Source organism: Mesorhizobium sp. M0052 (genome assembly GCF_040323255.1).
Lineage (GTDB): Bacteria > Pseudomonadota > Alphaproteobacteria > Rhizobiales > Rhizobiaceae > Mesorhizobium.
The window spans coordinates 1-57,671 of record NZ_JAMYUS010000002.1; the positions used below are offsets into that span (position 1 = coordinate 1).

The window sequence follows — 57,671 nt, forward strand, 5'->3', positions numbered from 1 at the left end:
TCTCATCCCCAGAAAGACACTCCACAACAAACCGTAGCCGCTCGTCCATGATGCCAGTCTCTCGCCAAACCATCGCCGGTCCTCCGGCGGACAAGAAAACTGTCACCCATGCTATCGGTCCATTCTGTTACCTATCTATCCGGTTCGGACACCGTGACTTTCTACCCTCCCCCTTGTGGGGAGGGTCGACGAAAGAGCAATTTTGCTCTTTCGTGGGGGTGGGGGTCTTGGCTCCTACCTCTGTTATTCGCGGGAGCGCTGCACCGACGTTAGTTGGCGCTGCACCCCACCCCGGACCTGCGGTCCGACCCTCCCCACAAGGGGGAGGGTAAGCGGAGCTACTCCGCCGGCTCGACATTGGCGTACGCCGCTTCCTCAAGCTCCCGCTTCAGCCTCGCTTCCTCATGCGCCTTCGGCGTGACGAAGCGGCCGAGCAGGAGGTAGGCGACCGGGGTCAGGAACAGCGTCGAGACGGTGGCGAGACCCAGCCCGCCGACGATGACCCAGCCGAGCGCGATGCGCGCTTCGGCACCGGCGCCGGCGGCCAGCACCAGCGGGACCCCGCCGAGGATGGTGCAGATCATCGTCATCATCACCGGCCGCAGGCGGATGATCGAGGCCTGCTCGATCGCCTGGCGCACGCCGAGGCCGCGGTCGCGCAGTTGGTTGGCGAATTCGACGATGAGGATGCCGTTCTTGGCCATGACGCCGACCAGAAGCACGAGGCCAATCTGGCTGTAGGCATTGAGGCTGGTGCCTGACAAAAGCAGCGCAAAGATTGCGCAGGCAAGGCCGAGGGGGACCGTCGCCATGATGATGACGGCGCTGACGAAGCTTTCGAACTGGGCGGCGAGCACCAGGAGGATGATGACCAGCGCGAAGCCGAAAATGGTGATCATGGCGCTGTTGGTCTCGCCGAGCGTCGCGGCTTCGGCCAGCGGCAGGACGCGGCTGCCCGGCGGCAGCAGCGGGGCGGCGATCTGCTCGGCAACGCCGAGCGCGTCACCCAGTGCGAAATTGCCGTTCAGGTTCGAGGTGATCGCCACCGAAGGCTGCTGCTGTTCGCGGGTCAGCGACGGCGGCACGGCGCGCTCGGTCAGCGTGGCGATGGTCGACATCGGCACGAAGCGGCCGTCGGCGGTCTTCAGGAAGATGTTTTCCAGATCGGTCGGATCATTGATCGGGTTGGTGGTCGAGACCAGCTTCACGCCATAGCTGCGGTCGGCGATGTAGACATCGACGACATCGTTGCCGTCGAGCATCGCCTGCAAGGTGTTGGCGAGACCCGATATGTCGATGCCGAGATCGGAGGCGCGCTCGCGGTCGATGGCCACCGCCAGCTGCGGCTGCGTCGGGTCGATGGAAAGCCGCGGCGTCTGGAAGCGCGGATCGGCCTGCATCCGGGCGATGATCTTCACCGCCGCGTCGCCGAGCGCCTTGCGGTCGTTGCCGACCAGCGCGAATTGCAGGCCGTTGCCGGCGCCGCGAATGCCGAGGCTATTGGCCTGCACCGGGAAGATGCGCACGGATGGCACCTGCCGGGTCAGCTGGCTTATCTGCGCCATGATCTCCTGCTGGCTGCGCGTGCGCTCGTCCCACGGCGCCAGCGTCATCACCATGAAGCCGGAATTGTAGGCGCCGTTCTGGCCGGCGTTTTCGAAGGTCGAGACGATCTCGCCGGAATCGCGCAGCGGCTGGATCAGCCGCTCGATCTTCTGCATCTGCTGCGTGGTGTAATCGAGGCTGACGCCTTGCGGCGCGTTGATGCGCAACAGCACGACGGCGCGGTCCTCGCTCGGCGTCAGTTCCTGGCGGATGGTGCCGAACAGGCTGAAGGCGACGCCCGCAAACAGCACCGCAACCAGCAGCACGATCCACGGCGCACCGAGGCAGGCATGCAGGGCGCGCTTGTAGGCCGCGTTCAGCGCGCCACCGACGCGCGCGCCAATGCCGTGACCGCCTTCATGGTGGAGCGATGCGCCGGTCAACATGCGCGAGGCCAGCATCGGGCACAGCGTCAGCGCCACCACGCAGGAGAGCAGCACCGACATGGCGAGGACGAAGCCGAATTCGCGAAACAGGCCGCCGGTCTGTCCCGGCAGGAAGGAGATCGGCACGAAAACGGCAACGAGCGTCAGCGTCGTGGCGATGACTGCGAAGAACACTTCTTGGGCGCCGAGCACGGCGGCGGCACGAGGCCCCATGCCTTCGTTGCGCCGTCGCACGATGTTTTCCAGGACGACGATGGCGTCGTCGACGACAAGGCCGGTTGCCAGCACCAGCGCCAGAAGCGTCAGGATGTTGATGGAGAAGCCGGCGAGATAGATGGCGGCGATGGTGCCAATCATGGCGACCGGCATTGACAGACCAGGGATCAGCGTCGCGCGCCAGTCGAGCAGGAAGATGTAGATGACGATCAGCACCATGGAGATCGACAGGCCGAGCGCGATCTCGACCTCGTGCACGGCGCCGTTGACGAAGACTGCGTCGTCGCTGGTGATCTTGATCGACATGCCCTTGGGCAGGTTTTCCTGCAGCTTGGCGACGGCTGCCTTCACTCCGGTGGAAATATCCAGCGTGTTCGATTCCGCCTGGCGGATGATGCCAAGGCCAATGCCGGTCTTGCCGTCGGAGCGCAACGAGGTCTGGCCGATGTCGGGACCGAGCGTGACGGTGGCGACGTCGCGGATGCGCGTCGTGCCGCCGATGATGATGTTTTCGAATTCTTCCGGCGTCGTCACATCGGCCGTGGTGCGGACGATGAGATCCTGGTTGGTGGTGGTGATCGAACCGGCCGGTGAATCGAAAGCGACCGAGGCAAGCGCTGCCCTCAGATCGGCCACAGTGAAGCCGAGGCTGGCGAGCTTGTTCTGGTCGACATCGATGCGGAAGATCTTGTCGCGGTCGCCATAGACCTGAACGTCGGCGACGCCAGGCACGGCAGCCAGTTCGTCCTCGATCTGGTCCTGGACGATCACCGTCATGTCCTGCACCGACATGGTGTCGGAGGTTACGGCCAGTCGCATCACGGCATCGGAATTGGCATCGGCCTTGATGATGCGCGGCGGGTCGGCGGTCTCCGGTATCATGTTGGCGACACGGCCGACCGCGTCGCGCACGTCGGAGGCGGCGACGTTCAAATCGACGCCATCGTTGAACTCGATGGTGACGCGGCTCTGGCCGAAGGAAGAGGTCGACGAGATCGACTTGACGCCGGAGACGCGGGCGACCGCGCCCTCGATGGTGTCGGTCAGTTCACGGTCGACGGTTTCGGCGGCGGCACCCTCGAAGGCCGTCGACACGGTGACCACGGCGCGGTCAACATCGGGCAGTTCGCGGATTTCGACGCCGTAGAAAGCGGCAAGGCCGGCCACTGCGATCAGCGTGTTCAGCACGAAGGCCATGACCGGCCTGCGGATGAAGAGAGCGGTGAAGCCGGTTTCGCTGGCGGTGCTGACAGGCGCGGTCATGAGCCTTCGGCCGCGTCCGCGGCCCGCTGATCCTGGCCGGCGATGCGGACCGCACCGCCTTCGCTGACGCTCTGGGTGCCCTCGGTCACAACCATGTCGCCATCCTCGATCTCGGCGTCGATCAGCACCGTCTCGGTGTTGCGCTGGATGATGCGCACGGGAACGCGCCTGGCCTTGCCGTCCTCGATCTGCCAGACATAGGCGCCGTCGGAACCCCACAGGATCGCCAGCGGGCTGACGGCCGGGTAGGTGTCGCCGGGGAAGCGCATGGTGATGCCGAACGACATGCCGGCGCGCAGCGAATCCGCTGGATTGGCGATTGCAGCCTTGACCAGCAGAGTGCGGCTCTTTTCGTCGATGTGGTTGTCGATGGCCGACACAGTGCCGGTATAGGCCTTGCTCGGATTGGCGATCGGCGTCGCCGACAGTTGCGCGCCGACCTTGACGGCGGCGGCGAAGCGCTCGGGCACCAGGAAATCGACCAGGATGGAGGAGCGGTCGTCAAGCGTGGCGATCGCCGACTGGCTGGTGACGTAATTGCCGGCCGATATCGGCAGGATGCCGACCGTGCCGGCGATAGGGGCGACGATCGAACGACGCTGCAAGGCGAGTTCGGCATCCTGCAGCGCCAGTTTGGCGCCGGCCAGCACCACTTGGGCATCGGCGACGGCGACCGGGGTCGCGGCGTTGGAGGCCCTCAATGATTTCACCCGCTCGAGCTTGTCCTGGGCATCCTGCAAGGCGAGCTTGGCACGATCCTGCGAGATCACCTCGGTCTCGGAATCGAGAACAGCGATGATCTGCCCCTTTTCGACGCGGGTGCCGGATTGGACGAGAAATTCGACGAGGCGCCCAGAGCTGTATGGGTTGACCGTCACCGAGGCGTTGGCGCGGCCGGTGCCGATCGCCTGCAGGCGATCGTTGATGGTGGCGGTGGTCGCCGGCAAGGCGACGACATTTGCCGGGCGGCCGGCAGCGTTGCGGCCGCCTGCCTGTTTTGTCGTGTCGACCGCACCGGTTGTGGCGGGCGCCGAAGCATAGGTCCAGTCGATGCCCCAGCGTGCCAGAACCTCCGGCGCGCCCGGGAAGAATCGCGCCCAGGCGAGGACAGCCGCGACCAGGATCACAAGCGCAAAAACGATCTGTTTCCAGGCGACCATCGACACTCCGGTTGGCAAAACGTCTACCGGTTTCGCCAAGCAAAAAAACGCGCAGCGACGCACCCGGTATGTGCGAAGCCGCCGCTATATCATGGCTTTATGGCAATTCTGCCGCTTCCATGCACATTAAATCTGCGTAATTTTGCGCACCTGGGGCGGGGATTGAACGTGTCAGCGCAGGCTTTCCAGGTCGCGGATGCGCCTGGCGCTGTCTGCCTCGAGCTGCCTCGTGACGGCGCCGATCAGCGTCTCGGCGACAACGAACAGAGCGGCGGAGGAGTCCCACGCCGAAGGCACGGCGGTGCGTCCGGCAATGACGTGGCGGGCGAAGCGGGCGATCGGCGATAGCCACTGGTCGGTGAACAGCACGATCTGCACGCCGCGCTGATGCGCGGTCTCGGCAAAGCGCACCAGACTGTCCTGGTAGCGCCTGATGTCGAAGATCACCAGCACGTCGCGCTTGCCCATGTCGATCAGCCGGTCGCGCCAGATGCTCTCCTGGCCGGCGAGGTGATAAACATCGGGCTGGATGATGGCGAGGTGGGCGGCCATGTAGCGCGCCAACGGATCGGTGAAGCGGCCGCCGATCAGGAATGTCTTGCCGCGCCGTTCGGCGAGCCTTGCGGCGATGTCGGCAAGCTGCCTGTCGGAGAGATGCCTGAAGGTCTCGCGCATATTGTCCAGCGTCGCCTCCAGCATTGGCGACACGGCACTGCTGCCTGGCGAGGCCGGATTGAGCGTGCGCGATGCCGGCGACTGCAATTGCGCCGCCAGTTCGTCCTGCAGCGCCGACTGGAATTCGGGATAGTTCTGGAACCCCAGCCTCGAGACAAAGCGCAGGATTGTCGGCGACGATACGCCGGCGGCGGTCGAGAACTCGGCGACCGTCTTCAACCCGATCAGCGGATAGTTTGCAATCAGCGTTTGCGCGGCGCGGCGCTCGCCGGCCGGCATCGTGCCGATGCGGTCCGAAATCAGTTCGGCAATGCTGGAAATCATCGTTTTCCCCACCCCTGAGCCCGTCCAGACCGCTTCCCCGAAATCGCGTTTGACAAAGCCGGACAAACTGTATGAAATCATCCACAGGGACGCAATGAGGCAAAATACGTAACATAAGATACAGCGCTCCCCAGGGGACGGCAGATTATGGAGAGAGCACGGCCCGCCAGCCTTGCATCGTCTGATACCATAGGGGTGACGAACCCCGGCGGGTCCAGCCCTTTAGTGCTGACCTGCGACCACGCTTCCAACATCCTGCCATCCGAATTCGGCACGCTTGGCCTGCCGGCCGAAGATCTCTCCCGCCACATCGCCTGGGACCCCGGCGCGCTGCCGGTGGCCCGCCGCATCGCGACCGCCCTCGATGCGACGCTCATCGAAACCCGCATCTCGCGCCTGATAATCGACTGCAACCGTCCGCTCGACGCACCGGACCTGGTGCCGCCGGTCAGCGAGACGACGGCCATTCCGGGCAATGCCGGCCTGTCGGACAGTGAGCGCGCCGAGCGCATCGCTTTGTCGTGGCGGCCGTTCCACGACACGATCGCATCGATCATCGACGACCGGCAGGCGCGTGGGCAGGAGACCCGGCTGGTGTCGGTGCACTCCTTCACCCCGGTCTACAAGGGCAAGAACCGGCCCTGGCATATCGGCATCATCCACGATGACGACCGCCGGCTGGCGTCGCCGCTCATAGCGGCGCTGCAGCGGCTCTCCGGCGTCACTGTCGGCATCAACGAGCCCTATTCGCCGGCCGACCGCGTCTATTTCACTTTGGAGCGCCATGCACGCTCGCGCGGCCTTGCCTGCGCAATGATCGAAATCCGCAACGACGAGATCTCCGGCGAGACCGGGCAGCGGAAATGGGCGGATCTGCTCACAGGCATTTTTTCTGACCTGGAACCCGAGGAGGCCAAGGGTTCCCGGCGACACGCAGTGGGAAAGTCAGTTCAATCGGCCAGCTAGAAAAACAGGGGACGAAAATGGCAGGACCGGACAAATCAGACGCTGAAAGATCGGAGGATGTAAAAACCCTCCATAGCATGGGCTATGCCCAGGAGTTGGCTCGCCGCATGAGCGGCTTCTCGAACTTCGCTATTTCCTTTTCGATCATTTGCATTCTGGCGGGCGGCATCACGTCCTTCCCGCTGGCCATGGCGACCGGCAGCGGCTTCGAGGCGACTGTCGGCTGGGTCATCGGCGGCGTCTTTGCACTTGTCGTTGCCGCGTCCCTTGGCCAGATCGGCTCGGCCTATCCGACGGCCGGCGGTCTCTACCACTGGTCGTCAATTCTCGGCGGGCGCGGCTGGGGCTGGGCCACGGCCTGGATCAACTTGCTCGGCCTGGTCTTCGTCGTCGCCTCGGTCAATGTCGGCGTCTACGCGCTGTTCAAGGACCTTGTCTGGTCCGGCGTGTTCGGTAACGACGTCTCCGCGTGGGGCTATCAGGAGCAGGTGATCGGCGTTGTGATCATCACGGTCGCGCAGGCGCTGATCAACCATTTCGGTATCAGGCTCACCACCATGCTGACGGATTTCTCGGGCTACCTCATTCTGGTCGTCGCCGTCGTGTTGACCGCGATGTTCCTGATCTGGGGCGCAAGCTGGGATTTCTCGCGGCTCACCACCTTCGTCAACAACACCGGTGATCCAGGCGCAGGCTACGTTCCGACCGCACGGACGGCACTCGTCGCCTTCCTGATCGGCCTGCTCTACCCACTCTACACCATCACCGGCTTCGACGCTTCGGCCCACACGTCCGAAGAGACCCACAATGCCCGCGTGGCGGTGCCGCGCGGCATGATCCATTCGGTTCTGTGGTCGCTGGTGTTCGGCTTCGTCATGGCCGTTTCGTTCGTACTGGCCAGCCCCGATCTGGCAGCGACGGCCAAGGATGGCGCCAATGCCTGGTTCAATCTCTTCAACAATCTGCCGGCGCCATTCCTGCTGAAGAGCATCATTGCCATCGCGATCGTGCTGGCGAACTTCATCTGCGCGCTCGCCGGACTGACGTCGACCTCGCGCATGATCTTTGCCTTCGCGCGTGACGGCGGCCTGCCCGGTTCGTCGGTGTGGAAAACCGTCAGCCCGACATGGCGCACGCCCGTGGCGGCGATCTGGCTCGGAGCGGTGCTCGCAGTCGCAGCGACATTGTACTCGCCGGCTTTTGCCGCACTGGCGGCCGGCTGTGCATTGTTCCTCTACGTGTCCTACGCCATGCCCGTGGCCGCCGGCCTGCTTGCCGAGGGCAAGAGCTGGACCGAATTCGGCCCGTTCCGCCTCGGCATCTGGTCCAAGCCGTTCGCCGTCATCACGGTGCTTGGCGTTCTGGTGCTGATGTATGCCGGCATCCAGCCGCCCTTCGACATCCTGATCAACTATGCCATCGGCCTGATCGTTCTGCTGGTGGTTCTGTGGTTCGGCATCGAATCGCGCCGCTTCAAAGGCCCGCCGATCGGCGCCGACATTGCTCGCCGCGCTTCCGAGATCGCGGCCGCGGAAGCAGCCGTCGGCCAGACGGCAGGCTAACAGCAAAGACTAGATGCTCCGGCCGGCGCAAGCCGACCGGGGCAGGGCCGGCCAGCTAAGAATGCAAAGGGGACTACAATGGCAGCACCGGGTTATTCAGACACAGACAAGGCGGAAGACGTAAAGCACCTCCATTCCATGGGCTACGCCCAGGAACTTGAGCGGCGGCTAAGCCGCTTCTCCAACTTCGCCGTTTCCTTCTCCATCATCTGCATCCTGTCGGGCGGCATCAATTCGCTGGCGCAGGCAACGTCGGGCGCCGGCGGTATCGGTATCGGCATCGGCTGGCTGGTCGGCTGCTTCGTTTCGCTCACCTTCGCGGTCGCCATGTCGCAGATCAGCTCGGCCTATCCGACGGCCGGCGGCCTCTATCACTGGGGTTCGATCCTTGGCAATCGCGGCACCGGCTGGGTGACGGCCTGGCTCAACCTGCTCGGCCTGATCACCGTGCTCGGCGCCATCAATGTCGGCACCTGGACGTTCTTCATCGGCGCCTTCGGGCCGACGCTCGGCATCGAGGGTACGCTGACCAATCAGATGATTTTCCTGGTCATCATCACCGGCGCCCAGGCCCTGATCAACCATCTCGGCATCAAGCTGACTGCGAAGTTGACCGACTTTTCGGGCTACCTGATCTTCTTCGGCTCGATCCTGATTGCTGTCGTCTGCCTGTTCTCCGCCGAGACCTGGGATTTCAGCCGGCTCTTCACCTTCCACAACTACTCGGGTGAGGCCGGCGCCAGCGTCTGGCCGTCCGTCTCGAACGCCTGGGTGTTCGCTCTCGGCCTTCTGCTGCCGATCTACACCATCACCGGCTACGATGCTTCGGCACACACTTCCGAGGAAACCATCAAGGCGGCCTCATCGGTGCCGCGTGCGATGGTGATGTCGGTTATCTGGTCGGCGGTCTTCGGCTATTTGTTCCTGGCCGCCTTCGTACTGATGATCCCCAACATGGACGACGCCGCCAAGCAGGGTTGGAACGTGTTCTTCTGGGCCTTCGACCAGCGCGTCAGTCCCGGCCTCAAGGAGTTCGTCTACCTCGTCGTGTTCATCGCCCAGCTGTTGTGCGGCCTCGCAACCGTCACCTCGGCTTCGCGCATGATCTTTGCCTTCTCGCGTGACGGCGGCCTGCCGGGCTCGTCTGCACTGGCCAAGGTCAGCCCGACCTATCGCACGCCGGTGGCGGCGATCTGGACGGCGTCGGTCCTGTCGGTGCTGTTCGTCTGGGGTTCGACGCTGGTTTCGGTCGCCGGCACCTCGGCCTACACCATCGTCGTGTCCTGCACCGTCATCTTCCTGTTCCTGTCCTTCACCGTGCCGATCGTGCTCGGCATGGTGGCCTGGGGAACGCCGAAGTGGGACAAGATGGGACCGTGGAACCTGGGCCGTGGCATCTTCATGCTGTTCGGCGTTCTCTCGATCGTGTCGATGATCCTGATCTTCATCATCGGCATCCAGCCGCCGAACGACTGGGCGCTGTACATCACCGTCGGCTTCTTCATCCTGACGGCGATTGTCTGGTTCGCCTTCGAGCGCAATCGCTTCCAGGGCCCGCCGCTGGGGGACATCATCGCGGCACGTCAGGCAGCGATCAAGGCCGCCGAACAGGCGGTCGGCGAAACCGGCCACTGACGTCACCATCATGGCCATGGCCGGCGTGCAGCCGGCTATGGTTTCGTCCTCAACGACCAAGCACTGGAGTGCCAAAGGAAATGGCCGGAAATTTCTCGTTCGATCAGTTGAAGAAAGCGGTCTCCAGTGGCGAGATCGACACGGTGCTGGCCTGCATCGTCGACATGCAGGGGCGGCTCGCGGGAAAGCGTTTCCTGGCGCAGTACTTTGTGGATTCTGCTCATGACGAGACGCATGGCTGCAACTATCTGCTCGCCGCCGACATCGATATGGAGCCGGTGCCGGGCTACAAGGCGGCAAGCTGGTCGAAGGGCTATGGCGACTTCGTCATGAAGCCGGACCTTGCGACGCTGCGGCGGATTCCGTGGCTGGAAAAGACCGCGCTGGTGATCTGCGACGTGCTCGACCACCACACCCATGACGACCTTCCGCATTCGCCGCGCGCGATGCTGAAAAAGCAGGTCAAGCGGCTCACCGAACGCGGCTATATCGGCTACTTCGCCTCCGAGCTCGAATTCTACCTGTTCAACGAGACCTACGATTCCGCCCGCAAGAAGCACTGGCAGGGGCTCGACACCGCGTCGCCTTATATCGGCGACTACCAGATCGGCATCACCACCAAGGAAGAAGGCGTCATGCGCCGGCTTCGCAACGAGATGGAAGCGGCGGGCATCCCGATCGAAAACTCCAAGGGCGAATGGGGCCCGGGCCAGGAAGAGATCAATGTGCGCTATGCCGAGGCGCTCGACATGGCGGACCGCCACGTCATCCTGAAGAACGGCGCCAAGGAGATTGCCGAGTCCGAAGGCAAGTCGATTTCCTTCATGTCGAAATACAATTACGGGCTCGCGGGCAACTCCAGCCACATCCACAATTCGCTGTGGAGCGCCGATGGCAAGACGCCATTGTTCTTCGACAAGAAGGCGGACTGGACTTTGTCCACGCTTGGCCAGCAATGGGCGGCTGGGCAGCTCAAATACGCCAGGGAGTTTACCTGGTTCCTGGCGCCCTACATCAACTCCTACAAGCGCTTCCAGGCCGGCACCTTCGCACCGACCAAGATCATGTGGAGCGAGGACAACCGCACCGCCGGCTTCCGCCTGTGCGGTGAGGGCACCAAGGGCATCCGCATGGAATGCCGCATCGGCGGCGCCGACCTAAACCCCTATCTCGCTTTCGCGGCGCTGATCGCCGCCGGCCTTGCCGGCATCGACGAGAAGCTCGAACTGCAGAAGCCGTTCGTCGGCGATGCCTACCAGGCCTCGCGCCTGCCGGAGATCCCGAAAACGCTGCGTGACGCCACCGAGACGCTGGCCAAGTCGAAGATGCTGAAGCAGGCGCTCGGCGACGATGTGCTCGAACATTATGTCCACACCGCAAAGTGGGAGCAGTTCGAATACGACCGCCGCATTACGGATTGGGAACTGCACAGAGGGTTCGAGCGGTACTAAAACTTTATACAGCTTTAATGTTGACAATGTGGTGAAGTTAGTACCATATGGTACCTGTAAACTGCAGTGCGCTACATTGAGGAGTTTGCAATGTCCAAATATGCGCCGCTCAAGGACTTTCTCATTGCCCAAAATGTCGATCGCGTTCCGATGTCGTTCGCCGAAATCGAGAGAGTGCTCAATCTGCCGCTGCCCGCATCGAAGCAATACCCTGCATGGTGGAGCAACAATCCGAGCAACAATCCCATGACAAGGGAGTGGCTTGAGGCTGGGTTCGAGACCGAATCCGTCAATATAGGGAGTGGGAAACTGGTATTTCGCCGCGTTCGCAAAGAGCCCATTTCGGCGCCGCCCAGTGGTAGCGTGCCTGCCGCGCCAAAGGAGGCGCGCGCGGATCGCCACCCCGGTTTTGGTTTCATGAAGGGCCTGATAACAATCGAAGCCGGATTTGATATCACCAAACCTTTCGATGACGAGCCATGGGACGGGGGCTATCTGGGCGGTGAGGCTGACGCGCGTCACGGCAAACTTGCGGTGCGTAAATGAGCGAAGGGCCAAACCTGCTTCTGGATACATGTGCGATGATCTTTGTCGCCAACGATAGTCTGATCGATCCGCACGCAAGCCGGGAGATTTCGGAAGCGGCCTATGACGGCCGTCTGTATCTTTCGCCGATGTCGGCATGGGAGATCGGAATTGGCGTAGCCAAGGGCCGGCTCAATCTGCCATTGGCGCCACTCGACTTCGTGGAGCGATTCATCGAGCGAATGTCGGCAAAGCTCAGCGCTATCTCACCAGCCATTCTGATTGCGTCATCCAACCTGCCCGGTCCGCCTCATGGTGATCCCACGGATCGGATACTGATGGCAAGTGCGAGAGCGTTGGACATGGTTCTGGTGACGCGTGACGAGCCCATCCTTCGCTATGGCCGCAATGGCCATCTGCGCACCCTAGCCTGCTAACTTGGAGTATCCTTTGGAAACCGTAAAACTCAAATCGCCCATCGATGGTTCGATTTACGCCGAGCGGCCGATCGCGACCGACCAGGCGATCAATGCCGCGGTCGAGCGCGCCAAGGCGGCGCAGGAGAAGTGGGCGCTGACACCGATCGTCGAGCGCGGCAAATTTATGCTGGCGATGCTCGAAGCGCTGGTCGCGATGACCGACGAGATCGTGCCGGAGATCGCCTGGCAGATGGGGCGACCGGTGCGCTATGGCGGCGAGTTCGGCGGCGTCAGGGAACGCACCAATTACATGGTCGAGATCGCTGAAGCCGCGCTGAAATCCGTGCCGGCATCCAACCCGAAGGACGGCTTCCGACGCTATGTGAAGAAGGATCCGCTCGGCGTCGTCATGGTGATCGCGCCGTGGAACTATCCCTATCTGACCGCCGTCAACACCATCGTGCCGGCACTGATGGCCGGCAATACCGTTATCCTCAAACATGCGGCGCAGACGCTGCTGGTCGGCGAACGGTTCCAGCAGGCGTTCGACAAGGTTGGGCTGCCCAAGGGCGTGTTCCAGAATGTCGTGCTGAACCATGCCCAGACCGAGAAGCTGCTCGGCTCGGGCAAGATCGACCATGTCAATTTCACCGGTTCGGTCGGCGGCGGCCGCGCCATCGAGAAGGCGGCGGCCGGCACCTTCATGACGCTCGGGCTCGAACTCGGCGGCAAGGATCCGGCCTATGTGCTGCCCGACGCCAAGCTCGACCATGCGGTGGCCAATCTGGTCGACGGCGCCTTCTACAATTCCGGCCAGTGCTGCTGCGGCATCGAGCGCGTCTATGTGCATGAGAAGGTCTACGACCAGTTCGTCGAAGGTTTCATCGCCGAGACGAAGAATTATGTTGTCGGCAATCCGCTGGAACAGGCGACGACAATGGGGCCGATGGCGCAGGCGCGCTTTGCCGACCTGATCCGCGAGCAGAAGGCCGAGGCGCTGCGCAAGGGTGCAATCGCACACATCAATATGAAGGTGGCTAACGACAAGGCCGGCTCGCCCTATCTGGCGCCGGAAGTGCTGACCGGCGTCGACCACCAGATGAGCGTCATGCGCGAGGAAAGTTTTGGCCCGATCGTCGGCATCATGAAGGTGCGTAACGACGAGGAGGCGATCGCGCTGATGAACGACAGCCCCTACGGGCTGACCGCTTCGATCTGGACCGGCGATATCGAGCATGCGGTGGCGATCGGCGACCGCGTCGAGACCGGCACCGTGTTCATGAACCGCTGCGACTACCTCGATCCGGCGCTGGTCTGGACCGGCGTCAAGGACACCGGCAAAGGCGTCGCCCTTTCGGCGCTCGGCTACGACAATCTGACCCGGCCGAAATCCTTCCATCTGCGCGAAGCCATCTGATTTTTTGAAAGACAAGACATGTCCAAGCTGATCTCCAAATGGAACTACCCGACCACCGTCCGCTTCGGCGCCGGGCGCATCAAGGAACTGCCTGAGGTGCTCGCTGCCACCGGCATTAAGCGGCCGCTATTCGTCACCGATCCGGGGTTGGCGAAACTGCCGGTCGTCGCTTCGACGCTGAAAATCCTCGACGACGCCAAGGTATCCTATGGCGTGTTCTCCGAGGTGAAGCCGAACCCGGTCGATTCTAACCTCACCGCCGGGATCGCCGTGTTCAAGAAGGGCAAGCATGACGGCGTCATCGCCTTCGGCGGCGGTTCAGCGCTCGATCTCGGCAAGCTGATCGCGTTCCAGGCTGGCCAGACGCGGCCGATCTGGGACTTTGAGGATGTCGGCGACTGGTGGACGCGCGCCAATTCGGATGCCATCGCGCCGATCATAGCCGTGCCGACCACTGCCGGCACAGGCTCGGAAGTCGGGCGTGCCGGCGTCATCACCAATGAGGCGACGCACACTAAGAAGGTGATCTTCCATCCGAAGCTTTTGCCGGCAATCGTCATTGCCGATCCGGAACTGTCGGTCGGCATGCCCGGCTTCATCACCGCCGGCACCGGCATGGATGCGCTGGCGCACTGCCTCGAAGCCTATTGCGCGCCGGGCTATCACCCGATGGCCGACGGCATTGCGGTGGAAGGTGTGCGCCTGGTGTTCGAGAACCTGCCCAAGGCCTACGCCAACGGCAAGGACCTTGTCGCGCGCGCGCACATGATGAGTGCGGCCGCCATGGGTGCTGCCGCCTTCCAGAAGGGTCTTGGCGCCATCCACTCGCTGTCGCATCCGATCGGCGCGCTCTACGACACCCATCACGGCATGACGAATGCGGTGTTCATGCCCTATGTCTTGGCCTTCAATCGCGACTCCATCGAGGAGCGGATTGCCCGGCTCGCTGCCTATTGCGGCATCAAGGGTGGCTTCGACGGCTTTGCCAAAGCGATCATCAAGCTGCGCAAGGAATTGAAGGTGCCGCATGCGCTGCCCGATCTGATCAAGGGGCTCGACATGGACAAGAAGCGCAAAGGGCTGATCGCCGACATGGCGGTGGTCGATCCGACCGCCGGCGGCAACCCGGTCAGGCTGACCAAAAAGGCGGCGCTGACGCTGCTCGAGAACACTATCGCCGGCACTGTCTGAGGCGGTTTCTGCGCCGGACGTGATCTAAAAACGAAGGGAAAGGAAGGGCAAGGGGGCAAAAAGCAAGGCAATAAACCATTAGCCGGGAAATTAAGTCGAGGCTAATTGCTACAGCCGGTTAAAAAGAGTTAACTTTTCGTACCGCCGGGGGCCAGTTTCAAAAAGCTTTCATCTGGCTGTCATATGAAACCGATACCGCATCGCAGGCGTCCAGGACGCCAGTTCAACGGAGAGAACACATGTTCAAGTTCACAGGGAAAGTGCTTTCCCTTTCGGCCGTCGCCCTCATGGCGACCTCTGCTATCTCGTCGGCCCAGTCCATGGATGAACTGGTTGCCGCTGCGAAGAAGGAAGGCCAGCTCACGACCATCGCGCTGCCGCATGACTGGTGCGGCTACGGCGCCGTCATCGACGGCTTCAAGGCAAAGTATCCTGAGATCACCATCAACGAACTCAACCCCGATGCCGGCTCCGGCGACGAGGTCGAGGCGATCAAGGCCAACAAGGACAACAAGGGCCCGCAGGCGCCCGACGTCATCGACGTTGGCCTGTCCTTCGGCCCGACCGCCAAGGCTGACGGCCTGATCCAGCCCTACAAAGTGTCGACCTGGGACTCGATCCCCGACAGCGCCAAGGATGCCGATGGTTACTGGACCGGCGACTACTATGGCGTGCTATCCTTCCTGGTGAACAAGGACCTCGTCAAGGAAGCGCCTGCTGACTGGGCTGACCTGCTGAAGCCGGAATTCGCCAACACCGTGGCGCTTGCCGGCGACCCGCGCGCCTCGAACCAGGCCATCCAGGCCGTCTACGCGGCCGGTATTTCCGGTGGTGCGGCTGCCGGCGAAGCTGCTGGCACTGCTGGTCTCGACTTCTTCAAGAAGCTTAACGCCGCCGGCAATTTCGTGCCGGTCATCGGCAAACCGGCGACCCTGGCACAAGGCCAGACGCCGATCCTGGTGACCTGGGATTACAATGCACTTGCCGGTCGCGACACGCTGAAGGGCAATCCGCCCGTCGACGTCGTCGTGCCCAAGACCGGTGTCGTTGCCGGCGTCTATGTGCAGGCGATCAGTGCTTTCGCACCGCATCCGAACGCTGCCAAGCTCTGGCTGGAGTATCTCTACTCCGACGAAGGCCAGATCGGCTGGCTGAAGGGCTATTGCCACCCGATCCGCTTCAACGATCTTGCCAAGAACGGCAAGCTCCCGGCGGACGTGATGGCCAAGCTGCCGCCGGCCGAGGCTTACGCTGCCGCGGTGTTCCCGACGCTGGACGAGCAGGGCAAGGCAAAGGAAGCCGTCACCAAGAACTGGGATGCCGTCGTCGGCGCCAACGTCAAGTAAGGCTTGAAACCAACCGGGCGGCCTCGCGGCCGCCCGGTGTTCCTCGGAGACGGTAGCCGGCGCATGACAGATATCTCGCTTTCCGATCACGCAGTTGCCGGGAAGACCGCGCCCCCCAGCGAGGCGCGTGCAATGCGACTGCCGACGCAATGGCTCGGCGTTGCGCCATTCTTCATCTTCGCCATCATGTTCCTGATCCTACCCACGCTCTATCTGATGCTGGGTGCATTCCAGAACGATGCCGGCGAATTCACGTTCGAAAACATAGCAGCACTGGCGCAGCCATCGATTGTCGCCGCCTACTGGATCTCGCTCAAGGTCAGCCTTTCCTCGTCGCTGATCGGCGCCTTCGCAGGTCTCGGCATCGCCATCGCCATCGTGCGCGGCGGCCTGCCGGAGTGGATACGTTCGGCGACGTTGACATTCTCCGGCGTGGCTTCCAATTTCGCCGGCGTACCGCTGGCCTTCGCCTTCATCGCCACGCTCGGCCGGCTGGGCCTTGCCACGGTGATGCTGAACACTTTTTTCGGTCTTAATATCTACGCGCACGGCTTCAACATCCTGTCGTTCTGGGGCCTGACGCTGACCTATGTCTATTTCCAGATTCCCCTAATGGTGGTCATCATCACGCCGGCGATCGACGGCTTGAAGAAGGAGTGGGGCGAGGCTGCGGCGACGCTTGGCGCCACCCAGACGCAATACTGGCGCATGGTGGTCATCCCGGTGATCTGGCCGAGTTTCCTCGGCACGGTCATCCTGCTCTTCGCCAATGCCTTCGGCGCCATCGCCACCGCCTATGCGCTGACCGGCTCTTCACTCAACATCGTGCCGATCCTGCTCTATGCGCAGATACGCGGTGACGTGCTGCACAATGCCCATCTCGGCTATGCGATCGCCTTCGGCATGATCGTCATCACCGGGCTGGCCAATGTCTTCTACATCTGGTTCCGGACGCGCTCGGAGAGGTGGCTGAAATGAAGTCCGGAAAATTCTGGGCCTGGGTCGTCTTCGGGCTGGGCGCGGCCTATTTCTTCATTCCGCTGATCGCGACGGTGGAATTTTCCTTGCGCATGCGGCGCGGCGCTTATTCCTTCGACGCCTATCAGATCGTGCTTGGCGACCCTCGTTTTCAGGCGACCTTTGGCTACTCAGTGCTTGCCGCCATCTTCACCATCATTCTGGGCGTGTTGATCGTGGTGCCCGCCGCCTACTGGATTCGACTGCGCCTGCCGCAACTGCGCCCGATCGTAGAGTTCATCACGCTGCTGCCGCTGGTCATTCCCGCCATCGTCATCGTCTTCGGCTATATCAGGATGTACGGTTCGAATTCGCCGCTGCCGTTCCTGGCGACCGACATGGGCACAAATGCCTTGCTGGTCATCGGCTATGCAATGCTGGCGCTGCCCTACATGTATCGCGCGGTCGATACCGGACTGCGCACCATCGACGTCAGGACGCTGACCGAAGCGGCGCAGATCCTTGGCGCCGGTTGGGGCACGATCATTGGTCGTGTGATCCTGCCCAATGTGCTGATCGCCGTGCTGTCGGGCGCCTTCCTTACCTTCGCCATCGTCATTGGCGAATTCACCATGGCCAGCTTGCTCAACCGGCCCGCCTTCGGCCCCTATCTGCAAAACGTTGGCGCCAACCGCGCCTATGAGCCGGCGGCGCTTGCCATCATCGCCTTCGCCATCACCTGGGGCTGTATGTCGCTGATCCAGATCCTGTCCCGTTTCGCGCCGAGATCGGCGAACCGCCCGAACTGATCGACAAAGTACTGATCGAAAGAAAAAGCCATGGCCGAACCATTCCTCTCCATCCAGCATGTGCGAAAATCCTTCGGCGCCACCACCGTGGTCGAAGATTTCAATCTTGATGTCGAGCCGGGCGAGTTCGTTTCCTTCCTTGGGCCATCGGGTTGCGGCAAGACCACCGTGCTGCGCATGGTCGCCGGTTTCGAAGAGCCGTCGGCGGGCAAGATCGTCGTCGCAGGCAAGGACATCACGAGGCTAAAGCCCAACCAGCGCAATGTCGGCATGGTGTTCCAAGCCTATGCGCTGTTCCCCAACCTGACGGTGGCGCAAAACATCGGCTTTGGCCTGAAGGTCGCCGGCATGCCCAAGGCGGACATCGACAGACGCGTGGCCGAGATGCTCGACATCATCAAGCTGCCGCAGATGGCCGACCGCTATCCCTACCAGCTCTCCGGCGGCCAGCAGCAGCGCATCGCGCTGGCCCGCGCCATCGCGCCGAAGCCGAAGCTGCTTTTGCTCGACGAGCCGCTGTCGGCGCTCGATGCCAAGGTACGTGTGTCGTTGCGCGAGGAAATCCGCTCGATCCAGAAGAAGCTCGGCATCACCACCATCTTCGTCACCCATGACCAGGAAGAGGCGCTGTCGATCTCCGACCGCATCGCGGTGATGTATGGCGGCAAGGCCGAGCAGGTCGGCACGCCGTTCGAGATCTACAACCGGCCGGCGACCAAGTTCGTCGCCAACTTCGTCGGCACGCTGAACGTGCTCGAAGGCAAGGTCACTGACGCCGCGGCCGGCACGGTGCAAGTCAACACGCAGGAAGTCTCGCTCAAGGGCAAGCTCAACGGCTCGAAGTCGGGCGACACGCTGTCGCTGGCGCTGCGTCCCGAGGCGATCTCGCTCGGACGCCAGCCCGGTCGCGATTCAAGCCTGTCGGGCGAAATCTCCGAAGTGCACTTCCTCGGCTCAGTCATTCGCGTTCGCGTCGGCATCGGCGGCAACACGGTGTCGCTCGACACCTTCAACAGCCCGGCAACGCCACCGCCCGCGGTCGGCGAGAAGGCCGACATATCGTTCTCATCAAGCGATATGCTGGTGCTGCACTAGCAAGCAGCATTTTGGCGCGACCGAGGCGGTCGATTCGAGCTGGCGCGATGAACGGCCGTATCATTGCCGGACCCCGAGTGCTGGATAATCAACAGCATCTTGCCATCCAGCCACTGCCCATGATGCCGCTTCGCCGCTACGATAGGCCATGGCGCTATTCGAACTTACCCTCATCCTGCTTCTGGCTGCCGTCGCGCTGACGGCGCTGTCGCGGCGGCTGGAAATTCCCTATCCGTCCCTGCTGGCTCTGGCCGGGGTCGCGATCGCCTTCGTACCCGGTGCGCCGACAATCGAGATCGATCCGGAACTGGCGCTTGCCCTGTTCATCGCGCCGGTGCTTCTCGACGCCGCCTATGACACGTCGCTGCGCGACCTCAAGCGCTACCGGCTGTCGCTCGCGCTGCTGGCGCTAGGCGCCGTCGTCTTCACCACCGTGGTGGTTGCCTTCGTCGGCTGGAAGATGGCCGGCCTGCCGATCGCGGCGGCAATCGCGCTTGGCGCCATCGTCGCGCCGCCGGATGCGGTGGCCGCATCCGCCGTGCTCAGCCAGTTCAAGGTACCGCACCGCATCACCGCCATCCTGCAGGGCGAGAGCCTGCTCAACGATGCCACGGCGCTGCTGATCTACCGGCTGGCGGTTTCGGCGGCGCTTGGCACGATCATGCTCAGCAACGCCGTTCCGGTGATCCTGCTGGCAACGATCGGCAGTGTGATCGCGGGCTATCTGTTTGGCCGCGTCTCGCTGCTGGCGCTCGGCCGCATCGAGGATGCGGCGAGCAGCACGGTGGTGCAGTTTGCCGGAACCTTCGCCGTGTGGATCATCGCCGACAGGCTGGGCCTTTCCGCCATCATCACCATCGTCGTCTATGCCATGACCATTGCGCGCAGGGCGCCGCGCCAGTCGTCGGCGAGACGCCGCGTCAGCACCTATTCGGTCTGGGAGTCGGCCGTGTTCGTGCTCAACGTGCTGGCTTTCGTGCTGATGGGCCTGCAGGCACGCACGATCGTTGGCAGGCTGGCCGGCGACGGGCAAGGCGAAGCATTCCTTTTCGCCGCAACGGTGCTGGTCGTCGTTATCGTCGCGCGCCTTGTCTGGGTGGCGAGTTACGTCGCGATCATCCGGTGGCTTGCCCGCTTCGGCAGCCAAGAGGCAAGGCGGGAATTGCCGACATTCGGCGGCGCCGTCATTGTCGGCTGGTGCGGCATGCGTGGGTTGGTGACGCTGGTGGTCGCCATTGCGCTGCCGGCCGATTTTCCCGGCCGCGACCCGATCGTGCTTGCCGCCTTCGCGGTGGTGCTGGGCACGCTGGTGCTGCAAGGCATGACGCTGAAGCCGCTGCTGCGCTGGATCAACTTCGACCCCGATAGAACCGTCGACAATGAGGTGGCGCAAGCGCGCGTCGCCATCATGCAGGCAGCACTGGACGTGCTGAGCCGCAAGACATCTGCGGCCGCCGCCGTCGTGCGCGAACAGTATGAAGCGCAGCGCCTGATTGCGGAAAACCCGGAGGACGCTCAGGCCGCGACCGAATACGACCGGCTGCGCCTCTATGCCATCAACCGCCAGCGCGACACGCTCGAGGAGTTGCGCAGCAACGGCACGATCGGCGACGAAGCCTACCACCGGCTGGAGGAAGAGATCGACTGGGCCGAACTGGCGGCATCGCCGGCGGGCCGGTTCCAGCCGCTGACCACATCATAGACGCTGGCCCAGTTCCGCCGTCGTGCCGGTACATTGCAACCCATCTGCCGAACCGCTACTGCCAAAGCGAAATTGAGCCGGATAAGCAATGAAGCTGGTCAGCTACAACATCCAGTACGGGTTCGGCGGCGATGGCCGTTACGATCTTTCGCGCTGCACCAAGCTGGTCGACGGCGCCGATATCATCGCGCTGCAGGAGGTCGAGCGGCATTGGCAGCGCACCAATGAGGACGACCAGCCGGAGGTCCTGTCCAAGCTGCTGCCTAGCTATTACTGGGTCTATGGCCCGGCCTTCGACATGGACGCCAGTGAGCAGCGCGACGGCCGGGTCGTCAACCGCCGCCGCCAGTTCGGCACCATGCTGCTGTCGAAGCTGCCGATCGCCTGGTCGCGGCTGCACGCGCTGCCCATGCGCCGCACGCTGCGGCCGCTCAACACGCGCAACGCCGCGCTCGAATGCATGATCCGCACGCCGGCCGGACCGGTAAGGGTCCTGTCGCTGCATCTCGCCCATATCGCGGCGGAGGAGCGTCTGGAGCAGATCGACTATCTCTTGGCCGAGCATCGCCGCGCGCCGTCCGAGGGCGGCCCGTGGAGCGGCGCGGACGATGAGCCTTCGCGCAACTGGACCAGTGGCGAGGCCGAGCCGGAAAACCCGACAGCTGCGATCTGGATGGGCGATTTCAACATGGAGCCGGGCAGCGCCGAATACAGCCGCATCGTCGGCAGCACGCCCTATCATCGCGGGGCAGCTTATCTCGACGGCTTTGTTGATGCCGCTGCCGTCGCTAGCGAGCCGGCTGCCGATTTCCACACCCATGTGAAAACGATCGACGGGAAAGTGGCAAAACGCCGGCTCGACCATTGCTTCGTCGGCGGTATGTTCGCGGACCGTGTGCGCTCGGTCAGTGCCGATATAGGCGAGATCGCTTCAGACCATTTTCCGGTCCGGATCGATATCGATCTCGAAACGCCTTTGAGCTCGGGAGATCGGTGAGCCCTCAATGACGCTTTTCGTCTTTTTCGCGGTGCTTGCCGCCGCCGCCATGCACGCGATCTGGAACGCGCTGGTCAAGGTGCATCTCGATCGCTTCCTGTCGATCACGCTGATGACGCTGGGCATGGGTTTTGCCGCACTGTTCGTGCTGCCCTTCGTCGAGTTTCCAAAGGCCGCGGTATGGCCCTTTATAATCGCCTCGGTGCTCTTTCACATGGGCTACCGGACCTTCCTGATCGGCGCCTACAAGGCCGGCGATTTCGCCCAGACCTATCCGCTGGCGCGCGGCACGGCGCCGCTTTTGACCGCCCTCGGGGGCGTTGTCGTGGTGCAGGAGATGCCGGCGCCGTTCGCCATCCTCGGCATCCTGCTGCTGTCGGCCGGCACGCTGGTGATGTCGTTTCGCGGCGGCGCGCATCTGGAGCGGATCAATGTGCGCGCGGTCGGCTTTGCGCTCGGCACTTCGATCTTCATATCCAGCTATACGCTCTCCGACGGCAGCGGCGCGCGGCTGGCCGCAACGGCAACGAGCTATGCCGCATGGCTGTTCATCTGCGATGCCACGTGGGCGCTGGTGCTGTGCCTCATCTTTCGCGGGCCCAAGGCGCTGCCCGTGCTGGCGCGTGACTGGAAGGCAGGCCTGTTCACCGGCGTGCTCAGCGGCGCGGCCTACTGGATCGTCATGTGGGCGATGACCAAGGCGCCGATCGCCTCGGTGGCGTCGTTGCGCGAGACGTCGATCCTGTTTGCCATGATGATCTCGGTTTTCGCGCTCGGCGAGAAGATGACAGGCTGGCGCGGCGCCGCCGCGCTCAGCATCGTCGCCGGTGTCGTGGCCCTCAGACTGGGCTGAGAGCCTGATACTTCAGCCGAGCACCGTCATCACCTGTCCGCGCCGTTCCGGACTGAAGCGGATGACGACGATGATGCAGACGGCGACCACGCCTGCAAACAGCGCCAGCGCGTAGCCATAGCTGCCTCCAGACGCCTCGGCGATGCCGGCCTGGTAGGGACCGCCATAGGACGCCGCGAGATTGCCGGCCTGGTAGATGAAGCCGGGCAAGGTTGCCCGCACCGCGCCGGGCGACAGCTCGTTAAGATGCACCGGGATGACGCCCCAGGCGCCCTGCACCGCGACCTGCATGACGAAGGCGCCGATGGCCAGCATGAACGGTGTCGAGCTGAAGGCCCAGAGCGGAATCGAGGGCAAGGCAATCAGGCAGGCGAGCGTTATCGCGTTGACGCGGCCGATCTTCTCCGACAGTGCGCCGAACGCCAACCCGCCGACGATGGCGCCGATATTGGCGACGATGGTGATCCAGCTCACCGTGTGCGGGTCGAAGCCATGCTGCTTCTTGAGGAAGGTCGGGTAGAGGTCCTGCGTGCCGTGGCTGAAGAAATTGAAGAACATCATCAGCACGACCGCATAGACGGCGACGCCCCAGTGCTTCCGCAGCGTTTCAAGAAGGCCAGGTCTGACGGATTTCTGCGCCTCGACGAAGGCCGGCGATTCCGGCACATGCGAGCGGATGAAGAGCACGATCAGTGCCGGCAGGAAGGAGAGCAGGAACATGGCGCGCCAGCCGATCGTGTAACCACCGATCGTCTGCTGGTAGAGCACGCCGTAAACCACGGCCGCCAGAAGGTAGCCGGTAGGATAGCCGCATTGCAGGATGCCCGAGACCATGCCGCGGGCACTGGACGGAATGGACTCCATGGCGAGCGAACTGCCCAGCCCCCATTCGCCGCCCATGGCGATGCCGAACAGAGCGCGCAGCGCCAGGAAAACGCCGAGATTGGGCGAGAAGGCAGCCAGCGCGCCGATCACCGAATAGCTGACGATGTTGAGCATCAGAATGGGCTTGCGGCCATATTTGTCGGCCAGCCTGCCGAAGAAGAAGGCGCCGATGAAGCGTGTCGCCAGCGTCAGGAACAACGCTTTGGAGACTGCCGGGACGTCAGTGATGAATTCGGTTGCGATATCGGTGAGCAGGAACGTCAGAAGGAAGAAATCGAAAGCGTCGAGCGTCCAGCCGAGGAAGGAGGCAAGGACGGTTTTCTTCTGCTGCGCGGTGAGAGCCACGACGTTCCTCCTAAACGCCCCCGGGGAACGATATGTTCCTTGGGGCGCAAAAGAGAACAGGCGTCAGCCGGCTTTCGAAAGAAGCGCGGTCACTTTTTCGTAACGTCGAGATCGAACACCATCAGCCCGTCGGTGCCGCCTTCGAGCGCTGCGACCAATCGGGCGCCGGCGCGCTGATGCGCTTCATGCACGAGATAGGCGTCGCGGGCGGCGGCATCGCGGAAGTCGATGGTGAAGGCATGGCTGAAGCCGCGCGCGAACGGCTCCGGGCTGACATTGGTGCTGAAATGGACCGTGTCCATGCCGTCGACAACGGAGCGCAGTGCTTCGAGATCGGCGTGGATTGCCGTGCGCTCGGTGGCGGGCACATCGCTGCGGAAGCGTACGAAGACGCAGTGTCTGATCATTGGTTCGTTCTCCTAAGTGGCTATGCGGCCCGATTGCCGGAGAACACCGCCGGCGGAAGCGGCTCGCGGCCGAGGATGATGTCGGCGCCTTTTTCGCCGACCATGATGGTCGGCGCATTGGTGTTGGAGGAAGGCACGCGCGGCATCACCGAGGCATCGCAGACGCGCAGGCCCTCGATGCCGCGCAGGCGCAGGTCCGGTGTGACCACCGCCATATCGTCATGGCCCATGCGGCAGGTGCCCACGGGGTGATGGTCGGTCTTGGCGGTGCGGCAGGCATAGTCGATCAGCTCGTCGTCGCTGGCGAGCGATGGTCCGGGCAGCACCTCGCGCAACACGTAAGGTGCAAGCGCCTTCTGCCGCATGATCTCGCGCGCAAGCCTGAGGCCCTTGATCGACATGGCGCGGTCATAAGGGTCCGACCAATAGTTGGGATCGATCAGCGGGTGGTCGGCCGGGTCGGCGCTGCTCAGCCGCACCGTGCCGCGCGAGCGCGGGCGCAGGAAGGCCGAGTTCAAGGTCACGCCGGGGTTCTTCAACCTCTCGACGCCGGCCTCGATGCCGGAGCCGAGTCCCAGATGGAACTGGATGTCGGGCGAGGCGGCGGTCGGATCGGCGTACCAGAAGCCGCCGGTCTCGAACAGGCTGGAGGCGACCGGCCCTTTCTTCAGCAGCAGATACTGCAAGCCGGCCCACGCGGTGCGGTGCAGCTTGGCGTAGTTGTCATAGGTGTGGTCGCCGGTGCATTCGGCGATGACGAACAAATCGAGATGGTCCTGCATGTTGGAGCCGACACCGGGCAGATCATGCACCGGCGTCACGCCGACCGATTTCAGGTGATCAGCCGGGCCGATGCCCGACTGCATCAACAGCTTCGGCGAACCGATGGCGCCGGACGAGACGATCACTTCGCGCTCGGCGCGCATGATGGTCTTCTCGCCGCCGGGTTTGTCGACGATCTCGACGCCGGTGGCGCGGCCTTTCTCGACGACGATGCGGGTGACCAGCACATCGGTTCGGACCGTCAGGTTCTTGCGGGCGCGGATGGGCTTCAAATAGGCGACCGAAGCGGATGAGCGCCGGGCGTCCTTCTGGGTCAGCTGGTAGTAGCCGACGCCTTCCTGGCTAGCGCCGTTGAAATCCGGGTTGAAGGGGATGCCCATCTCTTGGCCGGCGCGGAAATAGGCTTCGCAAATCGGCAGCGGCGAAATAGGGTTAGACACGCCGAGCGGCCCCTGGTCGCCGTGAAAATCGTTGGCGAAGCGCTGGTTGTTCTCGGCGCGCTTGAAATAAGGCAGCACGTCGCGATAGCCCCAGCCCGCGAGGCCCTCTTCCTTCTCCCATGCGTCGTAGTCGCGAGCGTTGCCGCGCGTGTATATCTGGGCATTGATGGACGAGCCGCCGCCGACCACCTTCGCCTGCGTATACCAGAAGACGCGGTCCTGCATGTGCCTCTGCGGCACGGTCGACCAGCCCCAGGAAGCGATGCCCTTGGTCATCTTGGCAAAGCCCGCCGGCATGTGGATGTAGGGGTGCCAGTCCTTGCCGCCGGCCTCGAGCAGCAGCACGGAATTCGCTGGATCCTCGCTCAGCCGGTTGGCCAGAACGCAGCCGGCCGGGCCGGCACCTACGATGATGTAGTCGGTCATAACCCTATCCACCTACAGTCGAGGCACGGAGAGCGCGCCGTCGACATTGATAATCGAGCCTGTGGAAAAGCCGAGCTTGCCGGCGGCAAGCGTCGCCACCACGGCGCCGATGTCCGATGCTTCGCCCCAGCGTTTTGCCGGCACCAGGCCGCTGTCGATAAGCGCGTCGTATTTGGCTGATACGCTCGCGGTCATGTCGGTGCGAATGATGCCCGGCCGCAGTTCGAACACGCCGATGTTTTCCGGCGCAAGCCGTAGCGCCAGGTTCTTCACCCACATCGAAAGGCCGGCTTTCGAGATGCAGTAGTCGGCGCGTTCCGGCGAGGCCATATCGGCGCTGACCGAGGTGATGGTGATGATCGAGCGCGGATGATTGCTGGGAGCCGCCAGCATCGCCTTGGCGACGGCCTGGCTAAGGAAGACTGTGCCGCGCAGATTGACGTCCAGCGCACGGTCGAAATTCTCGGGCTTCAGCTCCAGCAGATCGCCGCGCACCACGGCGCCGATGCCGGCATTGTTGACGAGGCAGTCGATGCGGCTGAAGGCACGTATGGCGGCGTCGACGAGGGCCGTGTGATCCTCGAGGTTGGCGATATCACAACGGACATAGGCGAACTCCGCACCCCGTGCGGTGATGTTGGCGGCCAGTTCGTCCGGCGCTTGTTCGGCAAGGTCGGCGATCAAAATGTCGAAGCCGTCCCCGGCCAGCGCCTCGGCGCAGGCGAGCCCAATGCCGCGCGCACCGCCGGTGACGATTGCTGCGGGGCGGGTCATGCCGCGAGGTCCGTTCGGCGAATATGCTCGGCCACGCGCAGCGCCTGTGCCGCAATCGACAGCGCCGGATTCACGGCGGCCGAGTTCGGCAAAAAACTGGCGTCGACAACGAACAGGTTCGGGTGGTCGAAGGCGCGGCAGAAAGGGTCGAGCGGCGACGTCGCCGGATGGTCGCCCATTTTCACCGTGCCGCACTGGTGCGAGGGCGTGCGCTTGTCGAAGGGACGCGACAGCACGATGGGATAACCGCAGGCGCGGAAGTTCTCACGCATCACCCTGGTCAGCCCGTCCAGCGACTGCATGTTGGAGCGCCGCCATTGCATGACGATGTCCTTGCCGTCGACCATGATGCGGCTTCCCGGATCGGGTAGATCCTCGCACATCAGATACCAGTCGACGGCGTGACCGGCCATGTAATCGAGCGCGAATTTCGGCACGCGTTTGACGTTGGCCTTCAACATGTTGCCGTCGATCTTGCCGAGCAGCTGGACGTTGCCGAGCGGCTTGCCGCCTTTGCCGTCGGAGAGATAGTAGTCATTCAGCATCAGCGTCTTCTGGTAGACGCTGTCGTTCCTGCGGCGCGGATCGATCGCCAGCATGGCGCTCGAATTATGGTTCATGAAATTGCGGCCGACCTGGTCGGAGCTGTTGGCGAGGCCTTTGCCGTCTGATGACGGCGAGCGCAGCAGGATGACGGCGGAATTGACCGCGCCGGCGGACAGGATGACCAGCTTCGGCGCGACTTTCTTCAGCTCGCCATTCTGACGGTAGTGAACGGCAGCGATGCTTTTGCCGTCGGACGACGCTTCGAGATATTCGACATGGCAGCCGGTTTCGAGTCGGATATTGCTGTCCTTGAGTGCAGCCGTCAGCGGTCCGGTCTGCGCATCGACCTTGCCCTGGGCGGTATTGGGGAATGCGTCCCAGCCGGTCTTGCCCTCTTTCAGCCAGGTGTCGATGTCGACGCCGAGCGGCAGCGAGGCCGGATGCAGGCCGAGGGCTTTCAACTCAGCGCGGGCGCGGGCAATCGGCGCTTCGTCGGGCACCGGCTTGAAAGCATAGGGGATCGAGTGGAACGGTTCGGTCGGGTCCTCGCCGAGCGAGCCGCGGACGCGAAACAGCTGCTCGGCTTTCGAATACCAAGGCTCGAATTCATCGTAGGAAAACGGCCATGCCGGCGAGACGCCACCGAAGTGCTCCATGGCGGCGAAATCCTCTTTGCGGTAGCGGATCAGCACCGCGCCGTAGAATTTCGAATTGCCGCCGACATAGTAGTAATTGCCGGGGTTGAAGGCCGCACCGCCGGCCTCGCGCCACATCTCCTTCGGACGGTAGTGGCCGTCGACGAAGATGGAGCGCGTGTCGCGGGCATGCGGCGTTGCCGTCAAGGGCTCACCGCGCTCCAGCATCAGGATCGAGGCACCGCTGCCCGCCAGACCGGAGGCGATCGTAGCGCCGCCGATACCGGAGCCGATGATGACGATATCGGGGCTGACCATCTCGATCAGCGGATGCGGTGTTCGGTCGCCGGATCGAAGAACACGGCCTTGGTCAGGTTGAAGGCGAGCGGCGTGCTGGTGCCCGGCTGGATGTTGGCGTCGGCCCGCAACCGCGCCACCACGCCCTTGCCGCCGAGGTTGGTCACCGCGAACGTGTCGGACCCTGCCGGCTCGACCACTTCGATGTGCAGGTCGGCAGTGGCAATGTTGGAGGCGTTGCGTTCCGCACCTTCCGGATCGGTCAGCGCTTCCGGGCGCACGCCGAAGATGATCGGCTTGCCCTGGAATGCCGAAAGACCCGCCGGCGCGTTGGCCATCGGCAGCGTGATCGGCTCGCGCGCCTCGCGCTCCAACACGACGGACAGCGCATTGCCCGACGTGGCAATGGTCGCCGGGATCAGGTTCATCGCTGGCGAACCCATGAAGTCGGCGACGAACAAATTGGTCGGGTTGTTGTAGATCTCGGCCGGGGTGCCGAACTGCTGCACCTCGCCGTCGCGCATGACGGCGATCTTGGTCGCCAGCGTCATCGCCTCGATCTGGTCGTGGGTGACGTAGACGATGGTTGTGCCGGTGGTGGCATGCAGGCGCTTGATCTCGATGCGCATGTCAACGCGCAATTTGGCGTCGAGGTTGGACAAAGGCTCGTCGAACAGGAACAGCTTGGGGTCGCGCACCAGCGCCCGGCCCATGGCGACGCGCTGGCGCTGGCCGCCGGAAAGCTGGCTCGGCTTGCGCTGCAGGAGGTGGCCGATCTGCAGGACCTTGGCCACCTTGTCGATCGCCTTTTGGCGTTCGTCGGCCGGCACGCCGCGCATCTCCATGCCGAAGGAGATGTTTCCGGCCACCGTCATGTTCGGATAGAGCGCATAGCTCTGGAACACCATGGCGATGTCGCGCTTGGATGGGTGCAGATCGTTGATGGCGCGGCCGTCGACGCGGATTTCGCCCTCGGTGATCTGCTCCAGGCCGGCAATCGTGTTGAGCAAGGTGGACTTGCCGCAGCCGGACGGGCCGACCAGCACCAGGAAGCCGCCCTTTTCGAGCTCGACATCGATGCCCTTCAGGATCTCGACATTCCCGAAGCGCTTCTTCAGCCCATCAATTTCCAGAAAAGCCATGGTCGTTCCTTCCGAATTGATCAGCCCTTGACCGCGCCAGCCATCAGCCCGCGCACGAAATAGCGGCCGGCGACGACATAGACGATCAGGGTGGGCAGAGCCGCGATCATCGCGGCCGCCATGTTGACGTTGTATTCGACGACGCCGGTCGAGGTGTTGACGACGTTGTTGAGCGCCACCGTCATCGGCATGGAGTCGCCTGTGCCGGCGTAAGCCGAAGCGAACAGGAAGTCGTTCCAGATGTTGGTGAACTGGTAGATGACGGTGACGACGAAGATCGGCATCGAGTTCGGCAGCATGATGCGGCGGAAGATCTGGAAGAAGGAGGCGCCGTCGACCTGTGCGGCCTTGATCAGCTCGTTCGGGAATGCCTCGTAATAGTTGCGGAAAAACAGTGTAGTGAAGCCGATGCCGTAGACGACATGGACGAAGACCAGGTTGACCGTCGGATTGCCGAGACCGAAACTCGTACCCGTCGCATTCTGCAGCTTCACGCCGAAACGTCCCAGGCTGCCGAGGATGGTCGCCATCGGCAGCAGCACCGACTGGAACGGAATGAAGCAGGCAAACAGCATCAGCCCGAACACCAGCGTGGCGCCGCGAAAACGCCATTTGGTCAAGACGTAGCCGTTGAGCGCGCCGAGCATGGTCGAGATCAGTACGGCTGGAACCACCATCTTGATCGAGTTCCAGAAATAGCCCTTGATGCCGGCGCAGGTGAGGCCGACGCAGGTCTCGCCCCAGGCCTTCAGCCACGGGTCGAAGGTCGGCGCCGTGGGCAACGCCAGCATGTTGCCGTTCTGGATCTCGTCCATGGTCTTGAACGAGGTCACCAGCATGACGAACAGCGGCATCAGATAGAACAGCGCAAACAGCGCCAGAAGCCCGTAGATGACGATGCGGTTGAGGGTCTTGGTGCTCATGCCGCCGGAGGCATTTTGGGAAGCCGCGGGGCGGGCAGGGGTGGCGACAGCGCTCATCGCGGCTTCTCCCTGAGTTCCGAATAGAGATAAGGCACGATGATGGCAACGATGGTCATCAGCATGATCACGGCACTGGCCGAGCCGACAGCCATTTCGTTGCGCTTGAACGTGTACTCATACATGAAGTTGGACGGCAGCCAGGCCGAGCCACCGGGGCCGCCGCTGGTCAGCGCCACCACCAGATCGTAGGACTTGATGGCAAGGTGCGCGAGCACGATGAAGGCCGACAGGAAAATTGGCCGCAGCAGCGGAATGACGATGCGGCGGTAGAGCTGGAAAGTAGTGGCGCCATCGATCTGCGCCGCTTTCATGATCTCACCGTCGATGCCGCGCAGGCCGGCCAGGAACATCGCCATGATGAAGCCGGAGGCTTGCCAGACGCCGGCGATGACCACCGTGTAGATGACGAAATCCTTGTTCTTGATCCAGTCAAAATGGAAGCTCGTCCAGCCCCATTGATGCAGGGTCTGCTCAAGGCCGAGGCCGGGGTCGAGGAACCATTTCCAGGCGACGCCGGTGACGATGAAGGACAGCGCCATCGGGTAGAGATAGATCGGCCGCAACACGCCTTCGCCGCGAATCTTCTGGTCGAGCAGGATGGCCAGGAACAGGCCGAGCGCCAGGCAGATGGCGATGTAGAGAAAGCCAAAAATGCCCATATTGACGATCGACGTGTACCAGCTCGATGGCGGGTCGGAGTCGAACGTCCAGCCCCACAGCCGTAGATACGCGCGTGGTCCGGTAATGACATAGGACGGGAAGGTCTTGGAATTAGTGAAGGACAGATAGACAGTCCACAGGATAAAGCCATAGACGAAGACGATGGTGATGGCGAAGCTCGGCGCCAGCACGATCTTCGGCAGCGCGTCCTGCAATCGCGCGCGCACGGAGGGGCGAGACCGCTCCGGCGTCAGCTTGATCTGGGTTGTCGCTACACTGCTCATGAGGCTCCTCCCGTTTCGGGTTGTCCGTGCTCTGCCGTCAGGCGGCAAGGCGACCCCGTGCATACGGGTCTCTGGTCGGCATGGTGTTCAAGAGCGTTTTCACCGTTTCACGGAAACGGCGAACCTCTCTAACTCTTTCTTTTACGCAATTCCGGCCGGAAAACCGCTCACACTTTTCCTGGAATTGCGCCAGCTGGCCAATCCTTAGGTGAAACCTTCCCCGCCGAAGCGGGGAAGGTGTGTTTCTGGCTAGCGCTTACTTGGCGTCGTCGATCGCCTTTACCAGTTCGGTCACGGCTTCGTCCGAGGTCTTGATCTGACCATGGACGAACTTCGAAACGACGTCCTTGTAGGCATTGGCGACTGCCGGAGGCGCGCCATAGCCCTGGGCAAGCGAGCCGAACAGCGTGCCGCCTTCGTTGGCAGCCTTCAGGTCGGCGATGCCCTTCTTGCCGCACGCGTCGAAGTCGGTGTCCGGAACGTCGGTACGGGCGGGAACCGAACCCTTGACGACGTTGAAGGCCGACTGGAAGCTCTTCGACAGGGTGGCGGTGGCCAACGCGACCTGGGCGGCCTTGCGGTCGTCCGGAACGTTGAACATGCCGAACATGTCGGAGTTGTAGACGACCGAGCCTTCCGTGCCCGGGAAGCGATAGCACAGGAAGTCGGTGCCCGGCGTTTTCTTGGCGGCGTTGAACTCGCCCTTGGCCCAGTCACCCATCACCTGCACCAGGGCATCGCCCTTGATGACCATGGCGGTGGCAAGGTTCCAGTCGCGGCCCGAGAAGTTCGGGTCGACATAGGTGACGAGCTTGGCGAGGTTATCGAACGACTTCTTCATCGTGTCCGACTTGAGGGACTCGTCGTCGAGGTCGTTGAAGGCCTTCTTGTAGAACTCAGGTCCGCCGGTCGACAGCACAACCGAGTCGAACATGGTGGCTTCCTGCCAGTTCTGGCCGCCAAGGGCGAGCGGAATGACGCCAGCCGCCTTGGCTTTGTCGAGCAGGGCGACGAAGTCGTCGAAGGTCTTTGGCTCGGTGCCGCCGATCTTGTCCATCACCGCCTTGTTGATCCACAGCCAGTTGACGGAGTGGACGTTGACTGGAGCAGCGACCCACTTGCCGTCATAGACGGAGAACTTCTGCAGGGCTGCCGGAACCGACTTATCCCAGCCCTCCTTCTTCGCCGTCTCGGTCAGGTCGCCCATGACGCCGGCCGCCGCATAGTCGAGCACGGTGTAGCCGAGCATCTGCGACGCGGTCGGGTAATTGCCGGCCGCGACCATCGCCTTCAGCGCAGTCATGGCGGCGTCGCCGCCACCACCGGCCACCGGCACGTCCTTCCAGGCATAGCCTTCCTTGGCAAGGTCGCCCTTGAGGACGTTGAGAGCAGCCGCTTCGCCGCCCGACGTCCACCAATGCAGCATCTGCACTTCCTTGACGTCCTCGGCATGGGCCGAGAAAGCAAAGGCCGTCGCAAGAGCCGTTCCGATAAGCAGTTTGCGCAACATGTTCTACCTCCCTTGTTGCATTACACGACCGGTGGAAGCCCACCGGGTTCTTCCAAACTCAGCCGACCCACCAACCGGTGCGCTGGCCGCGATGAAACTGGATTGTCTTTTCCTCGGTATAATCCTCGACAGCGCGTTTGCCGAGTTCGCGTCCGATGCCGGACTGCTTGTAGCCCCCGAATGGCAACTCGGGAAAGCCTTCCATGAATGTGTTCACCCAAACGGTCCCCGAACGCACACCACGCGCCACCGACATACAAGTGTCGATGCTGGCGCTCCACACCCCTGCAGACAGACCATAGGGCGTGTTGTTGGCGATGTGCAACGCCTTTTCAATCGATCCAAAAGTCAGCACTGAGAGCACCGGGCCGAACACTTCCTCGCGCGCAATAGCCATGTCTTCGGTAACGCCGCGGATGATGGTCGGATCGAGATACTGGCCGGCATTGGACGCCAGCTGGCCGCCACCGCAATAGACATTGCTGCCGTCTTTTGCTGCCGCCGCGACGTAACCCGCCACCTTGGTCAGATGGTCGGCTGATATCATCGCGCCAACCTTGGTTCGGTTATCGAGTGGGTCGCCGACCGTGACCTTGGCGGTCAGGGCCTTGACGGTGGCGAGGAAATCGTCGGCGATGGCTTCATGCACGATCAGCCGACTGCCGGCATTGCAGCATTCGCCGGCGTTGAAGAAGCCGCCGAACACTGCTGCGTCAGCGGCCGCCTCGAGATCGGCATCGGGGAAGACGATCTGGCCGTTCTTGCCGCCGAGCTCCACCGAGACTTTCTTCAGCGACTGCGCGGCGGAAGCCATGGTCATCTTGCCGACGCGGGTCGAGCCGGTGAACGACACCATTTCCACCAGCGGATGGCTGACCATCGGCCCCCCGACATCGGCGCCGAGGCCGGCCAGGATGTTGACGACGCCCGCGGGCAGGCCGGCCTGCATCAGGATGTCGCCGAGCACGAAGGTCGAGGCCGAGGTCATTTCGCTCGGCTTGACCACCGCGGTGCAGCCGGCGGCGAGCGCGAAGGGCAATTTCTGGCTGACGATCAGGAACGGGAAGTTCCACGGGGTGATGATCGAGACGACGCCGATCGGCTCGCGCAGGACCACGCCCAGCATGGCGTCGCCGAGATTGGCGTAGCTCTCGCCGTGCAGCGTGCGGGCGAGCGAGGCGGCATAACGCCAGATGTCGACGGCGCCGCCGATCTCGCTACGCGCCTGGGCGATCGGCTTGCCGGATTCCAGCGCATCGAGTCGGGCGATGTCTTCGAGCTGGGCCTCGATCAGGTCGGCCGTCTTGAGCAGGATGGCTGCGCGCTCGGCCGCCTTCGTGCGCGGCCACGGGCCGGTCTCGAATGCCTTGTGCGCGGCCTGCATGGCCGCCTCCACCTCGGCCTCGCCGGCCTGCGCATAGCGCGAAACGGTGAAGCCGTGGCCGGGGCTGTTGCGCGCAATCGTGCGGCCGTCACGGGCATCGACATGCTTGCCGTCGATCAGGAGCTTGTAAGCCTTCGGCGCCTTGGACGCCTCGGCCGGCATGGAAATGTTGAGCGGTGCGTTCATCATGCTTTCTCTAGGATCTTGAAAAGGCCGGCTTCTGCTTGGCCTTGAAGGCGCTCACGCCGGCTTTGAGGTCGCCGGTCAGCGCAACGAAGCCGCTGGCGAGCGCCTCGGTGGCGGCCGCACTTTCCTCGCCTTCGGCGACCGCAATCATCAGCTTGGCGGCTTCAGTTGCGAGCGGCCCCCGTTCGGCGATCTTTTCTCCCCACGCCTTCGCCTCGGCCAGCGCCTGGCCGGTCTCGACCACACGATCGACAATGCCGAGGGCGAGCGCGTCGGGGGCGGCAAAGACCTCGCCGCCGAGCGCCATGCGGCGCACGATCTGCGCACCGAAGCGGCGCACGGCGCGCTGCGTGCCGGACCAGCCGGGGACGACGCCGATCGATGTCTCGGGAAAGCCGAGCTTCACCTGTGTTTCGGCGACACGGAAGTCGCAGGCGACCGCCAGTTCCAGCCCGCCACCCAGCGCATGGCCGGAAAGCACCGCGATGGTCGGCTGCCGCAGCCGCGCCAGTCGGTCGAAGACGCGGTGGCCGTAGCGCACCCATTGCACCTGAAAGTCGGCAGCGCTCATCTCGCCCCAGGCCTCGACATCGCCGCCGGCGCAAAAGCCTTTGCCTTCGCCGCGGATCAGCACGACGCGCACGCCTTCAGCCATTTCGGCTTCGTCGAGCGCTGTTTCGAGCGCGCGCAGCATCGGAATGTCCAGCGCGTTGAACTTCTCCGGCCGGCGCAGCGTGACGATGCCGATGGCGCCGTCCTGCTCGAAGGTGACGAGGCGCTCAGCCATGCGCGCCTCCGAGAGAAGCGCCACCATTCAGCGACAGGCCGATCGGCCGGTCCTGATAAAGAGCCGCCGGCGTGACCTTGAGGTCGTTGGCGATGCCGAGCGGAATCTCTGACTGCGCCAGCACATCGCGTTCGAGGTCGATGCCAGGCGCCAGTTCCGTCACCATCAGACCGTCCGGCGTCAGCTTCATCACGCAGCGCTCGGTGACGTAGGTGATGTCCTGCCCTTGTGCGACGGCGCGCTTGCCTGAGAACGAGATGTGCTCGACCTCGTTGACGACCTTCTTGACCTTGCCTTCCGCATCGATGCGGATGCCGCCATCGGCGAGCGACAGTTTTGCGCCGGCATTGAAGAAGCCGGAGAAGACGATCTTTTTCGCCCGGGCCGTGATGTCGACAAAGCCGCCGGCCCCGGCGGTGACATGTGGCCGGGCCGAGAGTTTCGACACGTTGACGGAGCCATGGCGGTCGATCTGCAAGAAGGAGAGCAGCGAGGCATCGAAGCCGCCGGCCTGGAAATAGATGAACTGATGCGGCGAGGGCATGATCGCCTCGGCATTGGAAGCGCAGCCGAACTTGAAGTCGAGCAGCGGCACGCCGCCGACGGCACCTTGTTCGATCACCCAGGTGACCTTGCCGTGCTGGCCTTCCTCGAGAAGGATGCGCGGCACGTTGGCCGAGATGCCGAAGCCGATATTGACGGCCATGCCGTCGCGCAATTCCATGGCGACGCGGCGCGCGATGACCTTCTGCACATTCATCTCGGCATTGCGGAAGCTGGACAACGGCCGGAAGATCTCGCCCGAAATCGCCGGGTCGTAAAGCGTCAACGTCGTCTGCAACTGGTCCGGCGCCACCACGATGTGGTCGACCAGGACGCCGGGCACGCGCACGTCATGCGGCTTCAGCGTGCCGTTCTCGACGACGCGCTTGACCTGCGCAATGACGATGCCGCCATTGTTGCGGGCGGCGAGCGCCTGTTCGAGGCCGCCCAAATAGGCGCCTTCATGCTCGTAGGTGAGGTTGCCGCGCTCGTCGGCGGTGGTGGCGCGGATGATCGAAACGTTGGGCACGATCGAGCGGAAATAGAGCCATTCCTCGCCGTCGAACTGCTGCACCGAGACGATCGGCTCGCTTGCAGCCTCATTCATGGCGCAGCCCTGGTGGCGCGGGTCGGCGAAAGTGTCGAGGCCGACCTTGGTCAGCACACCCGGCCGCTTGGCGGCGGCCTCGCGGTGCATGTCGAACAAGATGCCGGAGGGCACATTGTAGGCAGCGATCGAATTGTCGCCGATCATCTTCCATATCTGCGGCGGCTCGGACGAGGAGGGGCCTGAGGGATAGGAGCCGCAGAGCGTGCGCTTCAACAAGCCAGGCTTAGCCAGATGGTCGATGCCCTTGATGCCATACATGTCGCCGGCGGCGATCGGATGCAGCGTGGTGATGTCTTTCGGATGGCCTTCAGCGTCGAAGCGCTCGCCGATGGCAGCCAGCACGGCATCCGGGCAGCCAAGGCCGCTCGACGACGAGACGGAGACGGTCATGCCGTCCTTGATGAGGCTTGCTGCTTCAGCGGCGGAGACGAGCTTGCTCACACGACACCTTTCGGATCGATAGTGACGGCCTTGCCGGACTTTGCCGACTGCAACGCTGCTTCGGCTGAGGCCAGCGACCAGACGCCGTCCTCGCCGGTGGCGGAGGGCTGGCCTTCTCCACGCATGGCGGCATGGAACTGGCGCAGCGACCTGGCGTAGAGGTCTTCTCGGTCGAAGCTCAGTTCTTCCTCGCCTTTGGCGGTGCGTAGCAGCACCGAGCCGACTGGCTTCTGCGTCATCACATTTTTTGCGATCAGCGAACCTTCGGAACCATGCACCTCAAAGCCGGTATCGGCGAACTTGGTTGTGAAGCCTTCATGCGACTGGGCGATGATGCCCGACCCGAAGCGCCAGATGCACATGGCGCCGTCTTCCAGCCCGCTGCTGGCCATGCCGGCCAACTGGGTGAAGGCGGAGACCTCGACCGGGTCGTCGCCGAGCACGAAGCGCAGCGTGTCGGCATCATGCACGGTGATGTCGAGCACCACGCCGCCGCCGGCCTCAGGCTTGGTAATGCGCCAGCCCTGCAGGTTTTCCGGCAAATAGACGGAATGGAAGACGCGCGCGGCAATCGGCTTACCGATGCGGCCGGCTGATATGGCGTCGCGCATGGCGCGGTGGGCGCCGGCATTGCGCAGATGATGGTTGGTGCCAAGCACCACGCCGGCTTCCTTGGCGGCGGCGACCATGGTGCGCGCGTCAGTGCTGGTCAGCGCAAGTGGCTTTTCGCATAGGACATGCTTTCCCGCCTTGATCGCGGCCAGCGCCTGTTCGAGATGCAGTTCATTGGTGGTCGAGATGTAGACGGCGTCGATGTCGGCGCCGAGCAGGTCGTCCAGTGTCGAGACGGCAAGCGGAATGTTCTGTTCCACGGCATAAGTTTTGGCGCGCTGCGGGCTGGAGCTCATCACCGCGGCGATCTCGCCACCCTCTTGCGCCCGAATTGCGTTGATCATGAACTGTTTGGCGATCGTGCTGGCGCCGATCAGTCCCCATCTGACGCTCATGCTGCGTCTCCCATTCCTGCTGATGTGTCATGGGCGCGGCGATCGGGACCGCAGCTGTCCCTGACGACCAGATTGACCGCGCCGACATGGTCCTCGGCATGGGTGATGCGCGACTGGATCATCTTCAGCATGACGTGAGCGGCGCGTTCGCCGAGGCCGGGTGTGTCCACCGAGACGCTGGTCAGCGCCGGCATATAATGCTCGGCCTCGACCACGTCGTCGAAGCCGACGACGGCAAAGTCCGCGCCGGGCTCCAGCCCGCGCTTGCGCAGCGCCAGCATGACGCCGAAGGCGACGGCATCGTTGAAGCACAGTGCCGCCGTCGGCGGCTCGGCCATGGCAAGGGCGGTTTCCAGGCACGCGATGCCGCCCCTGCGGCTGGTCTCGCCTTCGACGACAAGCACGTCGCGCCTGGCAATGCCCAATGTTTCGCAAGCTTCACGAAAACCGCCCAGGCGCTCCTGATAGACGACCAGGTCGGAGGTGCCGCCGAAGAAGGCCAGCCGGCGATGGCCCTTGCCGATCAGATGGGCGGCGGCGAGATACGCGCCGCGATGGTTGTCAGGAGCGATCACCGGGATGCGGCTGTCCGGCAGGCGGCGCATGGCGAAGACGACCGGCACGCCCGCCATCTCGAGGCGACGGAAGGCGCCCGGCGTGGTGCCGCGTGCCGGTGACACGATCAGGCCTGCGACGCCCTGTTCCATCAGCGACTTCAGCACTTCTTCCTGGCGCACCGGGTTCTCCGCCGTGTTGGCGATGAAGGGCACGATGCCGGCCGACTGGAAGACGCGCTCCATGCCGACCGCCAGCTCGGCGAAAAAGGGGTTGGTGAGATCGTTGATGACCATGCCGATGACGTTGGAATGGGCTTTGCGCAGATTGGCGGCGCCGCGGTTGTAGACATAGCCGACATCCTCGATCGCCTTGCGAACCTTGACCGCGGTTTCAGGCCGGATCAGCCCTGAGCCTTGCAGCACAAGCGACACCGTCGATTTGGACACACCAGCCTCGCGGGCGATGTCCAGGATCGTTGCCTTGGCCCGGCTGGCCATGTCGGTGGTTTCCTCCGCTTAGATGGGCAAATCTATTGGAACGTTCTAATCACTCTGCCAACCGAGAGTCAATCGGGATTCTTGCGGAGGTCGAAAAGGTGATGAATGTGGTTCCTAGCAAGGACTCTTAGCCTTCTTGGCATTTGGACCGGTTCAATCGCCGCAATCATAAAGGTTCTTGATTTATTGGAACGTTCCATTTATAGGATGCCGAAAACGGAGGTTGCCATGGATATCACCCTGCCTACGCAGAATGGCGGCCGCGTCAGCTACAAGCTCGCGGGCAGTCCGGTCGAGCCCGTAATCGGTGCGGTTTTCCCGCGCATCGCCTATGCCGCGGCCCATGTCGTCGCCGATCCTTTCGCGATGACCGACCCCTGGTCGAAGCCTGCGGTCGATTGGGACAAGACGATGGCGTTTCGGCATCATTTGTGGCGGCTTGGCTTCCGCATCGCCGAGGCGATGGACACCTCCCAGCGCGGCATGGGTTTCGACTGGGCGAATGCGCAGGAATTGATCCGCCGCTCGATCGCCGAGGCGCGCAGCGTCGAAGGCGCAGACCTCGCCTCGGGCGCCGGCACCGATCATCTGGCGCCGGCCAATTCGAGATCACTCGAAGATGTGATCGCCGCCTATGAGGAGCAGTTCGCTTTCATTGAAGGCGAGGGCGGCAAGGCGATCATGATGGCCAGCCGGGCGCTGGCAGCGGTCGCAAAGGGTCCGGACGACTATATCAGGGTCTACGATCGCATCCTCAGCCAGGCATCCGGCAAGGTCATCCTGCACTGGCTGGGCGACATGTTCGATCCTGCACTGAAAGGTTATTGGGGCAGCGGCAATTTCGAGGCCGCGCTCGACACCGTCGTCGCCATCATCGAGCGCCATGCCGGCAAGGTCGAGGGGATAAAGATTTCCCTGCTCGATGCCGGCAAGGAAGTTGCCTTGCGCAACCGGTTGCCGGAAGGCGTCGTCATGTTCACCGGCGACGATTTCAACTATCCCGAACTGATTGCCGGCGACGGGAAGCGGCACTCGCACGCCTTGCTCGGCATATTCGACGCCATCGCGCCAGTCGCCAGTGCGGCGCTCGCGAAACTGGCTGACGGCGACCGCGCCGGATTTGACGCGCTGATGGCGCCGACAGTGCCGTTGTCGCGCAAGATCTTCGAGGCGCCGACGGAGTATTACAAGGCCGGCATCGTCTTCATGGCCTGGCTCAACGGCCATCAGGACCATTTCGCCATGGTCGGCGGCATGCAGTCGGCGCGCGGCATCCTGCACTATGCCGACATCTTCCGCCTTGCCGACCAGGCAGGGTTGCTCGCCGATCCCGAGCTTGCGCTGGCCAGGATGAAGCATTTCTGCGCGGTTGCAGGTGCCTGAGAACGACACAATCGCTGGCTGAAACCTGTCCCCCGTATGGGGGATTTGCGTTCTCGCGCCAAATCTGTATTCGGTTGCCGGGATTGGATGCGGACGGAGCGGCAATGACGGAAAAAGTGGCGCTCATCACCGGGGTTACCGGGCAGGACGGGGCCTATCTCGCAGAATTGCTTCTGCAGAAGGGCTATATTGTCCATGGCGTCAAACGCCGCTCGTCCTCGTTCAACACCGAGCGCGTTGACGACATCTATGTCGATCCGCACGAGCGCGGTGCGCGTTTCTTCCTGCATTATGGCGACCTGACCGACGCGACCAACCTTATTCGCCTGGTGCAGGAGACACAGCCCGGCGAGATCTACAATCTCGGCGCCCAGAGTCATGTCCAGGTGAGTTTCGAGACGCCGGAATACACCGGCAATGCCGATGCGCTGGGAACACTCAGGCTGCTCGAGGCGATCCGCATCCTGCGCCTGGAGAAGTCGGTGCGCTTCTATCAGGCATCGACGTCGGAGCTTTACGGCAAGGCGCGCGAGGTCCCGCAAAGCGAGGCGACGCCCTTCCATCCGCGCTCGCCCTATGCCGCGGCCAAGCTTTACGCCTACTGGATCACGGTCAACTACCGCGAGGCTTACGGCATGTTCGCCGCCAACGGCATCCTGTTCAACCACGAAAGCCCGACACGCGGCGAGACCTTCGTCACCCGCAAGATTACGCGGGCCGTCGCCTCGATCCATCATGGCCTGCAGGACACGCTCTATCTCGGCAATCTCGACGCCAAGCGTGATTGGGGCCATGCGCGCGACTATGTGGAGGGCATGTGGCGCATTCTGCAGCACAGCGAAGCCGACGATTTCGTGCTGGCGACCGGCGAGGCGCATTCGGTGCGCGAATTCGTCGAGCTGGCGTTTGCCGAGACCGGCCGCACCATCCGCTGGCAAGGCGAGGGTGTCGATGAAGTCGGTGTCGATGCCGGTTCGGGCACTGTCCTGGTGCGCATCGATCCGCGCTATTTCCGGCCGACCGAGGTCGACCTGCTGCTCGGCGACCCCGCCAAGGCCAAAGCCAGGCTGGGGTGGTCGCACACGACCGGCTTCAGGGATCTGGTGGCGGAAATGGTGCAGGCCGATCTGGCGCGCACCGCCGGCGGCACGCGGCAGAACAGCCGTTCTGCGTGAGGCAGGTTCATGGACGCGACATTTGATCTGAAAGGCAAGCGTGTCTTCGTCGCCGGGCATCGCGGCATGGTCGGTTCGGCCGTCGTGCGCCGGCTGGCGAGCGAGGACTGCGAGATACTCACCGTATCGCGCGACAGGCTCGACCTGCTCGACCAGGCAGGGGTGCGGCGCTGGATGGCCGAGCACAGGCCGGATGCGGTGGTGATGGCGGCCGCCAAAGTCGGCGGTATCCTGGCCAATGACCGGTTCCCTGTCGATTTCCTGCAGCAAAACCTGGTTATGCAGGGCAATGTCATTGACGGCGCCTTTCGCAGCGAGGTCGGCAAGCTTTTGTTTCTCGGCTCGTCCTGCATCTATCCAAAGCTCGCGCCGCAGCCGATCAGGGAAGACGCGCTGCTGACCGGTCCGCTCGAACCCACCAATGAATGGTATGCGATCGCCAAGATCGCCGGGCTCAAACTGTGCCAGGCCTATCGGCGCCAGCATGGCGTCGACTACATCTCGGCGATGCCGGCCAACCTTTACGGTCCTGGCGACAATTTCGATCTCCAGTCCAGCCATGTCGTGCCGGCCCTGATGCGAAAGGCGCATGCACTGGCGCTGAGCGGCGGCAACAGCCTCGAGGTCTGGGGCTCGGGCACGCCACGGCGTGAATTCCTGCATGTCGACGACGCCGCCGGTGCCTTGGTCTGGCTGTTGAAGAATTATGCCGGCGACAGCCACGTCAATGTCGGTTCGGGCGAGGATGTCACCATTGCCGAGCTTGCCCAGACCGTCGCATCGGTCGCCGGCGTCGAGGCTGATATCGCCTTCGATACGACCAAGGCAGATGGCACGCCGCGCAAGTTGATGGATGTTTCGCGGCTGTTTGCGACGGGATGGCGCCCGCGCTACGCGCTTCGCGATGGATTGGAACAGACATATGCGTGGTTTCTCAACCATATTGAGAAGGGTGATGTCCGCCTCGGCGCGGCCTGATTCCAATTTTCCTTGAACCATTTCGCTGCCGCCCGCGACCAGGCGGTGTGTAGCAAACACGGTCCATCAAGGAGAACGTCAATGTTTATCACTTCAAGAAACGCATTTCTCGCCGCCATCGCGGTTTCGGTGCTGGCAGGGTGTCAGACGGCACCGCCGAGGGAATGCGAGAAGACCAAGCCCGGTGTCACCTACAACGGCAAATGCTGCGGCATCGGCACACCGTGCCGTGAAGGCAACAACACCCCTCATGACAAGCCCGACAGGCCCGATCCGCGGCCACAGTGATCCGCGAGCCAGAAACGTCCCGGCACGTGCCGGGACGTTTCGCCCCCGACAGGGTGGATTTACGGATCGGAAGGCCGCTACCCGGTTCTTGCTGGCCGGCATTTGAATACGAAACGGGACGGCGGGGCAGTAGACGATGCGGTCGCGCAGATCGCGCGAAAACTTCCCGCCGGATATGTACTTCAAGGGGCTGTTCGACTGTTCGAAGGGAAGGTCCCGTAGAAACTCAGATTTCGCTTTCCGTCGATGCGAAGGATGCTACTAAAAAAAATTCGAGATGCTCTTGAACTCATTTGGGGCGCCTCCTAATTCGATTTCCGCCAAGGCCATAAGGCTCGGCAAAAAATGGCGGCGCCGCACGGGGCGGCGTCCTTGTACCCATGTTGCTTCAAGGAGGATGTGGCTATGAGAACCTTTGATACCCTCTATCGGACCACCGTCGGTTTCGACCGGCTTTTCGACATGCTCGACAGCGGCACGCGTCCAGACTGGCCGCCCTATAACATCGAGAAGGTCGACGAGAACGATTACCGTATCTCGATGGCCATCGCAGGCTTCAGCCAGGATGAGGTTGAGCTGACCCAGCATGGACCCGAACTGGTCGTGGTAGGCCAGAAGGCTGATGATCAGAGCGGACGCCAGCTGCTGCACCAGGGCATCGCCTATCGCAGTTTCAGGCAGACGTTCAAGCTTGCCGACCACATGAAGATCAAGGCAGCCAAACTGGAGAATGGCCTCCTCTCGATCGACATCGTCCGTGAGATTCCCGAAGAGCTGAAACCGCGCCGCATTAGCATCGGCGTCGGCGACACGCCGACGGCCGCCACTCAGATCACGCAAGACACGGACCGCGCGCGTAAAGCCGCGTAATCCTGTCGATCTGTCACACTTTGAACTGCGGGTCCGCCTCCCGGTTCCGGCCGGGAGGCTGTGATTGCGGAGAAACGAAGATGATCACTGCAGGACGTACTGGCGCGCCTCTGTCGCGCGCCTGCAGTTGGCCTGGACCGCGCAAACCATGAAACTCAATGGTTCGTTCAATTTGGAGGATCATATGAACGATCGGATGTTTGACAGCGCCGTTTTCGTGAAAAGCGGCGACAACCTTGTTCAGGAAATCACGTGTCTCGAGGACGCTCTGGAGTTCCTCTATGAATGGCCGAAGGACAGGCGCGGCCCCATTCACCAAACCGCATTGCGGGCCTGCCAGCGAGCTTTCGATAGCGATTATCCGCTTTCCGCAGCCAGAGACGCGTTCAGCGGTTTTGCGAAAGCAGCCAGAATCCTTGAGGAAGTATCCACGACAATGCCGTGGATGATGGGCAGAGGTGGCGAAGGCGGAGGAGTGACTGCCTAAAGCGCGTCGCGAAACGGATTCATGCGACACGCTTTAAGTCTTTGTTTTGATGCATGTCGTTGTCCCAGAACCGCGGCATACTTCTGGGTGACATGCATTAGGAAAGGAGGTCATGATGCTATCGAAACCTTTTGAAAAGCCAGTCCGGGTGTGGGTGGGATTGGGCTTTCCCCGCCAACTCAACACGGTCGCAGATGCCTATCAATTCGCATCCGAATGGTGTGGCAACAGCCCGGAGCAGAGAGCTGCTATTCGCGCTTGCAAAGCCGCTCTGATTGGCGATGTGGAACCCGAGACAGCACGAGGCGTCTTCGTCGCGTTCGCTCGCAAGAAGGATATTCTTATGGAGGACGGCATCGAGCCTGCGCCTTCAAGGACGCTAAGCCCGCACCACGTCTAAAGCGCGTCGCGTTTGAACGAGGCGGCTGCCACAAGCGGTGGCCGCCTTACCGGCTAAGTTGTCGAAGGGGTGCGCCAAAAACGGGCTTGGCCAAGTTATCGAAAGGATGGTGGGCGTGACAGGGATTGAACCTGTGACCCCTGCAATGTCAATGCAGTGCTCTCCCGCTGAGCTACACGCCCATCCGAAGCCGCGCATACACCATTTTTGGTCCAGCGCGTCAATAGCCGGAAAGGGAAAGAAAGGCTCGTTTTGTCGCGCCGCCGACGAAGCGGCGAGATCACACTGTGCGTGCTTCAGGCGGCCTGCAGCATTTTTTCGACCTCGTTGACGAGATCGCGCAGGTGGAAGGGCTTGGACAGCACCTTGGCGTCTTTCGGCGCCTTGGAATCGGGGTTGAGCGCGACGGCCGCGAAACCGGTGATGAACATCACCTTCAGGTCGGGATCGATCTCGGTGGCGCGGCGGGCGAGTTCGATGCCGTCCATCTCCGGCATGACGATATCGGTCAGCAGCAGGGAGAAAGGTTCTTCGCGCAGCCGCTCGTAGGCGCTGGCGCCATTGTCGAAATCGCTGACGTGGTAGCCGGCCCGCTCCAGTGCCTTGACCAGGAACCGGCGCATGTCGTCGTCGTCTTCCGCCAGCAGAATGCGTGCCATCTTGTCCCGTCCGAATCACCCCAGCCAAGCCTGCCGTCCGGCAAGCCCGTTAACCATCCTGTATATGAGGAGCTGACGGTAAACATCAAGTGAACGTTGGCGGCATTAATCCTGATTTGACGGGGTTCCTGACATGCCGAAATGCTGGACATGCGGCCGATGAGGTGGCAGTTTCCCATCATGATGCATTGCTGTTTCCGGGTTCGTTCAAATTGACGACGGCAGCCGAAGATTTTTCGGTCGTTCCACCCTTCGAAATCCGATCGGGCGCCGAGCAGCGCGTTCCCTTCGTCTTCAACTCACCGCATAGCGGCCGCTATTATCCAGACCGCTTCCTGGCCATGGCGCGGCTCGACCGGAACGCCATCCGCCGCTCCGAGGATTGCTATGTCGACGAGCTGTTCGGCAGCGCGGTGGTGCTGGGCGCGCCGATGCTGGCGGCGAATTTTCCGCGCGCCTACCTCGACGTCAATCGCGAACCCTGGGAACTCGACCCGCGCATGTTCGCCGAGCCGGTGCCGTCCTTCTGCAACATCCGCTCGGCGCGCGTTGCCGGCGGGCTCGGCACCGTGCCCAAGCTGGTGGGTGAGGGGCTCGACATCTATTCCGGCCGTCTGCCGCTGGCGGAGGCCGTCCAGCGCATAGAGGCGGTCTACAAACCCTATCACGAGACGCTGAAGCGGCTATTGACCAGAACCCATGCCAGGTTCGGCTATGCCGTGCTGATCGACTGCCATTCGATGCCGGCGAGCATCAGGGTGGGCGACAGCGGCCTGCGGCCGGATTTCATCGTCGGCGACCGTTTCGGCATCTCGGCCACGGCGGCCCTGACCGAAACGGCGATCGGCCTGCTCATCGGCATGGGCTACACCGTCGCCCACAACAAACCCTATGCAGGCGGTTTCATCACCGAGCATTACGGCCGGCCGGCGCGCCACCTGCATGCGCTGCAGATCGAGGTCAATCGCGGCCTCTACATGAATGAGCGGACGTTCCAGAAATCGGCCGGCTTCGATGCGCTGGCCGACGATATGGCGCGCTTTTCGGCCGACCTGATGGCGATGCCCGACCACCACTTCGTCGACCTGCCGCTGGCCGCCGAATGACGCCGGAGCGGCGGCTGTTCATGCAATCCCGCGCTGGCCATCCCGCAGCGTAAAAAAAGACCGCATCGTTTGCACGACACGGTCGAAGTCTAGGGAGGAAACGCCCAAGGAGGGCATGGACAGGAAAACCTGTCCGAGAACAAACTTATTGTGCGATGCACAAATGTCAATCGATCCCACGCTTTTTTAATTCACTCTGATGTGAAAATGCGTTTCGATGGCGCCGATGTGTGACATTTCGGCAACACTGATGTCTCTAATAAATCGATAAACCGGCTTGTTTTGGCGGGAAAGTGCCTGCAGACCGGGTTGGCACTCTGCAATGCGGGAGAATCACGTGGACATCAGCATCGATTTCATGCGCCGGATCGCGCAAGCGGCGGCGGCTGAAACCTTGCCGCGTTTCCGCGCACAGGGCGCGGTGGCCAACAAGGAAAAAGGCAGTTTCGACCCGGTCACCGAGGCCGACCGCGAGGCCGAGCGCGCCATCCGGGCGCTGATCTCGGCTGAGTATCCCGATCACGGTATCCTTGGCGAAGAACATGGCAGCGAAAACATCTCCTCAAGGCATGTCTGGGTGATCGATCCGATCGATGGCACCCGCGCCTTCATCTCAGGCCTGCCGGTGTGGGGAACGCTGGTCGGATTGACGGTCGACGGTGACGCCGTCGCCGGCATGATGGCGCAGCCCTTCACCGGCGAGCTGTTCTACGCCAACGCTTCCGGCTCCCACTACGAAGGCCCCGGTGGGCCGCGGAAGCTGTCGACCCGTAAGACGACGAAGCTTGACGAGGCGACCTTGTTCACCACCACGCCGGCGCTTTTCAAGGGCGAGGCGCGCACCCGCTACGACGCGTTCGAGAAACAGATCCAGCTCGCCCGCTACGGAGCCGATTGCTACGCCTTTGCCATGATCGCGTCCGGCAGCGTCGACATCGTCGCCGATCCCGGATTGAAACCCTACGACATCGTGGCGCTGATCCCGATCATCGAAAAGGCCGGCGGCGTCGTCACCACATTCGAGGGCGGTCCGGCGGAAAAGGGCGGCGACATCCTGGCCGCCGCAACGCCGGAGCTTCACGCGGCTGCAATGGCAGCCTTGCGCGGCTGATAGTCGACCCGATCAGCGCGGCTTGATCGAGCGCTGGAATTCCGCCGGCGTTCGCCCGTAGACCTGCCTGAACGCTGAGCTGAAATGACTGTGGCTGGAGAAGCCGAGGTCCAGGCCGAGCGTGGTCAGATTGTCGTAGCGGCCAAGCAGGTGGAGCGCGCGCGCCAGCCGCAGGCGCAGATGGTAGCGATAGAGCGGCATCGCCTCGACCTGCTGGAAAACCTGCGTGAGATAACCGGTGATACCCCGACTTCAGCGGCGATCTCGGCCAGCGTCCAGCGCCGCGAAAGATTCGAGGACAGGACGAGCTTGGCGCGATCGACCAGCTTCTGCCGGCCAGCGCTGGCGCCGGCGGCATGCGAGGTGCGCTCGCCGAGGGAGCGCCGCACCAGCGTCAGCGCCAGGGTTTCGGCCTCCAGCGTTTCGGCAATGTTGCGGCTCAGGCTGTGGCGCAGCACCGCCACCAGCGCCTGAGCCCGCGGGTCGATGCGGCGGCGCTGACGACGAAACGCCACGGCGCTGCCCGAGCGCAACTGCTCCTTCGGCGTCAGCTCCTGCAGTTGCGCCTCCTCGACAACGAGATCGAGGCAGGAATCGCCACCCTCGACGGGATGGCTGATCCGGTAGCCTTCGGCGTTGTTGAAGAACAACAACTGGTTGGCTTCGGCGACCGCATCGTTGCGGCCGACATGGCGCACGAAGACGCCGCGATAGGGAAACACAAGATGCGTGGCAGCGGTGCACTCTTCTTCGCTCTTGTGCCGGCATTCGCCGCTGCAGAGGACATCCCTCACCCCGACGGTGCCGGTGTCCAGAAGCGTCTGTACCGTGAACTGCGACATGGTGAGCTGAGACATGGCCGTTGCATTCTACCCTTGCACCGAAAGCTGCTCCGGCACATTAGGCGATTGGCTTGTCCAAACCTGTCAGGAGACTTCACCTGTCAGGCCCTTCGTGCGGCCATGGCTCAGTCCCACAAACGGCGCATGTATTCGCAGTGAGCGTCGCTGCGCGACAGGCCGATGTCCTTGAGCTGTTCGTCGGTCATTTCGAGCAAGGCAAGGCGGCTTCGGCGCCTTTCCAGTTGACGGCCGATCCAGTTGGCCGCCGCGATGCCTTGTGTCCGCAAGGACCGCCGGAACGTCGCGGTTTGAGTTGTCGGCTGATGTGCGAGGCATTGCGCTGCATGATCGGGGCGCATCGCTCAGGCTTCCCCGTTGCCGGCCACTGATGCGCCGGCTTCGTTCAGCGCAATCGCGCATTCCTCACAGCAGACCTCGACGGTCTTGCCGCGACCTTGACGCGGATCGGATTGGCGTCCAGCTGGCAATCGCAGGCAGCGCAGGTTTTCTCGGTCATGACGTCATCTCCTTGGCGTTCGGTTCGACACGGAGAGATGAGCATTCCGGGGCGGCACCGGCTGTCAGAATCTTTAGCTCTTTGTGTGCTGCCGGCGCTGCTCCTGACAGAAGGCTGTCAGCAGGCGCAAGCTCAAGGCGCCGTAACATGCAGCGCCGGCGGCATCAGGCTGTGGGGTCGTCGTTGCCGGGTATGAAGGCGTCGAAGGCGGCGAGCAACTGCTCGCGATAGACATCGGCCTCCTGCAGGATCTCGTGTTTCGAGCCATCGATCATCAGCAGCGAGCCGAGGCGCAGACGCCTGGCGTAGGCTTCCACGGCCTTGGTCGAGACGACCTGATCGGCGCCGGCGGCGATCATCAGCAGCGGCACCTGGATCCTGGCCATGAAGTCGGGCTCGCTGATGGCTTCGCCTGCCTTGATTGCCGCCTGCAGCCAGCGGATCGTCGGCCCGCCGAGCGCCAGTTGCGGATAGTGCTCGTAGATTTTCGTGTTACGCTGATAGCGCCCGGGGTCCGATGTCACCTTGTTGAGGGCGAAGGGCAGGGTTTCCCTGGGACGCGGACCCCAGGCGGCGTAGAGCCGACCGAGGCCGAGAAAGCACAATACCGAGCAGACGCGGCGCGCCGTTTTTGCCGACACGGGCGAGTCGGGCACCGTCAGGAAAGGCGCAATCAGCACCATTCGACGCACCCGGTTGACCATCGACGGCGCCGCGAGCAGCGCGATCACGGCGCCCATCGAATGGGCGAGGATGTAATACGGGCCGCGGCAGTCGGGCAGCACGATGTCCTCGAAGAACTGTTCGAGGTCGCCGGTGTAATCGTAGAAGGAGCGGACATAGCCGCGTTGCGGGTCGGCGATCAGCCGGTCGGAATCGCCCTGGCCGCGCCAGTCGAGCGTGGCGACGCCGAGGCCGCGGTCGGTCAGGTTGCGGATGGTTTCGAAATACTTCTCGATGCACTCGTTGCGGCCGGGCAGCAGCACGACGGTGCCTTTCAGCGGCCGAGTGACCGCGGCAAACAGGCCGTAGCGGATCTTCTTGCCGTCGCGCGTGGTGAAAAAGCCGCCGGCGACATTTTGCGGCGGCGGATTGCCTGGCGTGGGATGGAAGAGATCCGTCATTAGGCGCTTGCGTCTTCGTGGTGTCTCACCCGGCAGGGCGTCGGCATGGTGATAGACGCCAATGGATGAAAAGCAAAGGGAGGACGCCAAGGGGGCGGACGAACGACAAGCAAGGCCGGAAGCAGCCTGCGGCGGCGTGCTTCCGGCCTCTGTCGATCCGGGAGGAAGGGACGTTACACCCGGTCGGCCTCGTCGCGGCGCTTTCATCCGGCGCCGCCTGGTTCTTTATCCTGGGGGCACTCTAGCGCCGGCCGGCTGAACGGGCGCCGAAGCAGCGGTTCATCTGCCGTTCATCGACGCCTCGATTGGCGCTCTTCAAAAATCCTTGAAATGAGCTTTTGCGCTCCCCAAATGTCGGATGCAGCCGCCGATGTCGGGGCTGCTGGTCCACCCGAAACGCCTTTCCAGGGTTTCGCACCGGCCACACGCAAACATGTTGCTCAACAGGAGAACACCTCATGCGTCACGTTGATTTTTCCCCGCTCTATCGCTCGACCGTCGGCTTCGACCGCCTGTTCACCATGCTCGACTCGCTGGCCCAGCCCGATGGCGCGCAGACCTATCCGCCCTACAACATCGAGCGCACCGGCGAGGACGCCTATCGCATCTCGATGGCGGTTGCCGGCTTCTCGGACGAAGAGATTTCGATCGAAGCCCACCGCAACGTGCTGACCGTCAAGGGTGAGCGCAAGGAAGAGGGCAATGGCGAAGGCTCCGAGCTGCTCTACCGCGGCATTGCCTCGCGTTCGTTCGAGCGCCGCTTCCAGCTTGCCGACCATGTCGAGGTCGTCGGCGCCACGCTGAAGAACGGCCTGCTTTTCGTCGACCTTAAGCGCAACATCCCCGAGGAGCTGAAGCCGCGCAAGATCGCGATTACCGCCTCTTCGGCCAACGCCAAGCAGATCGAGGCCAAGAACGCCGCGTGATCAAGACGGCGGCGTCACAACGCCCAAGGTTAAAAGCGTTTCCTCCCGAGACGAAAGCGGCGCCGCGAGGCGCCGCTTTTTTTCGCCGCAGCCTCTGTCACCCCAACCGAAGAGTTCTGGCTCTTTTGCGGCGGGCGCCGTCTTCCCATGAAGGGCGATGTCTGATCTCTCGGCTGATTTTTCCCTGGCCCTAACGGCAACCATTACGGTGACCTTCCTGCTGGCCGGCATCGTCAAGGGCGTTACCGGTATGGGACTGCCGACGTTGGCGATGGGGCTGCTGGGCACAATCATGCCGCCGGTCGCCGCGGCTTCGCTGCTGATCGTGCCGTCCTTCGTCACCAATATCTGGCAGCTGTTTGCCGGCCCGAGCTTCGGATGGATCCTCAGTCGGCTGTGGCTGATGATGGTCGGCATCGTCGCCGGCACGCTGGCCGGCTCATGGCTGCTGGCCAGCGACAATGTCAAATGGACGACGGCCGGCCTCGGGGCGGCGCTGATCGTCTATGCCGTCTATACGCTGCTGGCGCGGCAGTTGACGGTTCCCGCGTCAGCCGAGCGCTGGTCGTCGCCCATCGTCGGTTTCCTTACCGGCATCGTCACCGGCGGCACCGGCGTGTTCGTCGTGCCCGCTGTACCTTACATTCAGGCGCTGGGCTTGAGCCGTGACGATCTGATCCAGGCGCTCGGCCTGTCCTTCACCGTGTCGACGATCGCGCTCGCTGCCGGCCTTGCCTCGCACGGCGCGTTCCAGGTCGGGCATGTCGCCATGTCGTCGCTGGCGGTTGCGCCGGCCTTGCTCGGCATGTGGCTCGGACAGTTGCTCCGGCAGCGGATCAGCCCGGCGACCTTCCGGCGCTGGTTTCTTGTTTTCCTGATCTTGCTTGGCCTCGAGCTTTTGGCGCGGCCTTTCCTTGCTTAGCGATCGGTACCGGTTGCGAGAACGGCCTCGACGTTTTGCCGGTGGACGGGCTCGTACAGCGCGAAGTACTCGACCGCGCCCGTGGCGAACATGTCGGCGCCGCAGGTTTTCAGATCCTGCTTCGCAAGATCAGGCTCACGCCGGCAGCGAAGCAGTTTTTGAACGTAGGCTTGCGTCGCGGCGATGAGGCCTTTGTCGTAGCCGCCTCGCTCAATCGCTTCGAGCGAGCCGTGATTGGGCAAGATGCGGTCTATCGACCAGCCGGCCATGCGTTCGAGATCGACCAGATGTTGCGCCAGCCGATCCGCCTCGCTGACATAGGTGATCGGATCCTCGAGCGTGTCGCCCGCCAGGAGCAGGCCGGTTTCGGGCATGAACAGCACCGTGCCGTCATGGCTGTGGATTTCGACCTGACGCAGTTCGACGGCGATCGATCCAACGGCGAGGTCAAGACTGCCTGCGAAGGTCCTGTTCGGCAGCACGAGAGGCTTGATCGGTGGAACACCGCTTTCGATCTCAGCCCGGTTGTTCGCGAGCGCCGAGGCGGTGAGCGTGTTGGCGATAATCTCGCAATCCTGAAACACCTCATTGCCGGCAATATGATCGTCATGCCAGTGGCTGAGCACGACCCGGATCGATGTTGCGCCCATGTCTTCGAGCGTCTGCCTGATGAAGCGCGCGTGAGGCAGCGAAATATGCGTGTCGTAGACAAGCGCCTGCGAACCATCGACGAGGGCATAGGTGCAGATGCCGAGGGCATAGGCGCCGTCGTCCAGCCAGTTCGGCTCGTCCGACCAGGCGCGAACGCCGTCAACGCGGCCATCATAGAAGCCGAGCACGTTTGGCGCCGGGCGAACCAGCCGCATGGTTGAGCCGAGAGGTGGCTTTGTCATTGGCGCGGTCTCGCGGGTTCAGGCGATCATCTGGCCGAAGCGATCGACCTCATCTGAAGTCGTGGCAAAGCTGGTGACGAAGCGATAGAGCAACTCGTCCTCGCCGACATGGCCGTCGAAGCCGTGCGGCCTGTGCCAGTCGTAAAAGGCTGCGCCGACGGATTGCAGCCTTTCGGCTTCCGCCTTTTTCATCACCGCGAACACCTCGTTGGCCTGCGGCAACCAGGCGAGCTTCGCCGTTGCCGAATCCTCGATCGCAGCCGCCAGGCGCGCGGCCATGGCATTGGCATGACGGGCCGTGTCCAGCCACAGGCCGTCCGTGAAGTAGGCGTCGAACTGCGCTGCGATGAAGCGCGACTTGGAGAACAGCTGTGCGGCGCGCTTGCGCAGGAAGGACAACTCCTTGGCGCGGTCTAGATCGAACAGCACCACCGCTTCGGCGCACCAGCAGCCGTTCTTGGTGCCGCCGAACGAGACGATGTCGACGCCGCGCTTCCAGGTCATTTCGGCCGGCGTCGTCTCAAGCGCGACCAATGCGTTGGCAAAACGGGCGCCGTCCATATGCAGCGGCAGGGAAAAGCGTTTGGCGACCTCCGAAATGGTGGAAATGTCGTCGAGCCCGTACACTGTGCCGACTTCGGTCGATTGGGTGATCGAGACGGCCGTCGGGCGTCCCCAATGGACGATTTCGGGTGCGAAACGGGCGACGGCGCGTTCAAGATTGTGCGGATCGATCTTGCCCAGGGCGCCGTCGACAGCATGGAGACGCGAGCCGCCGCTGAAATATTCCGGCGCGCCGCATTCGTCCTCGATGATGTGCGATTCGCGGTGCGCAAAGGAAATGCCGCCGGGCTTGTTGTAAGCGGCCAGGGACAGCGAGTTGGCCGCCGTGCCGGTAGCGACGAAGAACACCGCGACCTCGCGTTCGAAGATCTCGCTGAAACGCTGGTAGACGGCGCGGTCGAGATCGCCATCGCCATAGGCGGTCGAAAAGCCGCCGGCATTGGCTGACAGCCCGGCGGCAATGTTGGAATGGACGCCCGCCCAGTTGTCGGATGCAAAGAACATCAGGAAAGTCCCTGTCTGGTTGAGAAAGTCTGGTTGCGACAAGAGCGCGACCATGGCCGTTTCGGGGTTTGACGCGCAAGGGCCAAGGGCTGAAAAAGCGGTAAAGCCAAAGGCGATCACGAAGGAGTGCCGGGACCGAAATTTCGTTTCGACATCGCCTGACGTAATTTTCTGTCGCCAAACATCCAAGAATTTGGTGAATCGGTCTTGTGTGCGCCCAGGATTTCTGCCATAAAAATTTAGGACAGTAGTGCTGTCTTATTTTGTCGCACAAGTCAGGCTGGATTGGCGTATCATTTGGGCCACTCCGGCCGTTGCCGCGAGCGACGGGTAGACGGCTCGGCTGTGGCCTGTACGATACCGGATACGAACCGGCGGCGCACCACACGGTCCGCCAAGGATTTCGAAAAGACGTGCCGCAAGAATGAGAGCGGAAGCCAGTCGCTTCCCAAGGTAGACCAGCGCCCCAAACGCTAGACGTGCAAGGGGCCGGAACGGAGGACAGGACGATGACGGAACTGACGCCATCTGCGATTATCGGCCGGGCCGCGCAGACGAAAGCGGCAGCCGTTAAAGATGCCGTTCTGACCAATGCACCTTTGGCAAATGACCGGCGAACCATCAACGGCCTGACCACCAACGGCCGAACCACCAATGGAATGTCGGCGCATGGTCTCTACGATCCGCGCAACGAGCATGACGCGTGCGGCGTCGGCTTCATCGTCAACATGAAGAACGTGAAGTCGCACCAGATCGTCAAGGACGGGCTCTTCGTGCTCGAAAACCTGACGCATCGCGGCGCTGTCGGCGCCGATCCGCTGATGGGTGACGGCGCCGGCGTGCTGGTGCAAGTCCCCGATCATTTCTTCCGCGAAGAGATGGCGGCCCAGGGCGTCGAACTGCCGGCGGCAGGCCAATACGGCGTCGGCCACTGGTTCATGCCGCAGGATGCGGCACTGCGCGCCCATATCGAAGAGATCATCGCCGAATCGGCGCAGTCAGAAGGGCTGCCGCTGCTCGGCTTTCGCGACGTGCCGGTCGACAATTCATCGCTGTCGAAGGCGCCCGATATCGCGGCCTCCGAACCGTTCCATCGCCAGGTCTTCATCGGCCGCACATCAGACATTCCAGATGACGAGGAATATGAGGCCAGGCTGTACCTGCTGCGCAAGGTGATTTCCGGCCGCATCTACGCCGAGAACAACAACAAGGATATCGGCGCCTACTGTGTGTCGCTATCGGCGCGCACCATTGTCTACAAGGGCATGTTCCTGGCCTACCAGGTCGGCGCCTATTACAAGGATTTGTCGGATCCGCGTTTCGAGACCGCGCTGATCCTCGTCCACCAGCGCTTCTCGACCAACACCTTCCCGTCATGGAAGCTCGCGCACCCCTACCGCATGGTCGCGCATAATGGCGAGATCAACACGGTGCGCGGCAACAACAACTGGATGGCGGCGCGCCAGGCCTCGGTCGATTCCGAACTGTTCGGCAACAACATCTCCAAGCTGTGGCCGATCTCCTATGACGGCCAGTCCGACACGGCGTGCTTCGACAATGCGCTCGAATTCCTGTTCCAGGGCGGCTACAGCCTCAGCCATGCCATGATGATGCTGATCCCCGAAGCGTGGGCCGGCAACAAGCTGATGGATGCCGACCGCAAGGCTTTCTACGAATACCACGCAGCCCTTATGGAGCCGTGGGACGGGCCGGCCGCGGTCGCCTTCACCGACGGCCGCCAGATCGGCGCCACGCTCGACCGCAACGGTCTGCGCCCGGCGCGCTACATCGTCACCGACGACCACCGCGTCATCATGGCGTCCGAAGCCGGCGTGCTGCCGGTGCCGGAGGAGAGGATCGTCAAGAAGTGGCGGCTGCAGCCTGGCCGCATGCTTCTGATCGACCTTGCCAAGGGCCGCATCATTTCCGACGAGGAGATCAAGTCGGAGATCGCCACCAGGCATCCCTACAAGACCTGGCTCAACAACACGCAGCTGATCCTCGAGGATCTGAAGCCGGTCGAGCCGCGCGCGCTGCGCAAGGATGTCAGCCTGCTCGATCGCCAGCAGGCGTTCGGCTACAGCCAGGAAGACACCAAGCTGCTGATGTCGCCGATGGCGACCACCGGCCAGGAAGCGGTGGGTTCGATGGGCACGGACACGCCGATCTCGGCGATGTCGGACAAGTCGAAGCTGCTCTACACCTACTTCAAGCAGAATTTTGCCCAGGTCACCAACCCGCCGATCGACCCGATCCGCGAGGAACTGGTGATGAGCCTTGTCTCGTTCATCGGGCCGCGGCCGAACATCTTCGACTTGGTCGGCAATTCGCGCCGCAAGCGGCTCGAAGTGCGCCAGCCGATCCTGACCAATGGCGATCTGGAAAAGATCCGCTCGATCGGCCACACAGAGGACCGTTTCGACACCAAGACCATCGACATCACCTACGGGTCGAGCGAGGGCGCGGCCGGCATGCAGGGCGCCGTCGAGCGTCTGTGCGAGCGGGCGGAAGCCGCTGTCGCCGGCGGCTACAACATCATCATCCTGTCCGACCGCCAGGTCGGTCCCGACCGTATCGCCATTCCGGCACTGCTGGCGACGGCTGCCGTGCACCACCACCTGATCCGCAAGGGTCTGCGCACCGCGGTCGGCCTGGTCGTGGAATCCGGCGAGCCACGCGAAGTGCATCATTTCTGCTGTCTCGCCGGCTACGGCGCCGAGGCGATCAACCCCTACCTTGCCTTCGACACGCTGCTCGACATGCACAAGCGTGGCGAACTGCCGGCTGAGGTCGACGCCTACGAGGTGGTCTCGCGCTACATCAAGTCTATCGGCAAGGGCATCCTCAAGGTGATGTCGAAGATGGGCATCTCCACCTATCAGTCCTATTGCGGCGCGCAGATATTCGACGCCATCGGGCTGAAGTCGGATTTCGTCGAGAAGTACTTCACCGGCACAGCGACGCTGATCGAAGGTGTCGGCCTGGACGAGGTCGCGGCCGAGACGCTCAGCCGCCACACCGACGGTTTCGGCAACGATCCGGTGCTGCGCAACAGCCTCGAGGTCGGCGGCGAGTACATGTACCGCATGCGCGGCGAAGCCCATATGTGGTCGCCCGACGCCGTCGCCACCTTGCAGCACGCCGTGCGTCAGGGCTCGTGGGAGACGTTCAAGGAGTTTTCCGCGCAGATCAACAGCGAGACGGCCCGTGCCCAGACCATACGCGGCCTGTTCAGGATCAAGCTTGCGGAAGAGACCGGCCGCAAGAAGGTGGCGATAGAGGACGTGATGTCGGCGGCCGATATCGTCAAGCGCTTCTCGACCGGGGCGATGTCGTTCGGCTCGATCTCGCGCGAGGCACACACGACGCTGGCGCGCGCCATGAACCAGATCGGCGGCAAGTCGAACACCGGCGAGGGCGGCGAAGAGGCCGACCGCTATCTGCCGCTGCCGGGCGGCGGCAAGAACCCCGAACGTTCGGCGATCAAGCAGGTCGCCTCGGGACGGTTTGGCGTCACCGCCGAGTATCTCGTCAATTCCGATGTCATGCAGATCAAGGTCGCGCAGGGCGCCAAGCCCGGTGAGGGCGGCCAGCTGCCCGGCCACAAGGTCGACGCGACCATTGCCAAGGTCCGGCACTCGACGCCCGGCGTCGGCCTGATCTCGCCGCCGCCGCATCACGACATTTATTCGATCGAGGATCTGGCGCAGCTGATCTACGACCTGAAGAACGTCAACCCGGCGGCCGACGTTTCGGTAAAGCTGGTGTCGGAAGTCGGTGTCGGTACGGTTGCGGCGGGCGTCGCCAAGGCGCGCGCCGACCACATCACCATCTCCGGCTATGATGGCGGCACCGGCGCGTCGCCGCTGACCTCGCTCAAGCATGCCGGCAGTCCATGGGAAATGGGCCTTGCCGAGACGCACCAGACGCTGGTGCTGAACGGGCTGCGCTCGCGCGTTGCACTGCAGGTCGATGGTGGCTTGCGCACGGGGCGCGACGTCATCATCGGTGCGCTGCTCGGTGCCGACGAGTTCGGCTTCTCGACCGCGCCGCTGATCGCGGCCGGCTGCATCATGATGCGCAAGTGCCACTTGAACACCTGCCCGGTCGGCGTCGCGACGCAGGATCCGGTTCTGCGCAAGCGTTTCAAGGGCACGCCCGAGCATGTCATCAACTTCTTCTTCTATGTTGCGGAAGAGGTGAGGGGGCTGCTGGCCGAGATGGGCTACACCCATATC

Annotated in this window: 49 protein-coding genes, 1 tRNA gene and 1 pseudogene (1 of these 51 running past the window's edge); 27 read left to right on the top strand and 24 right to left on the bottom strand. The window is 62.9% G+C overall.

Translation table 11 applies throughout. The features are described 5' to 3' along the window. Positions 1-338: 338 nt before the first annotated feature. From NKJ77_RS02280 to NKJ77_RS02290, 3 genes are all read right to left on the bottom strand, one after another. On the bottom strand, positions 339-3,470 hold the full coding sequence (locus NKJ77_RS02280) for an efflux RND transporter permease subunit (protein WP_352534141.1): 3,132 nt from the start codon (positions 3,468-3,470) through the stop codon (positions 339-341). Beyond that, a complete protein-coding gene (locus tag NKJ77_RS02285; RefSeq protein ID WP_023832905.1) occupies positions 3,467-4,630 on the bottom strand; it encodes an efflux RND transporter periplasmic adaptor subunit in 1,164 nt (387 codons plus the stop codon). The genes NKJ77_RS02280 and NKJ77_RS02285 overlap by 4 nt, the downstream gene beginning before the upstream one ends. A gap of 171 nt (positions 4,631-4,801) precedes the next feature. Beyond that, the gene (locus NKJ77_RS02290; protein ID WP_023832906.1) at positions 4,802-5,629 is read right to left on the bottom strand and encodes a MurR/RpiR family transcriptional regulator; all 828 of its coding nucleotides are present in this window, start codon (positions 5,627-5,629) and stop codon (positions 4,802-4,804) included. 147 nt (positions 5,630-5,776) lie between these two features. Between NKJ77_RS02290 and NKJ77_RS02295 the strand changes: the two genes are divergently transcribed. From NKJ77_RS02295 to NKJ77_RS02365, 15 genes are all read left to right on the top strand, one after another. Then, positions 5,777-6,595, top strand: coding sequence for an N-formylglutamate amidohydrolase (locus tag NKJ77_RS02295; RefSeq protein ID WP_352534143.1), 819 nt, complete (start codon positions 5,777-5,779; stop codon positions 6,593-6,595). Positions 6,596-6,612: 17 nt separating this feature from the next. Beyond that, complete coding sequence (locus tag NKJ77_RS02300; RefSeq protein ID WP_023691842.1) at positions 6,613-8,157, top strand: amino acid permease; 1,545 nt, start codon at positions 6,613-6,615, stop codon at positions 8,155-8,157. 78 nt (positions 8,158-8,235) lie between these two features. Next, on the top strand, positions 8,236-9,792 hold the full coding sequence (locus NKJ77_RS02305; RefSeq protein WP_023691841.1) for an amino acid permease: 1,557 nt from the start codon (positions 8,236-8,238) through the stop codon (positions 9,790-9,792). Between the two features lie 80 nt (positions 9,793-9,872). Further along, entirely contained in the window at positions 9,873-11,243 is a 1,371-nt protein-coding gene (locus NKJ77_RS02310; protein WP_023701008.1) for a glutamine synthetase family protein, read from the top strand. A gap of 90 nt (positions 11,244-11,333) precedes the next feature. Continuing rightward, positions 11,334-11,789, top strand: a complete 456-nt coding sequence (locus tag NKJ77_RS02315; RefSeq protein WP_352534145.1) for a DUF7662 domain-containing protein — start codon at positions 11,334-11,336, stop codon at positions 11,787-11,789. After that, positions 11,786-12,205, top strand: coding sequence for a type II toxin-antitoxin system VapC family toxin (locus NKJ77_RS02320; protein WP_031253200.1), 420 nt, complete (start codon positions 11,786-11,788; stop codon positions 12,203-12,205). Before NKJ77_RS02315 ends, NKJ77_RS02320 begins: the two co-directional genes overlap by 4 nt. Before the next feature lie 13 nt (positions 12,206-12,218). Continuing rightward, on the top strand, positions 12,219-13,604 hold the full coding sequence (locus NKJ77_RS02325; RefSeq protein ID WP_352534147.1) for an aldehyde dehydrogenase family protein: 1,386 nt from the start codon (positions 12,219-12,221) through the stop codon (positions 13,602-13,604). A gap of 18 nt (positions 13,605-13,622) precedes the next feature. Further along, positions 13,623-14,795 carry an iron-containing alcohol dehydrogenase gene (locus NKJ77_RS02330; RefSeq protein WP_023683212.1) on the top strand — a complete coding sequence of 391 codons (1,173 nt, stop codon included), beginning with the start codon at positions 13,623-13,625 and terminating at the stop codon, positions 14,793-14,795. Positions 14,796-15,034: 239 nt separating this feature from the next. Next, complete coding sequence (locus tag NKJ77_RS02335) at positions 15,035-16,141, top strand: ABC transporter substrate-binding protein (RefSeq protein ID WP_023671169.1); 1,107 nt, start codon at positions 15,035-15,037, stop codon at positions 16,139-16,141. 63 nt (positions 16,142-16,204) lie between these two features. Then, positions 16,205-17,119 carry an ABC transporter permease gene (locus tag NKJ77_RS02340; protein ID WP_023817252.1) on the top strand — a complete coding sequence of 305 codons (915 nt, stop codon included), beginning with the start codon at positions 16,205-16,207 and terminating at the stop codon, positions 17,117-17,119. Next, a complete protein-coding gene (locus tag NKJ77_RS02345) occupies positions 17,116-17,907 on the top strand; it encodes an ABC transporter permease (protein WP_023671171.1) in 792 nt (263 codons plus the stop codon). Before NKJ77_RS02340 ends, NKJ77_RS02345 begins: the two co-directional genes overlap by 4 nt. Before the next feature lie 30 nt (positions 17,908-17,937). Beyond that, a complete protein-coding gene (locus NKJ77_RS02350; protein WP_023686439.1) occupies positions 17,938-19,002 on the top strand; it encodes an ABC transporter ATP-binding protein in 1,065 nt (354 codons plus the stop codon). A 148-nt stretch (positions 19,003-19,150) separates the two neighbouring features. Further along, positions 19,151-20,704: a cation:proton antiporter gene (locus NKJ77_RS02355; protein WP_023814633.1), complete on the top strand. Its 1,554-nt coding sequence runs from the start codon at positions 19,151-19,153 to the stop codon at positions 20,702-20,704. Between the two features lie 88 nt (positions 20,705-20,792). Beyond that, on the top strand, positions 20,793-21,701 hold the full coding sequence (locus NKJ77_RS02360) for an endonuclease/exonuclease/phosphatase family protein (protein ID WP_023671173.1): 909 nt from the start codon (positions 20,793-20,795) through the stop codon (positions 21,699-21,701). 7 nt (positions 21,702-21,708) lie between these two features. Beyond that, positions 21,709-22,554, top strand: a complete 846-nt coding sequence (locus NKJ77_RS02365; protein ID WP_023683217.1) for an EamA family transporter — start codon at positions 21,709-21,711, stop codon at positions 22,552-22,554. Between the two features lie 12 nt (positions 22,555-22,566). Here the strand turns inward: NKJ77_RS02365 and NKJ77_RS02370 are convergent, their stop codons facing one another. The 14 genes from NKJ77_RS02370 to NKJ77_RS02435 all read right to left on the bottom strand — a co-directional run bounded on the left by NKJ77_RS02370 (position 22,567) and on the right by NKJ77_RS02435 (position 38,684). Beyond that, positions 22,567-23,784 (bottom strand): MFS transporter, encoded by a 1,218-nt coding sequence (locus NKJ77_RS02370; RefSeq protein WP_352534149.1) that lies wholly within the window; start codon positions 23,782-23,784, stop codon positions 22,567-22,569. Between the two features lie 89 nt (positions 23,785-23,873). Next, positions 23,874-24,191, bottom strand: coding sequence for a Dabb family protein (locus NKJ77_RS02375; protein WP_352534151.1), 318 nt, complete (start codon positions 24,189-24,191; stop codon positions 23,874-23,876). Between the two features lie 20 nt (positions 24,192-24,211). Then, a complete protein-coding gene (locus NKJ77_RS02380; RefSeq protein WP_023671177.1) occupies positions 24,212-25,840 on the bottom strand; it encodes a GMC family oxidoreductase in 1,629 nt (542 codons plus the stop codon). A gap of 12 nt (positions 25,841-25,852) precedes the next feature. Continuing rightward, on the bottom strand, positions 25,853-26,614 hold the full coding sequence (locus NKJ77_RS02385; RefSeq protein ID WP_023671178.1) for a 3-ketoacyl-ACP reductase: 762 nt from the start codon (positions 26,612-26,614) through the stop codon (positions 25,853-25,855). Beyond that, positions 26,611-28,113 (bottom strand): GMC oxidoreductase, encoded by a 1,503-nt coding sequence (locus tag NKJ77_RS02390; protein WP_352534153.1) that lies wholly within the window; start codon positions 28,111-28,113, stop codon positions 26,611-26,613. The genes NKJ77_RS02385 and NKJ77_RS02390 overlap by 4 nt, the downstream gene beginning before the upstream one ends. A 5-nt stretch (positions 28,114-28,118) precedes the next feature. Next, on the bottom strand, positions 28,119-29,234 hold the full coding sequence (locus NKJ77_RS02395; RefSeq protein WP_023671180.1) for an ABC transporter ATP-binding protein: 1,116 nt from the start codon (positions 29,232-29,234) through the stop codon (positions 28,119-28,121). A 20-nt stretch (positions 29,235-29,254) separates the two neighbouring features. Beyond that, positions 29,255-30,214, bottom strand: a complete 960-nt coding sequence (locus NKJ77_RS02400; protein ID WP_023691831.1) for a carbohydrate ABC transporter permease — start codon at positions 30,212-30,214, stop codon at positions 29,255-29,257. Beyond that, a complete protein-coding gene (locus tag NKJ77_RS02405; protein ID WP_023671182.1) occupies positions 30,211-31,161 on the bottom strand; it encodes a carbohydrate ABC transporter permease in 951 nt (316 codons plus the stop codon). Before NKJ77_RS02405 ends, NKJ77_RS02400 begins: the two co-directional genes overlap by 4 nt. Before the next feature lie 256 nt (positions 31,162-31,417). Further along, positions 31,418-32,671: an ABC transporter substrate-binding protein gene (locus tag NKJ77_RS02410; RefSeq protein ID WP_027049809.1), complete on the bottom strand. Its 1,254-nt coding sequence runs from the start codon at positions 32,669-32,671 to the stop codon at positions 31,418-31,420. A 58-nt stretch (positions 32,672-32,729) separates the two neighbouring features. Then, complete coding sequence (locus tag NKJ77_RS02415) at positions 32,730-34,241, bottom strand: aldehyde dehydrogenase family protein (protein WP_352534330.1); 1,512 nt, start codon at positions 34,239-34,241, stop codon at positions 32,730-32,732. A 10-nt stretch (positions 34,242-34,251) separates the two neighbouring features. Next, positions 34,252-35,028: an enoyl-CoA hydratase/isomerase family protein gene (locus NKJ77_RS02420; protein ID WP_023832916.1), complete on the bottom strand. Its 777-nt coding sequence runs from the start codon at positions 35,026-35,028 to the stop codon at positions 34,252-34,254. Then, complete coding sequence (locus NKJ77_RS02425; protein ID WP_023832917.1) at positions 35,021-36,622, bottom strand: acyl CoA:acetate/3-ketoacid CoA transferase; 1,602 nt, start codon at positions 36,620-36,622, stop codon at positions 35,021-35,023. Before NKJ77_RS02425 ends, NKJ77_RS02420 begins: the two co-directional genes overlap by 8 nt. Further along, positions 36,619-37,629 (bottom strand): Gfo/Idh/MocA family protein, encoded by a 1,011-nt coding sequence (locus NKJ77_RS02430; RefSeq protein ID WP_023832918.1) that lies wholly within the window; start codon positions 37,627-37,629, stop codon positions 36,619-36,621. Before NKJ77_RS02430 ends, NKJ77_RS02425 begins: the two co-directional genes overlap by 4 nt. Beyond that, a complete protein-coding gene (locus NKJ77_RS02435; protein ID WP_023832919.1) occupies positions 37,626-38,684 on the bottom strand; it encodes a LacI family DNA-binding transcriptional regulator in 1,059 nt (352 codons plus the stop codon). The genes NKJ77_RS02430 and NKJ77_RS02435 overlap by 4 nt, the downstream gene beginning before the upstream one ends. Before the next feature lie 228 nt (positions 38,685-38,912). Here NKJ77_RS02435 and NKJ77_RS02440 point away from each other — a divergent pair, with 228 nt between their 5' ends. The 7 genes from NKJ77_RS02440 (at position 38,913) to NKJ77_RS02470 (ending at position 44,265) form a co-directional block, all read left to right on the top strand. Next, positions 38,913-40,067, top strand: a complete 1,155-nt coding sequence (locus tag NKJ77_RS02440) for a dihydrodipicolinate synthase family protein (protein WP_352510373.1) — start codon at positions 38,913-38,915, stop codon at positions 40,065-40,067. Positions 40,068-40,171: 104 nt separating this feature from the next. Beyond that, a complete protein-coding gene (gmd, locus tag NKJ77_RS02445; RefSeq protein ID WP_023701025.1) occupies positions 40,172-41,242 on the top strand; it encodes a GDP-mannose 4,6-dehydratase in 1,071 nt (356 codons plus the stop codon). 9 nt (positions 41,243-41,251) lie between these two features. After that, a complete protein-coding gene (fcl, locus tag NKJ77_RS02450) occupies positions 41,252-42,220 on the top strand; it encodes a GDP-L-fucose synthase (RefSeq protein ID WP_023701026.1) in 969 nt (322 codons plus the stop codon). A gap of 81 nt (positions 42,221-42,301) precedes the next feature. After that, positions 42,302-42,508 (top strand): hypothetical protein, encoded by a 207-nt coding sequence (locus tag NKJ77_RS02455; RefSeq protein ID WP_023710933.1) that lies wholly within the window; start codon positions 42,302-42,304, stop codon positions 42,506-42,508. A 405-nt stretch (positions 42,509-42,913) separates the two neighbouring features. Beyond that, complete coding sequence (locus NKJ77_RS02460; protein WP_023671192.1) at positions 42,914-43,378, top strand: Hsp20 family protein; 465 nt, start codon at positions 42,914-42,916, stop codon at positions 43,376-43,378. Between the two features lie 64 nt (positions 43,379-43,442). Then, positions 43,443-43,865, top strand: a complete 423-nt coding sequence (locus NKJ77_RS02465; RefSeq protein ID WP_306413578.1) for a DUF982 domain-containing protein — start codon at positions 43,443-43,445, stop codon at positions 43,863-43,865. Positions 43,866-43,977: 112 nt separating this feature from the next. Next, positions 43,978-44,265, top strand: a complete 288-nt coding sequence (locus tag NKJ77_RS02470; protein ID WP_031197745.1) for a DUF982 domain-containing protein — start codon at positions 43,978-43,980, stop codon at positions 44,263-44,265. A 107-nt stretch (positions 44,266-44,372) separates the two neighbouring features. Here NKJ77_RS02470 and NKJ77_RS02475 read toward each other — a convergent pair. Next, positions 44,373-44,447 (bottom strand) — tRNA-Val (locus NKJ77_RS02475). 114 nt (positions 44,448-44,561) lie between these two features. Continuing rightward, complete coding sequence (cpdR, locus tag NKJ77_RS02480; RefSeq protein ID WP_023671195.1) at positions 44,562-44,924, bottom strand: cell cycle two-component system response regulator CpdR; 363 nt, start codon at positions 44,922-44,924, stop codon at positions 44,562-44,564. Positions 44,925-45,088: 164 nt separating this feature from the next. Between cpdR and NKJ77_RS02485 the strand changes: the two genes are divergently transcribed. Both NKJ77_RS02485 and hisN read left to right on the top strand, forming a co-directional pair. Next, positions 45,089-46,030, top strand: a complete 942-nt coding sequence (locus tag NKJ77_RS02485; RefSeq protein WP_023671196.1) for an N-formylglutamate amidohydrolase — start codon at positions 45,089-45,091, stop codon at positions 46,028-46,030. Between the two features lie 337 nt (positions 46,031-46,367). Beyond that, positions 46,368-47,141 carry a histidinol-phosphatase gene (gene hisN, locus NKJ77_RS02490; protein ID WP_352443493.1) on the top strand — a complete coding sequence of 258 codons (774 nt, stop codon included), beginning with the start codon at positions 46,368-46,370 and terminating at the stop codon, positions 47,139-47,141. A gap of 12 nt (positions 47,142-47,153) precedes the next feature. Here the strand turns inward: hisN and NKJ77_RS02495 are convergent. The 3 genes and pseudogenes from NKJ77_RS02495 to NKJ77_RS02505 all read right to left on the bottom strand — a co-directional run bounded on the left by NKJ77_RS02495 (position 47,154) and on the right by NKJ77_RS02505 (position 49,624). Next, a pseudogene (locus tag NKJ77_RS02495) lies at positions 47,154-47,983 on the bottom strand (helix-turn-helix domain-containing protein). 125 nt (positions 47,984-48,108) lie between these two features. Continuing rightward, entirely contained in the window at positions 48,109-48,342 is a 234-nt protein-coding gene (locus NKJ77_RS02500) for a DUF1127 domain-containing protein (RefSeq protein ID WP_023671199.1), read from the bottom strand. A 322-nt stretch (positions 48,343-48,664) separates the two neighbouring features. Beyond that, positions 48,665-49,624: an alpha/beta fold hydrolase gene (locus NKJ77_RS02505; protein ID WP_023704020.1), complete on the bottom strand. Its 960-nt coding sequence runs from the start codon at positions 49,622-49,624 to the stop codon at positions 48,665-48,667. Positions 49,625-50,082: 458 nt separating this feature from the next. Here NKJ77_RS02505 and NKJ77_RS02510 point away from each other — a divergent pair, with 458 nt between their 5' ends. Both NKJ77_RS02510 and NKJ77_RS02515 read left to right on the top strand, forming a co-directional pair. Then, a complete protein-coding gene (locus NKJ77_RS02510; protein ID WP_023671202.1) occupies positions 50,083-50,550 on the top strand; it encodes an Hsp20 family protein in 468 nt (155 codons plus the stop codon). 157 nt (positions 50,551-50,707) lie between these two features. Beyond that, a complete protein-coding gene (locus tag NKJ77_RS02515; RefSeq protein WP_023832923.1) occupies positions 50,708-51,472 on the top strand; it encodes a sulfite exporter TauE/SafE family protein in 765 nt (254 codons plus the stop codon). On the opposite strand, the gene NKJ77_RS02520 is transcribed toward NKJ77_RS02515, so the two are convergent. Both NKJ77_RS02520 and NKJ77_RS02525 read right to left on the bottom strand, forming a co-directional pair. Then, entirely contained in the window at positions 51,469-52,365 is an 897-nt protein-coding gene (locus tag NKJ77_RS02520; protein ID WP_352534157.1) for an MBL fold metallo-hydrolase, read from the bottom strand. The genes NKJ77_RS02515 and NKJ77_RS02520 overlap by 4 nt on opposite strands. Before the next feature lie 18 nt (positions 52,366-52,383). Then, on the bottom strand, positions 52,384-53,433 hold the full coding sequence (locus tag NKJ77_RS02525; protein WP_352534159.1) for a threonine aldolase family protein: 1,050 nt from the start codon (positions 53,431-53,433) through the stop codon (positions 52,384-52,386). A 509-nt stretch (positions 53,434-53,942) separates the two neighbouring features. On the opposite strand from NKJ77_RS02525, the gene gltB reads away from it, so the two are divergent. Next, on the top strand, positions 53,943-57,671 hold the 5' portion of the coding sequence (gltB, locus tag NKJ77_RS02530; protein ID WP_352534161.1) for a glutamate synthase large subunit. The gene runs 1,053 nt beyond the window's last position; only the first 3,729 of its 4,782 coding nucleotides appear in the window; its start codon is at positions 53,943-53,945; its stop codon lies off the right edge, out of view.

Coding starts and splice junctions, on each gene's coding strand:
- NKJ77_RS02280 (WP_352534141.1), bottom strand. CDS start 3,470: ATGACCGCGCCTGTCAGCACCGCCAGCGAAACCGGCTTCACCGCTCTC.
- NKJ77_RS02285 (WP_023832905.1), bottom strand. CDS start 4,630: ATGGTCGCCTGGAAACAGATCGTTTTTGCGCTTGTGATCCTGGTCGCG.
- NKJ77_RS02290 (WP_023832906.1), bottom strand. CDS start 5,629: ATGATTTCCAGCATTGCCGAACTGATTTCGGACCGCATCGGCACGATG.
- NKJ77_RS02295 (WP_352534143.1), top strand. CDS start 5,777: ATGGAGAGAGCACGGCCCGCCAGCCTTGCATCGTCTGATACCATAGGG.
- NKJ77_RS02300 (WP_023691842.1), top strand. CDS start 6,613: ATGGCAGGACCGGACAAATCAGACGCTGAAAGATCGGAGGATGTAAAA.
- NKJ77_RS02305 (WP_023691841.1), top strand. CDS start 8,236: ATGGCAGCACCGGGTTATTCAGACACAGACAAGGCGGAAGACGTAAAG.
- NKJ77_RS02310 (WP_023701008.1), top strand. CDS start 9,873: ATGGCCGGAAATTTCTCGTTCGATCAGTTGAAGAAAGCGGTCTCCAGT.
- NKJ77_RS02315 (WP_352534145.1), top strand. CDS start 11,334: ATGTCCAAATATGCGCCGCTCAAGGACTTTCTCATTGCCCAAAATGTC.
- NKJ77_RS02320 (WP_031253200.1), top strand. CDS start 11,786: ATGAGCGAAGGGCCAAACCTGCTTCTGGATACATGTGCGATGATCTTT.
- NKJ77_RS02330 (WP_023683212.1), top strand. CDS start 13,623: ATGTCCAAGCTGATCTCCAAATGGAACTACCCGACCACCGTCCGCTTC.
- NKJ77_RS02335 (WP_023671169.1), top strand. CDS start 15,035: ATGTTCAAGTTCACAGGGAAAGTGCTTTCCCTTTCGGCCGTCGCCCTC.
- NKJ77_RS02340 (WP_023817252.1), top strand. CDS start 16,205: ATGACAGATATCTCGCTTTCCGATCACGCAGTTGCCGGGAAGACCGCG.
- NKJ77_RS02345 (WP_023671171.1), top strand. CDS start 17,116: ATGAAGTCCGGAAAATTCTGGGCCTGGGTCGTCTTCGGGCTGGGCGCG.
- NKJ77_RS02350 (WP_023686439.1), top strand. CDS start 17,938: ATGGCCGAACCATTCCTCTCCATCCAGCATGTGCGAAAATCCTTCGGC.
- NKJ77_RS02355 (WP_023814633.1), top strand. CDS start 19,151: ATGGCGCTATTCGAACTTACCCTCATCCTGCTTCTGGCTGCCGTCGCG.
- NKJ77_RS02360 (WP_023671173.1), top strand. CDS start 20,793: ATGAAGCTGGTCAGCTACAACATCCAGTACGGGTTCGGCGGCGATGGC.
- NKJ77_RS02365 (WP_023683217.1), top strand. CDS start 21,709: ATGACGCTTTTCGTCTTTTTCGCGGTGCTTGCCGCCGCCGCCATGCAC.
- NKJ77_RS02375 (WP_352534151.1), bottom strand. CDS start 24,191: ATGATCAGACACTGCGTCTTCGTACGCTTCCGCAGCGATGTGCCCGCC.
- NKJ77_RS02380 (WP_023671177.1), bottom strand. CDS start 25,840: ATGACCGACTACATCATCGTAGGTGCCGGCCCGGCCGGCTGCGTTCTG.
- NKJ77_RS02385 (WP_023671178.1), bottom strand. CDS start 26,614: ATGACCCGCCCCGCAGCAATCGTCACCGGCGGTGCGCGCGGCATTGGG.
- NKJ77_RS02390 (WP_352534153.1), bottom strand. CDS start 28,113: ATGGTCAGCCCCGATATCGTCATCATCGGCTCCGGTATCGGCGGCGCT.
- NKJ77_RS02395 (WP_023671180.1), bottom strand. CDS start 29,234: ATGGCTTTTCTGGAAATTGATGGGCTGAAGAAGCGCTTCGGGAATGTC.
- NKJ77_RS02400 (WP_023691831.1), bottom strand. CDS start 30,214: ATGAGCGCTGTCGCCACCCCTGCCCGCCCCGCGGCTTCCCAAAATGCC.
- NKJ77_RS02405 (WP_023671182.1), bottom strand. CDS start 31,161: ATGAGCAGTGTAGCGACAACCCAGATCAAGCTGACGCCGGAGCGGTCT.
- NKJ77_RS02410 (WP_027049809.1), bottom strand. CDS start 32,671: ATGTTGCGCAAACTGCTTATCGGAACGGCTCTTGCGACGGCCTTTGCT.
- NKJ77_RS02415 (WP_352534330.1), bottom strand. CDS start 34,241: ATGAACGCACCGCTCAACATTTCCATGCCGGCCGAGGCGTCCAAGGCG.
- NKJ77_RS02420 (WP_023832916.1), bottom strand. CDS start 35,028: ATGGCTGAGCGCCTCGTCACCTTCGAGCAGGACGGCGCCATCGGCATC.
- NKJ77_RS02430 (WP_023832918.1), bottom strand. CDS start 37,629: ATGAGCGTCAGATGGGGACTGATCGGCGCCAGCACGATCGCCAAACAG.
- NKJ77_RS02435 (WP_023832919.1), bottom strand. CDS start 38,684: ATGGCCAGCCGGGCCAAGGCAACGATCCTGGACATCGCCCGCGAGGCT.
- NKJ77_RS02440 (WP_352510373.1), top strand. CDS start 38,913: ATGGATATCACCCTGCCTACGCAGAATGGCGGCCGCGTCAGCTACAAG.
- gmd (WP_023701025.1), top strand. CDS start 40,172: ATGACGGAAAAAGTGGCGCTCATCACCGGGGTTACCGGGCAGGACGGG.
- fcl (WP_023701026.1), top strand. CDS start 41,252: ATGGACGCGACATTTGATCTGAAAGGCAAGCGTGTCTTCGTCGCCGGG.
- NKJ77_RS02455 (WP_023710933.1), top strand. CDS start 42,302: ATGTTTATCACTTCAAGAAACGCATTTCTCGCCGCCATCGCGGTTTCG.
- NKJ77_RS02460 (WP_023671192.1), top strand. CDS start 42,914: ATGAGAACCTTTGATACCCTCTATCGGACCACCGTCGGTTTCGACCGG.
- NKJ77_RS02470 (WP_031197745.1), top strand. CDS start 43,978: ATGATGCTATCGAAACCTTTTGAAAAGCCAGTCCGGGTGTGGGTGGGA.
- cpdR (WP_023671195.1), bottom strand. CDS start 44,924: ATGGCACGCATTCTGCTGGCGGAAGACGACGACGACATGCGCCGGTTC.
- NKJ77_RS02500 (WP_023671199.1), bottom strand. CDS start 48,342: ATGCGCCCCGATCATGCAGCGCAATGCCTCGCACATCAGCCGACAACT.
- NKJ77_RS02505 (WP_023704020.1), bottom strand. CDS start 49,624: ATGACGGATCTCTTCCATCCCACGCCAGGCAATCCGCCGCCGCAAAAT.
- NKJ77_RS02510 (WP_023671202.1), top strand. CDS start 50,083: ATGCGTCACGTTGATTTTTCCCCGCTCTATCGCTCGACCGTCGGCTTC.
- NKJ77_RS02515 (WP_023832923.1), top strand. CDS start 50,708: ATGTCTGATCTCTCGGCTGATTTTTCCCTGGCCCTAACGGCAACCATT.
- NKJ77_RS02520 (WP_352534157.1), bottom strand. CDS start 52,365: ATGACAAAGCCACCTCTCGGCTCAACCATGCGGCTGGTTCGCCCGGCG.
- NKJ77_RS02525 (WP_352534159.1), bottom strand. CDS start 53,433: ATGTTCTTTGCATCCGACAACTGGGCGGGCGTCCATTCCAACATTGCC.